The sequence below is a fragment of the Streptomyces ficellus genome (assembly GCF_009739905.1).
In the GTDB taxonomy this organism is placed as follows: Bacteria; Actinomycetota; Actinomycetes; order Streptomycetales; family Streptomycetaceae; genus Streptomyces; species Streptomyces ficellus_A.
The window spans coordinates 2,458,793-2,514,989 of the sequence record NZ_CP034279.1 but is presented as its reverse complement, the minus strand read 5'-3'; the positions used below and the strand labels follow the sequence as shown (position 1 = coordinate 2,514,989).

Below are 56,197 nucleotides of genomic sequence, written 5' to 3'. Positions count from 1 at the left end.
GTCGATCTCCCGGGGACAGAATGCCCGGCGGCGGCGGAGGCTCAGGAAAGTTGTCCACAGGCAGGGTGTATTAGTCGTTCAAATGGTGCAGGCTGTGGACGGATCGGAGGCGAACCGTTCCGGGGGCGGGACTTCCCGCGCTGACAGCGGGTAACGTCGGGGCCGTGCCCGCCGACCCACAGCGCAGTCCGACGAGCGACTCTCCCCGCCGTACCGGGACGAGTGCGGTCGAGGTGCGCAGGAGCCCCCGGCGCAACAGGACCGTCTCCGCCTACCGCGAGGGCGACCGGACCGTCGTGCTCATTCCGGCCCGGATGTCGGAGGCTGAGGAGCGGCGCTGGGTGAGCGTGATGCTCGACAAGCTCGCCGCCCAGGAGAGCAAACGGATCCTCGGCGACGCGGAGCTGACCGAGCGCGCGGAGCGGCTGTCCGCCCAGTATTTCGAGGGCAGGGCGCGGCCGGCGTCGGTCCGGTGGGTCACCAACCAGAACACCCGGTGGGGTTCCTGCACCCCGGCGGAGGGCAGCATCCGGCTGTCGCACCGTCTCCAGGGCATGCCCGAGTATGTCGTGGACTACGTCCTCGTGCACGAGCTGGCGCACCTGCTGGTTCCTGGCCACGGACCCCGGTTCTGGCGGCTGCTGGAGGCCTACCCCCGCACCGAGCGGGCGCGCGGCTACCTCGAAGGAGTCGCCGCGGCGGGCCGCTTGCCGCACCTCCCGGCCGGTCGCGGAGAGTGACACCAGTCGCTCGCGGAGAGTGACATTCACCGATCCTGTACCGAAACCGTCCCGACTTGGCTCATTGTCGTCGCCAGCCGTTAGCCTGGCGCGACGCATTCGAAAATTCGGGATGGGGGACGGTCGTTACGCATGGCCAGGGAATTCCAACGGGGCCACAAGGCCAAGATCAGCGATCTCACACCCGGAACCGATCTGTACGTGGGAGTGCAGATCGCCGCTCCAGGTCTGACCTTTGACATCAGCTGCTTCGGACTCGACGCCAATGAGCAGCTCTCGGACGACCGGTATTTCATCTTCTTCAACCAGCCGAAGTCGCCCGAGGAGTCCCTCCAGTTGCTCGGCGCGCAGGCCGGTGACACCGAGTCCTTCCGCGTCACGCTCGACCGCGTCCCGCCGCAGATCCACAAGCTCTCGTTCACCGCGACGATCGACGGCGCGGGCCAGATGTCCCAGGTGGGCCCCGGGTACATCCGGATCGTGGCGGGCGGCGAGGAGGTCGCCCGGTACGCGTTCGACGGCTCGGAGTTCAGCACCGAGCGCGCGGTGATGCTGGGCGACTTCTACCTCAAGGACGTCTGGCGGTTCGCCGCCGTCGGCCAGGGCTTCGACGGCGGACTGGAGGCGCTGCTGAAGAACTTCGGTGGCGAGGTCGCCGAGGAGGAGCAGGCCGCCCCGCAGCAGCCGCAGGCCGCGGCGCCGTCCTTCGCCCCGCCCGCGTTCGGCGCCCCGGCCGCGCCCGCCGCGCCGCAGGCCCCGCAGTCTCCGCAGGCCCCGCAGCCCGCCCCGTCGTTCGGCGCCCCCGCCGCTCCCGCTCCAGCTCCGGCTCCCGCGCCGGTGCAGCAGCCCGTGCACACCGCGCCGACGCTCGCCGCACCGATCGCAGCGCCCGCACCGGCCGCGCCGACCCCGCCCGCCCCGCCGTCGCCGTACGGCCAGCCGCCTCAGCAGCCCCACCAGCCGCAGTACGGCCAGGTGCCGGGCCAGACGCCCCCGCACGGCGCCCCGGCGCCCTACGGGCAGCAGCCCCCGGCGCCCGGCCCGTACGGTCAGCAGCCCGGGCAGCCGTACGGCCAGCCCTACGGCCAGCAGCCGCCCCTCGGCATGCCGCCCGGCGGAGCCCCTCAGGGCGTGCCCCAGGGCATGCCGCAGGCCGGCCCCGGACTCGAGGCCGCCCTCCAGAAGTACCGCGAGACCGCCACCGGGCAGCGCTGGACGCCGCAGAACCAGCAGCTCATGCGGGTTGACCTGGCCATGGGCGGCACGCCCGTCCTCGCCCGGCAGGGCAGCATGGTCATGTACCAGGGCAAGGTCGACTTCAGCTACAAGGGCGCCGGTTTCTCCGGCCGCATCGTCGGCAATGCCACCGGCCAGGAGATGCAGCTGATGCGCTGCACCGGCCGCGGCCAGGTCTTCCTCGCCGAGGAGGGCGCCCACCTGCACCCCATCGAGCTCCAGGGCGACGGCATCTGCGTCTCCGCCGAGAACGTCCTGGCGTTCGACGAGACGCTGCAGTACGAGGTCCGCCGCATCGAGGGCCACGGCATCCCCGGCGGGGCACTGTTCACCATGCAGTTCCAGGGCTCCGGCACGGTCGTCGTCAAGACCCGCGGCGTCCCGGTCGTCCTGCCCGTCACCCCGACGACGTTCGCCGACTGCAACGCGGTCGTCGCCTGGTCGTCCGCGTCCCAGGTGATCCTCTCCAGCCAGGTCCGGCTGCGCCGCAACGCCTACCCCGGCCACAGTGGCGAGACCGTCAACCTGCAGTTCCGGGGAGCCCCCGGCAACTTCATCGTCGTCCAGCCCTACGAGGTCTGAGGGAGCCCGAACAATGAACCAGCAACTCGCGGGCTTCGCCCCGACCCCGGTCGTGGCCCGGATGGAGAACCACGGCCGTCACATGCTGAAGGTCGCCATGGCCTCCGGCCAGGACCTGTACGCGCGCACCGGCTCCGTCGTGTCCTACGAGGGCTTCGTCCAGTACGAGCCCAACCCCCCGGCCGTCCGCCAGATCGCCTCCCAGTGGGTGACGGGCGAGGGCGCCCCCGTCATGAAGTGCTCCGGCGACGGTCTGCTGTACCTCGCGGACTACGGCGCGGACGTCGTCGTCATCAACCTCAACAACGACGCGCTCTCCGTGAACGGCACCAATGTGCTGGCCTTCGACGCACACCTCCAGTGGGGTGCCGAAAGGGTCAAGGGCATGGCCAAGTTCGCCGGCCAGGGCCTGTGGAACGTCCAGTTCGCCGGCACCGGCTGGGTCGCCCTGACCTCGCGCGGCACCCCGATCGTCGTCGACTGCGGCCGCGGCGAGGACGAGACGTACGTCGACCCCGACGCGCTGGTGGCCTGGTCACCGGCGCTCAAGGTCAAGGGCAAGCGCAGCTTCAAGGCCTCCTCCCTGATCGGGCGGGGCAGCGGAGAGGCGTACCAGATGGCCTTCTCGGGACAGGGCATCGTCGTCGTACAGCCGAGCGAGGACAGCACGGACCGCCTGCGGGTCCGGGGCTGAGGGGGAGCGAGAACACACCATGCAGAGCCCGCTTTTCAGCCACACCGAACAGCAGAGCCAGGAGCGGTACGTCGTGCAAAACCCGCAGCTCCTGCGGGTCGCCCTCACCGGCCACGACGACGTCCTCGCCCGCAAGGGCGCCATGGTCGCGTACCAGGGGCTGATGGACTTCGACGGCGAGTACCAGAACAACAACCAGCGCCGCGCCCGCGCCAACACCGGTGAGGGCCTGGACCTGATGCGCTGCTCCGGGCAGGGCACCGTCTACTTCGCCAACCTGGCCCAGTACATCCACGTCGTGGACGTCGACAACGAGGGCCTGACCGTGGACAGCGCCTACGTCCTGGCGCTGGACTCCGCGCTGCACACCGAGGTCATCGCGGTGGACAGCCAGTACGGCATCTCCGGCTCCGGGAAGTACCAGCTGAACATCTCCGGCCGGGGCAAGGTCGCGCTGATGACCTCCGGCCAGCCGCTGATGATGGACGTCACCCCGGACAAGTACGTCAGCGTCGACGCGGACGCGATCGTCGCCTGGTCGACGTCGCTGCGGGTCCAGATGCAGGCGCAGACGCACTCGTCCAACGTGCGCCGCCGCCGCGGCAGCACCGGCGAGGGCTGGGAGCTGAGCTTCCTGGGCCAGGGCTTCGCGCTCGTCCAGCCCAGCGAGGTCATGCCGCCGCAGGCCGCTCAGATCGGCCAGGGACTCGGCGCGCAGTTCGGCGTGGGGCAACAGGGCGCGCACGCGCAGAACCAGAACAACGCCTGGAACTGAAGCCTTCGCACCGACGCCGGGTGCCCGTGCCGGCTCCGGACGCCCGTAAGGGGCGGTCGCCATGGCGGCCGCCCCTTACCCGTGTCCCGCGCTACAGCGTGGCCCGGGCCGCCTCCACCAGCCGCACCACCGACGCGTCGGCCACGGCCGCCACGTCCTCGTAGGCGAACCAGCGCAGGTCCAGCGACTCGTCACTGATCGCCGCCACCGCGTCCGGCGGCGCGATTGCCACGTACTGCAGGTCGAGGTGCCAGTGGCAGGGCGCCGGGATCGCGTGCCGGTCCAGACGCGCCGGACCGCCCGGGAGCAGCGTCAGACCGGGGATCCCGGACTCCTCGGTGGCCTCGCGCAGCGCCGCCCCGGCGACCGTCTCGTCACCGGGCTCGCAGTGGCCGCCCATCTGCAGCCACATACCGAGCTTCTTGTGCAGGGTCAGCAGGACCCGGCCGCGGCCCGGATCGACCACCAGCGCGCTGGCCGTCAGGTGCCCGGCCCCACAGGCCTTCCATATGCCGTCCGGGTGGGCCGCCAGGTGGTCGAGATAGACCTGGCGCAGCTCCGGCTGCTCCTCGTACCCCTTCAGTACGAGGACGGCGTCGTCGTACAGGCTCACTTGTCGGAGTCGTCCTCACCCTGCTCGCGCTTCCCCGGGCCCTGCTCCGGCTCGTCACCCTGGTCCCGCTTGCCGCCGCCGGCGGCCTCGCCGAGCATCTTGTCGAGCTCCGAGAAGTCCAGGTGCTCGCGGTGGACGAAGCCGTCCGGGTCGTCCAGGTCGGACGCGGTGGGCAGCATGTCGGGGTGCTCCCACAGGCCGTCCCGGCCGTCGACGCCACGCGCGTCCGTGAGCGACGCCCACAGCCGCGAGGCGTCCCGCAGCCGGCGCGGCCGCAGCTCCAGGCCGATCAGCGTCGCGAACGTCTGCTCGGCGGGACCGCCCGAGGCGCGCCGGCGGCGCAGCGTCTCACGCAGCGCGTCAGCGGACGTCAGGCGGCTCTTGGCGGCCTCGTGCACCACCGCGTCCACCCAGCCCTCGACCAGCGCCAGCGCCGTCTCCAAGCGCGCCAGGGCGGCCTTCTGCTCCGGCGTGTCCTCCGGCTGGAACATGCCCTGCTGGAGTGCTTCCTGAAGCTGCTCGGGGTTGGACGGGTCGAGCCCGCCGACCGCGTCCTCCAGCTTGCCGGTGTCGACCTTGATCCCGCGCGCGTACCCCTCGACCGCGCCGAACAGGTGCGAACGCAGCCACGGCACATGGGCGAAGAGCCGCTGGTGGGCGGCCTCGCGCAGCGCCAGGTACAGCCGCACCTCGTCCTGCGGCACGCTCAGGTCCTTGCCGAACGCCGCCACGTTCAGCGGCAGCAGCGCGGCCTTGCCGGCCGGTCCGAGCGGCAGCCCGACATCGGTCGAACCGACCACCTCGCCGGCCAGGGCGCCCACGGCCTGCCCGATCTGCTGCCCGAACATGGCGCCGCCCATGGAGCGCATCATGCCGATCAGCGGGCCCGCCATGGCCTGCATCTCCTCGGGCAGCACATTGCCCATGGCCGCGCCGACCTGCTCGGCGACCGGGTCCACCAGCTGCTGCCAGGCCGGCAGCGTCGCCTCGACCCACTCCGCGCGGCTCCACGCCACGGCGGTGCCCGCTCCCGAGGGGAGGGACGTCACGCCGTCCAGCCACAGGTCGGCCAGGCGCACGGCCTCCTCGACGGCCGCCCGCTCGGCGGGACCCACACTGGCGTCCTTGGTGCCGTCGGGCGTGCCCTGCGAGACCGTCTGGCGGGCGATCTGCTTGGCCATGTCCCAGTTGACGGGACCGCCCTCATAGCTCAGCATCTGGCCGAGCTGCTGGAAGGCCGCCCCCAGGTCCGAGGGGTTCAGCGAGCCGAACATCGCGGCGAACGGGTTGTCCCCGCCGCCCGGCATGCCGCCGAACCCGAAGGGATTGCCACCGGCACCCTGGCCACCTTCGGCAGGTCCCTTCTTCTTGCCTTCGTCGCCGTCCTCCGGCTCCTCCGGCGGAAGGCCGAATCCGAATGGGGAGTCACTCACGGGGTTCCTCGGCTCGTAGGGCCGCCGGCTTCCTGCCGGCGGCGGCTGCCCGACAACACCACCAGCGTAGACATCCGAGCCGGATGCGGGCTCGGTGCTCCACCGGCTGACGGCCTGCGGCAGGATGGACGCCACCTGGTACGTACGCGTCATACACGTACGTACTGAAGACAACCGCTGGAGACGCCCGGTGAGTTCCCCAGATCCACAGGTTCGCGCAGCGCGAAACCACTCAACCCAGTCCGCCGGCCGCGGCCCCGTCGTCGCGGTCACCGGCGCCGCGTCCGGTGTCGGAGACCTGCTCGCCCGCCGCCTCGCCGCGTCGGGGGAGGTCAAGCAGGTCGTCGCCATCGACGAGCGGCGCGGCGACCTCTCAGAGGCGCAGTGGCACGTCCTCGACGTGCGGGACCCGGCCATCGCCGAGAAACTGCGCGGCGCCGACGTCGTCGTGCACCTGGCGCTCGACCTCGACCTGGAGACCGACGCCGCCGCCCGTACCGCGTACAACGTGCGCGGTACGCAGACCGTGCTGACCGCCGCGGCGGCCGCCGGGGTCCACCGGGTGGTGCTGTGCACCTCCGCCATGGTCTACGGGGCGCTGCCCGACAACGACATCCCGCTCTCCGAGGACGCCGAGCTCCGGGCCACCGCCGAGGCCACCGGTGTGGGTGACCTGCTGGAGATCGAGCGCCTGGCCCGCCGCGCCCCCCGCGCGCACCCCGGCCTGAACGTCACGGTCGTGCGCCCCGCCGTCCTGGTGGGCGGTACGGACACGGCCCTGACCCGGTACTTCGAGTCGCCCCGGCTGCTGGTGGTCGCCGGATCGCGCCCGGCCTGGCAGTTCTGCCACGTCGAGGACCTGGTCAGCGCGCTGGAGTACGCGGCGCTGGAGAAGGTCGAGGGCGAGTTCGCCGTCGGCTGCGACGGCTGGCTGGACCAGGAGGAGGTCGAGGAGCTGAGCGGAATCCGCCGCATGGAGCTGCCGTCCGCCGTCGCCCTGGGCGCGGCCGCGCGGCTGCACCGCATCGGGCTCACGCCGTCGCCCGCGGGCGACCTCGCCTACACGATGCACCCGTGGGTGGTCAGCGTCGGGCGCCTGCACGACGCGGGCTGGCGGCCGCAGTGGACCAACGAGGAGGTCCTCGCCGCGCTCCTGGAGGAGGTCGAGGGCCGCCACACGGTCGCCGGCCGCCGCCTCGGCCGCAAGGACGCCACGGCGGCGGGCGCCGCGGGCGCGACGGTCGCCCTGCTGGGCACCGCCGCCCTGGTACGCCGGGCCCGCAAGCGCCGCGGTCTGTAGGCGCCGGGTCCGTGTACGTGGTGGTGCGCGGCGGCTCCGGCGGCCCTGTAGGAGGCTCCAACGCGCGCGTGGCCGGGCCGGTCGAAAACGCTATTCCGCGATGTCAGTCCCGTGCGGCACGATGGGACGTATGGCACCCACGTACGACCACCCCGGCGAGCGCGCGGCGGCGGACCCGATCCGGCTGCTGGCGGTCCGCGACACCCCGCTCTCCCTCGACGAGGTCTTCCGGGCCGTCGGCGACGACGCGGCCGGCGGGACGGCCCTGTTCGTGGGCACCGTGCGCAACCACGACGGCGGTGCCGACGTCGACGCGCTCGGGTACTCCAGCCACCCCACCGTCGAGGCCGAGATGCGCCGCGTCGCGGAGAAGGTCGTCGCCGAGTACCCGGTGCGGGCGCTCGCGGCGGTCCACCGCGTGGGCGACCTGACGGTCGGGGACCTGGCCGTCGTGGTCGCCGTGTCGTGCCCGCACCGCGGGGAGGCGTTCGAGGCGTGCCGCAAGCTGATCGACGACCTCAAGCACGAGGTCCCGATCTGGAAGCACCAGCGCTTCTCCGACGGCACCGAGGAGTGGGTGGGAGCCTGCTGACCGGATCCGGACGGTGAGCAGACGTCCGATTTGCGTAACCCGACCCCTGGCGTGAGCGTTGAACCGGTGGATGGTTAATCTGCTGATCAGTTCGTGGGTGTGCTCAACAGGGGACGGGAGGTCGCGATGGCAGTTCTCATCTGGTTGCTGATTCCGCTGTTCGCTGCCATCGGCGCTGCGATATGGGGAGGCTGGGCCTCCCGCGACCGGACCACCGGCGACGTGGCGGAGCTGGCCGGTTACGCCCGCTTCCGCGAGGTCATGGAGAAGTCCCACTCGGGCAGCGGCACGGCCTGACCCTCCGCCCGCCACGCCCCGCCGGAGTCCCCCCGGACGGACCGGCCCCGAGGGTGCACGGACAGGCGCGTCCCGTACTGTCGTTCCATGCCACGCCGCACCGCGACGATGCTCGCCTCCACCCTCGTCCTCATCGCGCTGCTCTGCGCAGGCGTGTTCTTTCCGGTGCCGTATTCGGAGATGAGCCCGGGGCCGACGGTCAACACGCTCGGCGATGCCGACGGCGAGCCGGTGCTCCAGATCTCCGGGCACAAGACCTACCCCACGTCCGGGCATCTCAATATGACGACGGTCAGGGTCACCGGTGCGGACTACAGGATGAACCTGGTCGAAGCGGTCTACGGGTGGCTGGCCCACGACAGCGTGGTGGTGCCGCACGACACGCTCTATCCGAACGGCAAGACCGAGGAGGAGTCGACCCAGGAGAACGCCGAGGAGTTCAGCCAGTCCCAGGAGAGCGCGAAGGTCGCCGCCCTCGGACAGCTGGGCATCCCGGTCGCCTCCCGGGTGATCGTCTCCTCCGTCCAGAAGGACAGCCCCGCCGAGGGCACGCTGCACGCGGGCGACGTGATCAAGGCCGTGGACGGTACGCCGGTCAAGGCACCGCAGGACGTGGCGAAGCTGGTCACCAAGCACAAGCCCAAGGAGGACGTGGTCTTCACCATCGTCCCCGCCAAGGACGCGGCGGCCGCGGAGAAGGCGGGCCGGGAGCCCACCACGACCGAGCGGGTCACGCTGGCGACCAAGGTGTCCGAGGAGGGGGACCGGGCGATCGTCGGCATCCAGGCCGGGACGGACCACACCTTCCCGTTCACCGTCGACATCAAGCTCGCCGACGTGGGCGGCCCGAGCGCCGGCCTGATGTTCTCGCTGGGCATCGTCGACAAGCTGACCCCTGGCGACCTCACCGGCGGTAAGTTCGTCGCCGGCACCGGCACGATCGACGAGACCGGCAAGGTCGGCCCGATCGGCGGCATCGACATGAAGCTGGTCGGCGCCCGGAACGCGGGCGCCAGGTACTTCCTGACGCCCGCCGACAACTGCGCCTCGGCGGCTGCCGACACGCCTGACGGACTCACGCTGATCAAGGTGAACACGATCAAGGACGCGGTGGCGTCCCTGGAGAAGGTCCGCAAGGGCGTCACCACCGGCCTCCCGAGCTGCTCGACAGCCGGCTGACCCCGGCACCGCGGGCGACCGGCCCGGGGCCGCCCCAGGGGCCGTGACGGGCCCGTGGGCGCCGGAGCGTCGGTCCGCCACGTCGGGCGGCCGTGACGCCGCGCACCGGAGCGTCGGGTCGCGCGCGGCCGGTCAGGCGCGGGCCGGCCGGCTCCACGGCGAAGCCAGCCGGTCAGGACGACCCCGCCCGGCCAGGCCCGTGCCAGGCGGCCGCCCGGTTACGCCCAGGTCGGGTCCTGCCCCGCCCGGCCAGGACCACGCCCGCGCCCCGGGCCAGGGCCCGGTCAGGCCCACGACCACGCCCCCGGTCACGGCGGGTCGCCCGTCAGGGCAGCGCGGGCCAGCCGGGGGCGCCCGGGAGGGGCGCCCGGCCGAAGCGGCAACCGGAGGCCCCGCCCCTCCGCCCTCAGGCGAAGGTCGCGGCGAGGGCTTCGGAGAGGCCGGGGACGAGGTCGGCGCCGGTGAGGACTTCCGTGGGGGAGTCCTTCTCGCGCAGCCTGAGCGCCGACTCGCGGGCGCCGTCGCGCAGGACCGCGACCGTCATGCGGACCTCCTGGCGGTCCGGGTGGGCGGCGACCCACTTCGCCAGGGCCGCCTCGTCGAGACCGTCCGGGACGGAGGCCTCGGCGGACGGCGGGAGCATCAGCCGCTCCACCGTCATCGCGCAGCCGGTCACGGCGTCGGGCCAGGCGATGGTGCCGAGGAACTCGTCGAGGGGCTGGCCGGCGGGGATCTCGTCCTGCTCGATCGGGGTCAGCGGGGCGGCGGCCTCGTCGCCGTCGAGGCCGAGCTGGGCGGCCAGGTCCGGCTCCTGGGAGCGCAGCCGCGCGGTGTCGACGAGGGCGAAGAGCCGGGCCGGCTGGTCCCAGCCGAGGCCGGACGCGTACTCATCGATCTCGAGCACCGCGCGGGTCAGCGGGCCGGCGGCCATCGGGGGGCCTGAGGGAGAAACGTTGGACATGGTCAATATCCTGCCTCCTTTCGACCCGGAGGCGGGAACTAGGTAAAGCCTCAGTAAGTTGCATGAGTGGGCTCTACCATCGCTGGGCCTGCTTCACCACACGACCGCGAACTCGAGGGGCGCACGTTGGCTTTCCAGATGCCGGACCGCGGCGGAGGCCCGACCGGGCCACGGATCAGAGTCGGCCGGCCGTCCCGGCGGGCCCGCACCCTGCTCATGACACTGGGCGTGCTGGCCGTGCTGGCCATGCTCTTCGTCATGTTCGCCGGGTTCTGGACGGACTGGCTGTGGTACAGGTCCGTCAACTACTCGTCCGTCTTCACCACCACCCTGTGGACCAAGATCGGCCTGTTCGCCGTCTTCGGTCTGCTCATGGCGCTGGCGGTCGGACTGAACATCTGGCTCGCGCACCGGCTGCGCCCGCCGCTGAGCGCCATGTCGCTGGAGCAGCAGAGCCTGGACCGGTACCGGATGGGACTGGCCCCGTACAAGAAGTGGGTGCTCCTGGCGATCACGGCCCTGGTCGGGCTGATCGCGGGCGCCTCCGCCTCCGGGCAGTGGCGCACCTGGCTGATGTGGGTCAACGGCGTGCCCTTCGGACAGAAGGACCCGCAGTTCGGCCTGGACGTGTCGTTCTTCGCGTTCGACCTGCCCTGGTACCGGTTCCTGCTGGGCTTCGGCTTCGCCGCGGCCGTGCTGTCGCTGATCGCCGCGGCCCTGACGCACTACCTGTACGGCGGGCTGCGCATCACCAGCCCCGGCGCCCGCGCGACCGCCGCGGCGACCGGGCACCTCTCCGTCCTGCTGGGCGTCTTCGTGACGCTGAAGGCCGTCGCGTACTGGCTCGACCGGTACGGCCTGGCCGTGAAGTCCAGCGACTTCAAGGCGACGGGCAACTGGACGGGCCTGCGGTACGTCGACGCCAACGCCTACCTGCCGGCGAAGACCATCCTGTTCTGCATCGCCGCGATCTGCGCCGTGCTGTTCTTCGCCACCCTGTGGCGCCGCACCTGGCAGCTCCCGGTGATCGGCTTCGGTCTCATGGTCCTGTCGGCGATCCTGATCGGCGGGCTCTACCCGGCGATCGTGCAGAAGTTCCAGGTCCAGCCGAACGAGCAGGCCAAGGAAGCGCCGTACATCGAGAAGAACATCGACGCGACGCGCAAGGCCTACGACATCGACCGGACGAAGGCGGAGAACTACTCCGGCAAGTCCACGGTCAAGGCGAAGGACAAGCTGCGGGCGGACTCCGACGCGGCCGCCAGCTACCGGCTGGTCGATCCCAACATCGTGTCGCCGACCTTCCAGCAGCTCGAGCAGCGGCGGAAGTACTACCAGTTCCCGACCACGCTCGACGTCGACCGGTACCAGGGCAAGGACACGGTCATCGGCCTTCGTGAGCTCAACATCAAGGGCATCCCGAAGCGGAACTGGATCAACGACCACTTCACCTACACCCACGGCTACGGCGCGATCATGGCCACGGGTACGGCGACGGACGCCAACGGCTCCCCGATCTTCACCGAGTCCGGGCTGCCGACCACGGGCCAGACCCCGAAGTACGAGCAGCGGATCTACTACGGCGAGAAGACCGAGCAGTACTCGATCGTCGGCGGGCCGCAGAAGGAGCTCGACTACGAGGAGAACGGCGAGAAGACCACCAGCTACAAGGGCAAGAGCGGGGTCAACCTCTCCAACACCTTCAACCGGGCCGCCTACGCCGTGGCGTTCAGCGAGCCCCAGATCCTGTACTCGGGCGCCATCGGCGACGGTTCGCGGATCCTGTACAACCGCACGCCCAAGCAGCGCGTCGAGGCGGTCGCGCCCTGGCTGACGATCGACGGCGACGCCTACCCGGCCGTCATCGACGGGCGGATCCAGTGGATCGTCGACGCCTACACGACGACCAACGGCTACCCGTACGCGTCCCGTACGACGCTGGGGGACACCACCACGGACTCCCTCACGGCCAACAACCAGACCCGCGCGGTGGTCGCCCAGCAGAACCAGGTCAACTACATCCGCAACTCGGTGAAGGCCACCGTCGACGCGTACGACGGCACGGTGAAGCTGTACCAGTGGGACACCGAGGACCCGGTCCTCAAGACCTGGATGAAGGCCTTCCCGGGCACGGTCGAGCCGAAGAGCGCCATCAAGGCCGACCTGCGCGAGCACCTGCGCTACCCGCAGGACATGTTCAAGGTCCAGCGTGAGCTGCTGACCCGGTACCACGTCCAGAACGCCGCCCAGTTCTACAGCGGCAGTGACGCCTGGCAGGTGCCGGACGACCCGACGAACAAGGACGGCAACGCGGTCCCGCCGTACTACCTGAGCCTGAAGATGCCCGGGGAGACGCAGCAGCAGTTCTCGCTGACGACGACGTTCACCCCGAACGGGCGGCCCAACCTGGGCGCCTTCATGGCGGTCGACGCGGACGCCAACAGCAAGGACTACGGCAAGATCAGACTGTTGCGGGTCACCTCGGACGTGCCGGGTCCGGCGCAGGTCCAGAACAAGCTCAACAGCCTGCCCTCCGTGGCCCAGTTCGTCCGCGACCTCAAGGGCGCCGACTCCGACATCCAGTACGGCAACCTGCTGACGGTGCCCCTGGACGGCGGTTTCCTGTACGTGGAGCCGATCTACGCGCAGGGCCGCAACGCGCTCTATCCGCTGCTGCGGAAGGTGGCGGTGTCGTACGTCGACGCGGACCAGCCGGAAGGTGACACGACCAAGGACACCACGGTGTTCGAGGACAACCTCGCCAAGGCGCTGAACGCGGTCTTCGGGGTCGACGGCGAGACGCCCACCACCCCGCCGCCGAGTGACCCGACCAAGCCGCCGGTCACCGGTGAGGCCGCGCTGCAGCAGGCGATCGCGGACGCGCAGAAGGCGTTCGCGGACAGCGAGGCCGCGATGAAGAAGGGCGACTGGACGGCCTACGGCAAGGCGCAGGACGAGCTGGCGGCGGCCCTGCGGCGGGTCGCCGAGGCGGACGCCCAGCGCAAGTCGGACGCCGGCAAGAACGCCGACAAGCCGGCGGCCGGTGCGGACACGCCCGCTTCGGGCTGATCCCCGGTGGTGCCTCCTGCCCGTCCTCGCGGGCGGGCGGGAGGCCCTCCACCTCGTGATACGGTGGTGACACAACGACGCGGGGTGGAGCAGCTCGGTAGCTCGCTGGGCTCATAACCCAGAGGTCGCAGGTTCAAATCCTGTCCCCGCTACTGAAAGCAAGGGCCCGGATCCTTCCAGGATCCGGGCCCTTGTCGTGTGCGCGGCGCACGTGGCTCATGTGAATAACGGCCCTGACGGGGGCAGTTGAGCTGAGACGTGTTTGACTTGTCTCCCTGTGGGCATGTCGACAAAACGCTGAAGTGACCTCACTGGCTGCGGTATACCAGGTGTACGTGGGTAGCAGGTGGTGCGACGATGGGAATTATGGGGGACAGGGCAACTCTGTTGGAGACAGGGCGGTTTGTGCAGCGGCACACCGATAGCGCCGCAGATGTGATGAGCGCTGCCATGGAGACCACCGCCATGGACAGCGCGGAGACCGGCGACCCCGTCGAGATCGAGGAGCGCCACCGCCGCGCCGCCGAGAACGGCGACACCGCCGCCATGAGCGTCCTCGGAGCCCTGCTGCTGCGGCGCGGTGACCTCGACGCCGCCGAGCCGCACCTGCGCGCCGCCACCGCCGACGGCGACCGGGCCGCCGCCAACAACCTGGGTGTCCTCCTCCACCAGCGCGGTTACGCCGACGAGGCCGCCGGCTGGTGGCGCATCGCCGCCGTGGCCGGCTCCGCCGCCGCCGCCCACGCCCTGGGCCGCCACTACCGCGAGCGGGGCGACGAGCCGGCCGCCGAGTACTGGCTGCGCCAGTCCGCCGAGCAGGGCCACGCCCTCGGCGCGTACGCCCTGGCCGACCTGCTGGAGCACCGCAGCGACGTCGGCGCCGAGCGGTGGCTGCGCGCCGCCGCCGAGCAGGGGCACCGCGAGGCCGCGTACCGTCTCGCCCGCTCCCTGGAGCGCACGGCACAGGCGCAGGCCACCGACGACACCGCTGCCGCCGTCACTGCCGCGACCGCGCCCGCCACGGCTCCCGTGACGGGCGGGGAGACCGCCGAGCAGTGGTACCGGCAGGCGGCCGCCCGGGGCCACCGCCGCGCCGCCCTGCACCTCGGGGCCATCCTCGAACGGCGCGGCGAGCTCAAGGAGGCCGGCCGCTGGTACCTGACGTCCGCGAAGGACGGCGAGTCCCGCGCCGCCTGCGCGCTCGGCTTCCTGCTCCGCGACGCGGGCGACGAGGAGAGCGCCGCCGTCTGGTGGCTGCGTGCCGCCCAGGACGGCGACGGCAACGCCGCCAACGCGCTGGGTGCCCTGCACGCGGCCCGCGGCGAGCACCAGACGGCCGAGCGCTGGTACCGCGCGGCCACCGACGCGGGTGACGTCAACGGCGCGTACAACCTCGGGCTGCTCTTCGCCGCGCAGAACCGCGTCGCCCAGGCCGAGCAGTGGTACCGCCGCGCCGCCTACGCGGGGCACCGCGAAGCCGCCAACGCGCTGGCCATCCTGCTCCTCCAGGGCGGCGACCCGAACGGCGCCGAGCCGTGGTTCTCCAAGGCCGCCGAGGCGGGCAGCGTCGACGCCGCGTTCAACCTGGGCATCCTCTACGCGGGTCGCGACGACGACGTGTCGGCGCTGCGGTGGTACGAGCGGGCCGCCGCGGCCGGTCACACCGAGGCCGCGCTCCAGGTCGGCATCGCCCGCCTCCGCGACGGCGACGAGCAGGAGGCCGAGCGCCACCTGCGGTGCGCGGCGGGCGGCGGCAGCGCCGAGGCCGCGTTCCGTCTCGCCACCGTGCTCGACGCCCGGCAGGCCCCCGCCGGCCCGCCCGCGCTCGGCGAGCCGCAGGCGCCCAAGAGCGAGTGCGAGGAGTGGTACGAGCGGGCGGCCGAGCAGGGGCACCGCCGTGCGCAGGTGCGCGTCGGCATGCTGGCCGCCGCACGCGGGGACACCGCGGAGGCGGCCCGCTGGTACCGGGAGGCCGCCGACGCGGGCAGCCGCAACGGCGCCTTCAACCTGGGCCTGCTGCTCGCCCGTGACGGCAACGAGCGCGAGGCGTCCCTGTGGTGGACCCGCGCCGCCCGCGCGGGGCACGGCCGGGCCGCCCTGCGCCTGGCGCTGCTCGCCGCGCGCCGGGGCGAGCTGACCGAGGGCCGCCGCTGGTGCGCCCGCGCCGTCGAGCTGGGCCCCGCGGAGGTCGCCGAACGGGCCGCCCGGCTCAGCGAGGCGCTGCACCAGGAGCTGACGGCCTGACCCCGGGTGCCGGAACCGAGGGCCCGCTTATCGATTTGCGCAGGTCCACGCCGTCCCGTAAGGTTGTGTTCACCGACGCGGGGTGGAGCAGCTCGGTAGCTCGCTGGGCTCATAACCCAGAGGTCGCAGGTTCAAATCCTGTCCCCGCTACTGAAACCGAAGGCCCGGATCCTTGAGGATCCGGGCCTTCGGCGTTCCGGTCAGTCACCTAAGAGGGACGCACAGGCCCACGGAAAAGCCCCCGGGACGCTCGCCGTGGCGTGCGTCCCGGGGGCTCCGTCACGTCGTACGGAAGGAAAGCTCAGGCGGAGGCGCAGTTCGGGCAGACGCCCCGGTAGGTGACCTCGACGTCCGAGATCGAGAAGCCGAAGCGCTCGGTGTCGGGGAGGTCCGCCAGGGGGTTGCCCGTGGGGTGGACGTCCCGGATGGCGCCGCACCGCGCGCACACCAGGTGGTGGTGCGGGCGGTGGGCGTTCGGGTCGTACCGCTTGGCGCGGCGGTCCGTGGAGACCTCCAGGACCTCGCCCAGCGTCACCAGCTCACCCAGCGTGTTGTACACCGTCGCCCGCGAGATCTCGGGGAGTCGCTCCACCGCGCGGGCGTGCACCTCGTCGGCGGTCAGGTGGACGTGGTCCCCGTCGAGGACCTCGGCCACGACCCGCCGCTGTGCGGTCATGCGCCAGCCGCGTCCGCGCAGTCGTTCCAACAGGTCACTCATGCCAGCCAGCGTAACAGGGCCGAGGCACAAGTCCGAACAGGTTCGGCTTTGGATGTGAGCTTGACTTAGACAAAGTCCATTGTAGGATCGGGAACGGCTCTGGCCACAGGACAGGACTCGCAGGACAGTGCAGGACACACGCAGGAGGCGCACGTGACGCAGGGACCGCTCACCACGGAGGCCGGCGCGCCGGTCGCCGACAACCAGAACAGCGAGACCGCGGGCGTCGGTGGTCCGGTTCTGGTCCAGGACCAGCTGCTGCTGGAGAAGCTCGCCCACTTCAACCGCGAGCGCATCCCGGAGCGCGTGGTCCACGCGCGCGGTGCCGGCGCGTACGGCACCTTCACGGTGACCGCCGACGTCACCCCGTACACCCGGGCGGCGTTCCTCTCCGAGGTCGGCAAGCAGACGGAAACGTTTCTGCGCTTCTCGACCGTGGCGGGCAACCTGGGTGCCGCCGACGCCGTGCGCGACCCGCGGGGCTTCGCGCTGAAGTTCTACACCGAAGAGGGCAACTACGACCTCGTCGGCAACAACACCCCGGTGTTCTTCATCAAGGACGCCATCAAGTTCCCCGACTTCATCCACACCCAGAAGCGCGACCCGTACACCGGCTCCACGGAGGCGGACAACGTCTGGGACTTCTGGAGCCTGTCGCCCGAGTCGACGCACCAGGTGACCTGGCTGTTCGGCGACCGCGGCATCCCGGCGAGCTATCGCCACATGGACGGCTTCGGTTCCCACACCTTCCAGTGGAACAACGAGGCCGGCGAGGTCTTCTGGGTCAAGTACCACTTCAAGACCGACCAGGGCATCAAGTGCCTCACCCAGGACGAGGCCAACAGGCTCGCGGGTGAGGACCCCGACTCCCACCAGCGGGACCTGCGCGAGGCCATCGAGCGCGGCGAGTACCCGTCCTGGACCGTCGGCGTGCAGATCATGCCCGCCGCCGACGCCGCGACGTACCGCTTCAACCCGTTCGACCTCACCAAGGTGTGGCCGCACGCCGACTACCCGGTCGTCGAGATCGGCAAGCTGGAGCTGAACCGCAACCCGCGGAACGTCTTCGCCGAAGTCGAGCAGTCGATCTTCTCCCCGGCGCACTTCGTGCCCGGCATCGGCCCCTCGCCCGACAAGATGCTCCAGGGCCGGCTCTTCGCGTACGGCGACGCCCACCGCTACCGCGTCGGCATCAACGCCGACCACCTGCCGGTGAACCGCCCGCACGCCACCGAGGCGCGGACGAACAGCCGGGACGGCTTCCTGTACGACGGCCGCCACGCGGACGCCAAGAACTACGAGCCCAACAGCTTCGGCGGGCCGAACCAGACCGGTCGCCCGCTGTGGCAGCCGGTTCCCGTCACCGGTGTGACCGGCGACCAGGAGGCGCCCATCCACGCCGAGGACAACGACTTCGTCCAGGCGGGCAACCTCTACCGCCTGATGACGGAGGAGGAGAAGGAACGCCTGATCGCCAACCTGTCGGGCTTCATCGCCAAGGTCTCCCGCGACGACATCGCCCAGCGCGCGATCGACAACTTCCGCCAGGCGGACGAGGACTACGGCAAGCGGCTGGAGGCCGCGGTCCAGGCCCTGCGCGGCTGAACAGCACTGGATCGCTTGTCGTAAGGCAGAGGGCCGGCTCCCGTCGCGGGGGCCGGCCCTCTCGCCGTACGGCCGCAGGGGCCCGGTCGGCCGTCCGGCGCGCCGGCTACCCGGCGGTCAGGCTGGCCTCGCGCAGCCGCACCGGCGCCCAGCAGCGGATGATGTCGCGTACGGAGACGATGCCGACCGGCCCGTCGCCGTCCAGCACGATCAGGTGCCGGAAGCCGCCGTGGGCCATGGCCTGGGCGGCTTCCGCCAGGGTCCAGCCCGGCGCCGCGAAGACGACGTCGGTGGTGGTGTGCGCTCCGGCGGTCTCCCGGTCGGGGTTCTGGCCGGCTCCCACGGAGACGAGGATGTCGCGCTCGGTGAGGATGCCGAGGCCGCTTCCGTCGTGGTCGAGGACGACCGCCGCACCGACGCGGCGCGCCGCCATCAGTGCGGCCGCCTGGCGGAGGGTGTGTGCGGGGCCGATGGTGAGGACCACCGTGCTCATGGCGTCACGGACGAGCATGGGCGTAAGCCACCTCCTTGGTGAATCCCCATGAGAAAGGATTCACAAGTTCACAAGCGGGGGGACTCTCAGAGTGGCAGCCCGCGAGGCCCTCAACAAGGGGTGTGCACCACCTGGCGCGCACGCGCCACTACGCGAGGTGACGGCCGTTCAGGTGTCCGAGCAGTTCCTCGTGCAGCAGCCCGTTTGACGCCGCCGCGTTGCCGCCGTGCGGGCCCGGCCGCCCGTCGAGGCCGGTGTACATGCCGCCCGCCTCCTGGACGACGATCGCGGGCGCCGCCATGTCCCACAGCGAAAGCTCCGGCTCGGCGCAGAGGTCCACCGAACCCTCCGCCACCATCATGTACGGCCAGAAGTCGCCGTAGCCGCGCGTCCGCCAGCACGCGCGCGTGAGGCCGAGGAAGCCCTCCAGCCGCCCCTGCTCCTCCCAGCCGCTCAGCGAGGAGTACGCGAACGAGGCGTCCGACAGCTCCGCCACCTTCGACACGTGGATCCGCGTCGCCGACGTCAGGCTGCGCCCCGTGTACGCCCCCAGCCCCTTCGCGGCCCACCAGCGGCGGCCCAGGGCCGGCGCCGACACCACGCCCACGACCGGCTGGAAGCCGCCGGGACCCGCCTCCATCAGCGCGATCAGCGTCGCCCACACGGGGACCCCGCGCACGTAGTTCTTGGTGCCGTCGATCGGGTCGATCACCCAGCGGCGCGGGCCGGTGCCCTCGACGCCGTACTCCTCGCCGAGGACCGCGTCCCGTGGCCGGGCCCGCTGGAGGTTGCCGCGGATCAGCTCCTCGGCCGCCTTGTCGGCCTCGCTCACCGGGGTCATGTCCGGCTTGGTCTCGACCTTCAGGTCCAGCGCCCGGAACCGGTCCATGGTGGCGGCGTCGGCGGTGTCCGCGAGGACGTGGGCAAGACGCAGATCATCGTGGTAATCGGCCATGCGCCGACTCTATCCCGGTGGTCCTGCCACCCCGGCGGCGCCTATTGACAGGGTGTGGCCGCACGTCAACTCTGAGCGCAGAGCCGAGCCGACGGCCCGGGAGGCGACGATGCCCACCACACGCGAAGCACTGCTGAACGCCGCGCAGGAGGCGCTCGCCCTGCTGCCCTGGCCGGCGGTCCGGATGGTCGACGTGGCGTCCGCCGCCGGGGTCTCCCGGCAGACCCTCTACAACGAGTTCGGCAGCAAGGAGGGCCTCGCCCGCGCTCTGGTGCGCCGTGAGGCCGACGCCTACCTGCGCGGTGTCGAACGCGCCCTGGCGGTCCGGTCCGACGCGGCCGGGCGGCTGGTCTCCGTGGCGGAGTGGACCGTCGGGCAGGCCGCCGCGCGGCCCCTGCTGCGGGCGCTGCTCACCGGCTGCTGGGGCGACCGCCTGCCGGCGCCGCGCCCCGCCCCCGTCCGCTCCCGGGTCCTGGCCGGCGCCCCCGCGCAGCGCCGTGCCGACGCGGGCGCGCCCGCCCCGGGCGAACTGCTGGCGGCCGTACGGGAGCGGTCCCGGGCGGCCCTGGCGCGGGCCGGCGGCGATCCCGGCGCGGAGGTGTGCGAGCTGGCGGTGCGGCTGGCCCTGTCGTACGTCGTCGCGCCGGGCGTACCGGAGGAGTCCGGTGGGCCGGGGCTGGAGGCGCTGCTGCGCGGCCTGCTCGGCGTCAGTGCGACGAGCCCGACAGCTGAAGTCCGATGACCCCGAGGATGACCAGCGAGATCGAGATGATCTTCAGGGTGGACACCAGGTCACCGAGGAAGATCATGCCGTAGATGGCGGTGCCCGCCGCCCCGATGCCGGTCCACACCGCGTACGCCGGACCCACGTCCAGCTTCCGCAGCGACAGCGTCAGCAGACCGAAGCTGCCCAGGGCGAAGCAGGCGAACGCGACCGTCGGCCACAGCCGGGTGAAACCGTGCGACAGCTTGAGGCAGACCGCGAAACCCGTCTCCAGGAACCCGGCGACAATCACCAGCAGCCACGCCATCGTCCGTGCCTCCCGCGTCAGTGACCTCGGTGAGTGATGTCGGTGACTGCTTCGTGTCACTTGGTGCGATTATGCACTTACCCACCGGCACCGATCGCGCACGGGCGCGCCTCAGTCGCCCTCGCGTCGCTCCCGGGTGGCGAGAAGTCGCCGCAGTGAATACAGCCGGGCGGGGTCGGCGTGCCCCTCGGCCACCCAGGCGTCCAGCCCGCAGTCCGGCTCGTCGTGGCTGCACGCGCGCGGGCAGTTCTCGGTGCCCGGCTCCAGGTCCGGGAAGGCGTTGATCACCCGGGACGGGTCGACGTGGTGCAGCCCGAACGACCGTACGCCCGGAGTGTCGATCACCCACCCGTCCGCGCGGTCCAGCGGCAGGGCCAGCGCCGAGGTGGTGGTGTGCCGGCCACGGCCCGTCACCGCGTTGACCAGGCCGGTGGTCCTCCGGCGGTCCTCCGGCACCAGCGCGTTGACCAGCGTCGTCTTGCCGACGCCCGAATGGCCCACGAACGCCGTGGTGCGCCCGTCCAGGTGCTCGCGGACCCGGTCGGCGGCGGTGTGCCCGTCGTACAGCTCGTCCTGGCTCGTCACCACGTACGGGATGTCCAGCGCGCCGTACAGCTCCAGCAGCTTCTCGGGCGGGGCCAGGTCCGACTTGGTGAGCACCAGCAGTGGCTCCAGGCCCCCGTCGAACGCGGCGACCAGGCACCGGTCGATCAGCCGGGGCCGGGGCTCGGGGTCGGCGAGCGCGGTCACGATGGCCAGCTGGTCCGCGTTGGCGACCACGACCCGCTCGAAGGGGTCGTCGTCGTCGGCGGTGCGGCGCAGCACCGAGGCGCGCTCCTCGATGCGCACGATCCGCGCGAGGGTGTCCTTCTTGCCGGACATGTCACCCACCAGGGAGACCCGGTCACCGACGACGGCCGCCTTGCGGCCCAGCTCGCGGGCCTTCATCGCCATGACGACCCGGTCGTCGACGAGGCAGGTCAGCCGGCCGCGGTCCACGGTGAGGACCATGCCCTCGGCGGCGTCCTCGTGCTTGGGGCGGATGTTGGTCCGCGGCCGGTTGCCCTTGCGGTTGGGGCGGGAACGGATGTCGTCCTCGTCGGTGTGCTTGCCGTAGCGGCGCATGTCGTCAGGCCTCGAGCATTCCGGTCCACATCCGCGGGAAGTCCGGAAGGGTCTTCGCGGTCGTCGCCACGTTCTCGATCTCCACGCCCCGGACGGCGAGGCCGATGACCGAACCGGCCGTCGCCATCCGGTGGTCGTCGTACGTGTGGAACACCCCGCCGTGCAGCGGGCGCGGGCGGATGTGCAGGCCGTCCGCCGTCTCCGTGACGTCGCCGCCCAGCTCGTTGATCTCCTTGGTCAGCGCGGCCAGCCGGTCCGTCTCGTGCAGGCGCAGGTGGGCCACGCCGCGCAGGGTGGACGGCGAGTCGGCGAGGGCCGCGACCGCCGCGATGCCGGGCGTCAGCTCGCCGACCTCGCCCAGGTCCACGTCGATGCCGTGGATCGTGCCCGTACCTGTGAAGGTGAGGCCCTGCTCGGTCAGCTCGCAGGAGCCACCCATCTCGGTGAAGATCTCCCGCAGCGCGTCACCGGGCTGGGTGGTGCGCTCCGGCCAGTCGGGAACGGTGACCCGTCCGCCGGTGACCAGCGCGGCGGCCAGGAACGGCTGCGCGTTGGACAGGTCGGGCTCGACGGTCAGGTCGCGGCCCAGCAGCGCCGAGGGGGAGACCCGCCACACGTTCGGCTCGCCGCCCGTCTCCGGCTCGTCGACCTGGGCGCCCACCGCGCGCAGCATGTCGACCGTCATCCGGATGTGCGGCATCGAGGGCAGCGTGGCGCCCGTGTGCCGTACCTCGACGCCCTGGTTGAAGCGCGGCGCGGACAGCAGCAGGGCGCTGACGAACTGGGACGACGACGAGGCGTCGATCTCCACGGAGCCGCCCTCCAGGGCGCCCGCCCCGTGCACCGTCAGCGGCAGCGAGCCGCGCGCGTCGTCGTCGATCCGGGCGCCCAGGACGCGCAGGGCGTCGATCACGCCGTGCAGCGGCCGCTCGTGGGAGCGCGGGTCGCCGTCGAAGCGGACCGGGCCGGCGGCGAGCGTCGCGACCGGCGGGAGGAAGCGCATGACCGTGCCCGCGTTGCCGACGTCGACCTGCGCGGGACCGTGTAGGCCCGCGGGGATGACGCGCCACCGCTCGCCCGTGCCGTCCGGGCCCACGCCCTCCTCGATGCCGACGCCCATGGTGCGCAGGGCCTCCGCCATCAGCAGGGTGTCGCGCGAGCGCAGCGGATGCCGCAGCCAGCCCGGCTCGGAGGCGAGCGCGGCGAGCACCAGGGCCCGGTTGGTGACCGACTTGGACCCGGGCACGGTGACGGTCGCGTCCACGGCTCCACTCGCGTACGGGGCCGGCCAGAGATCGAGCTGTGCGGGTGTTTCGGTCATGCCCCTCACTTTAGACGGGGCAGGTGGTCACGGCCGATCACAGGCCGAGCAGCCAGCGACCGCCACCGATCAGGGAGCACAGGGTGACGGCGTGGAAGAAGAACAGCCACAGGGCGGCCGGGACGTTCGTGAGCCGGGCGAGCTGGTCCGCGTCCGAGTCCGGCGCCCCGCCGTGCCGCCGCTTGCGCTGGAGCTCGAAGACCGGGCGTACCCCGCCCAGCAGCAGGAACCACACCGCGCTGTACGCGAACGCCGCCTGCACGTCCGGCTCCGTCAGCCACGACACCAGCAGGAACGCCGCCCCCGACAGGACCACGGTGAGCACCCCGTACGCGTTGCGGATCATCACCAGCATGGCGATCAGCAGCGCGGTGGCGATCCAGAGCAGCAGGGTGATCCGGTGGGCGGCCAGCAGCCACGCCCCGCCCAGACCGAGCAGGGACGGCGCCGTGTAGCCCGCGGCCGCGGTCAGGATCATGCCGAGCCCGGTGGGCCTGCCCCGGCTCACGGTGAGACCGCTGGTGTCGGAGTGGAGCCTGATGCCGTCCAGGCGGCGGCCCGTGAGCAGGGCGATCAGCCCGTGACCACCCTCGTGGGCGATGGTGACCGCGTTGCGCGCCACCCGCCACACCGGGTGCGGGACGGTGACCACGAGGGCCGCGACGGCGGTGACGACGACGAGCCACAGGTCCGGGGCGGGCTGGGTACCGAGGAAGTCGGTGCTGGCCATTTTCTCGGACGGCTCCTCATGGTGTCGGTGGCACGTGGCAGTGTTGGCAAGTATGTGCGGACGTTATGCGGCGAGTCGTCGGCCCGAGGATCTGACCGGACTCTTCCAGATAGAGAAATGGGAGCCGAAGGAGACCCTGGCCCCCGATTGGAACGTGGCCCCCACCAAGGAGGTGTACGCGGTCCTCGAACGCCCCCTCAAGGACAAGGACGCGGATCCGGACCGTCCGGTTCGGCAGCTGCGCGTCCTCAAGTGGGGCCTGGTGCCGTCCTGGTCGAAGACCCCCGAGGGGGCCGCACGGATGATCAACGCCCGCGCGGAGACCCTGCACGAGAAGCCGTCCTTCAAGCGGGCCTTCGCCCAGCGCCGCTGCATCCTGCCCGCCGACGGCTATTTCGAGTGGGTCACCGGTGCCGCCGAGCGGCAGCTGGAGGAGCAGGGCAAGAAGAAGCGCCCCCGCAAGCAGCCGTACTTCGTCACGCCCGCCGACGGGGCCGTCTTCGCCATGGCCGGGCTGTACGAGTTCTGGCGCGACCCCACCCTGCCGCCCGACCACCCCCAGGCCTGGTGGGCCACCTGTTCGGTGGTCACCACCGACGCCGACAAGGAACCGCTGGGCGTCGCTCCCGCCGAGGGACCGCACGCGCTGGCCGACATCCACCCGCGGATGCCGCTGATGCTGACGCCCGACCGGTGGGACGCCTGGCTGGACCCGGCCCGCACGGACACGGACGACCTGCGCTCCCTGCTCACCCCGCCGCCCTCCGGCCTGATGCGGGCCTACCCGGTGGCCACCGCCGTCAGCAACGTCCGCAACAACGGCCCCGAACTCCTGGAGGAGATCGCCGCCCCCGAGGAGGGCACGCTCTTCTGATCCGGGGCTCCACCCGAGGCTTGACCCGGGGCTGCACCCGAGGCTTGACCCGGGGAGGGGCCGTGCCTCCGGCCCGGACGGACGGCAGGATGTCCGGGTGACCACCACCGACACCGTCCCGACCGGCCTCGGAGACGCCCGCATCACCTGGTACGAACCGGGCGGCGCCGCCCGCCTCGTCCTGGCCCTCGGCCACGGCGCGGGCGGCGGCGTCGAGGCCCGCGACCTCCAGGCCCTCGCCGCCGCCCTCCCCGCCGCCGGGGTGACCGTCGCCCTCGTGGAGCAGCCCTGGCGGGTCGCCGGCAAGAAGCTGGCCCCCGCGCCCAAGCGGCTGGACGAGGCCTGGCGCGACCTGTGGCCCGCGCTCCGCGCGGCCGGCCCGCCCGTGGTGGCCGGCGGGCGCAGCGCGGGCGCCCGGGTGGCCTGCCGCACCGCGGGCGAGCTGGGCGCCCGCGCCGTACTGGCTCTGTCCTTCCCGCTGCACCCGCCGGGCAGGCCGGAGAAGTCGCGGGCGGACGAACTGCTCGGCGCCGGGGTGCCCACGCTCGTCGTTCAGGGCGGCAACGACCCGTTCGGCGGGCCGGCCGAGTTCCCGGCGGGGGACCACGAGCTGGTGGAGGTGCCCTTCGGCGACCACGGGTTCGCCGTGCCGAAGCGGGCGCCCCTCACCCAGGAGGACGCACTGGGGGTGATCACCGGCGCGGTGCGCGCGTGGGTGGAGGGCCTGCGGTGATACCCGGGTGAACCGACACCGGCGGACGGGAATGACGGAGGACCCGCGCGGTGTTGTGACGGGCGTCGGTGAGATCGCAAGAGCCAGGAGAGGGAGTCCGTCGCATGGGTTCGACCATCTGCCCGAGCCGGTCGCAGGCAGCCAGCGAGCTGGACTGGACCGTGCTGCCGGCGGCCAGGACCGCCCCTGGCCTGACGGGCCGCACACCGGGTGGGAAGAATCGGAAGTACCTGTCCCCGGAAGGTCGACTATTCTCCGATTCGAGCGGGTCCGCACTCGGTCTCGCCGCCGCAGCGCTGGAGGAGGTGGGTCCGGTCACTGGGACCGACACAGGGACCGACGACGGCCACGAGGAGACGACGGCCGAGCGCAACGCGCGTTTCGAGCGCGACGCGCTGGAGTACCTCGACCAGATGTACTCGGCGGCGCTGCGCATGACGCGCAACCCCGCCGACGCGGAGGACCTCGTGCAGGAGACGTACGCGAAGGCGTACGGGTCCTTCCACCAGTTCCGCGAGGGCACCAACCTCAAGGCGTGGCTCTACCGGATCCTCACCAACACCTTCATCAACTCGTACCGCAAGAAGCAGCGTGAGCCCCAGCGCAGCGCCGCCGAGGAGATCGAGGACTGGCAGCTCGCCCGCGCCGAGTCGCACATGTCCACCGGCCTGCGGTCCGCGGAGTCCCAGGCGCTGGACCACCTGCCCGACTCCGACGTGAAGGAAGCCCTCCAGGCGATCCCCGAGGAGTTCCGCATCGCGGTCTACCTGGCCGACGTCGAGGGCTTTGCGTACAAGGAGATCGCGGACATCATGGGGACACCCATCGGTACGGTGATGTCCCGGCTGCACCGTGGCCGCCGCCAGCTGCGCGGCATGCTCGAGGACTACGCCCGCGAACGCGGCCTGGTCCCCGCGGGCGCCGGAAAGTCGACGGACAACGGGAAAGGCTCGGGCTCATGAGCTGCGGAGAGCCGCACGAGACGGACTGCTCGGAGGTCCTGGACCACCTCTACGAGTTCCTCGACCGCGAGATGCCCGACAGCGACTGCACCAAGTTCGAGGTGCACTTCGAGGAGTGCTCCCCGTGCCTGGAGAAGTACGGGCTGGAGCAGGCCGTGAAGAAGCTGGTCAAGCGGTGCTGCGGTCATGACGACGTCCCGTCCGACCTGCGCGCCAAGGTCATGGGCCGCATCGAGCTGATCCGGGCGGGCGAGACCGTGCCGGACCACGACGTCACCGCGTCCGGGACGACCCCCGTCGCCGACGCCTGACCCACCCCTCCCGCGCCGGCCCCTCCCGTGCGCCGGACACGGCCCCCCGGGAGCCGGGGCGGTGGCACCGGGCCCCGTTTTCCGGACCCCATGCCCCCCATCACCCGAAGGTGCTAATCGGTTTCGTCCCGCCGCCGCACCGGAGCCAACTCGTTAGCCTGACGATCCACTTGGTCGACGAAAGCCGACGAGAGGCCGACGAGGCGGCGGGAGACGGTGGTGGGGATTCCGGTGGCGGCGCGCGCGCTCATCGCGGGAGCCGTGGTGGGCGCCGTCGCGTGCGCACTGCCGGCGCTCGCCCCCAGCGCCACCACCCCCTGGTCCTCCCTCGCACTCCTCGCCGCCCTGTACGCCGTGAGCGAGTGGCCCGCCCGCTGCCCCTTCCTCACCAGAGCGCTCGGCCCGGGCTCCGTCCCGGTGGGTGCCGGATCGTTCCTTCCCGTCCTGCTCGCCGCCGCCCTGCTGCTGCCTCCCGCCGCGGCCGCCCTCGTCGCCGTCCCCGGCGCGCTGGTCTCCCACGTCGAACAGCGCCCCGCCCCGCCGCGCCGGATCTGGCGTGCCGCGCAGCTCGGACTCGCCGCGTGGGCCGCCGCCCACACCGCCGCGCTCCTGCACGGCCCCGCCGCGGTGGCCGCGTCCGACTTCCCTGACGTCCTGCTCCCCGGCGGGGCCGCCGCGCTGGTCTTCTGCCTGGTGGTCACCGCCCTGGACGGCGGCATCCTCGCGGCGGCCGAACCCGTCCCGGCCCGCACCGCCTGGCGCGGCCTGCTGCCCCGGTCGCTCGCCCCGCACCTCGTCCACGGGCTCGCCGGGCTGATGATGGCGGTGCTGTGGCGCAGCCCGTACGGCTGGCCGGCGGCGCTCTTCGTACTGCTGCCGATGTACATCTCCTGCTGGATGTACGCCCAGTACCACCGGGAGCGCGCCGCGCACCAGGCCACCGTCCGGGCGCTGGTCCAGGCCGTCGACATCAAGGACGCCTACACCCGGGGGCACAGCGAGCGGGTCGGCCGGGCCTCGGTGCTCATCGCCCGCGAGCTCGGCATGGACGAGTCCCGGCTGGACGTCATCCGCTTCGCCGGCATCCTCCACGACGTCGGCAAGCTCGGCGTCCCGACGCGGGTCCTGCGCAAGGACGGGCCGCTGACCCGCGAGGAGCGGCGGGTGATCGAGCTGCACCCGGAGTACGGGCACGAGATCGTGCGCGGCATCGGCTTCCTCGGCGAGGCGCGCGCGGCGATCCTGCACCACCACGAGCGGATGGACGGCAGCGGCTACCCGTACGGGCTGAGCGGTGACCGGATCCCGGAGACGGCGCGCGTGGTCGCCGTCGCGGACGCGTTCGACGCCATGACGTCGACCCGCTCGTACCGCAGGGCGAGGCCGGTGCCGGTGGCCGTGGCGGAGCTGGAGCGGTGTGCGGGGCGGCAGTTCGACCCGCGGATGGTCCGGGCGCTGGTGCGCGCGCTCGACCGGTACGGCTGGCAGACGGCGGTCACGGCCGACGAACCGGCGCGGGCGGGCGACGCCCCGCGGGGCCGCCGCGACCTCCCGGCGGGGCGGCGCCCGGCCCCCGGCCAGGTGTGGGGCGGCGCCCGGTGAGCGCGGAGCACCGGCCGGCGCCCGGCCGCCCCTCCCGAACCCGCACCCGGATCCGGACGCGCGCCCGCACCCCTGCCGGGCAGCCGTTCCCGGCGTTCGCGGCATGGATGCTGCCGCACCTCACCGCCGGTGCCGCGGCGGTGGCCGGCCTCGGCTGGACCCTGTGGCACGGCGTCGCCGAGCCGGGCACCGCCCTGGCCTTCGGGGTCCTCGTCACAGTGGGCGAACTGGTCCGCCGGGACACCCGGACGGAGCCGGGGGTGCGGGAGCCCGCGCCCCTCGCGGCGGCCGGAGCGCTGGCGTACGCCCTGCTCGGGGAGTCCGCCGGGACGCCGACCACCCACGGCGTCGCCCAGACCGTCGCCGTCGTCGTCGCGGCCGCCCTCGTCGGAGCCGTACCGCAGGTGGCCCGGGGGCGGGGGCCCGCGTCCGCGCAGGTGACCCGCCGGGTGCTCACGGCCGGCTTCGCGGCCCTCTGCTTCCAGCCCCTGTACAACTCGGGCGCCCTGATCGGGGCCGTGGGGCGCGGGCCCGCCTACGCGCTGTTCCTGCTGCTGCTCCTGGTGCTGACCGCCCTGTGCGACGCGGTTCTGACCGCCCTGCTCGTGCGCGCCCGCACCGGCCACCCGTACGGCCCGCTCCTGCGCGACGAACTGCGCGCCCTGCTCGGCATCGGCTCCGCGGTGTGCGCCACCGGTGCCGTGATGGCCCTGGCGGTGGCCGTCGCTGGGCTGTGGGCGCTGCCCGTGGTCTGCGTACCGCTGCTGCTGACCCAGCTGTCCTTCCGCCGCTTCGCCGGCGTCCGCGACACCAACCGCCAGACCGTCTCGTCCCTGGCGCGTGCCACCGAGATCGCCGGGTACACGCCCCCCGGACACGCCCACCGGGTGGCGGCGCTCAGTCACGTGGTCGGACGCGAGCTGGGGTTGTCGGGACCCGACCTGACCGTTCTGGAGTACGCCGCACTGATGCATGACATCGGACAGCTGTCCCTGGTGGACCCGGTACCGGCCGGCGCCACCGCACGCCTGCCACCCGGCGAGCAGCGCCGTATCGCGCTGCTCGGCGGCGCCGTCGTCCGGCAGACCGGTGCCCCGGCGGCCGTCGCGGTCGTCGTGGAGCGGCAGGCCGACCCGTACCGGGAGCAGCCGCTGCCCGCGCGGATCGTCCGGGCCGTGAACGCGTACGACGAGTTCTCCAGGGAAGGCGCGGGTCACGCGGACGGGGCGCTGTACGCCCTGGAGCGGCTCCGGCAGGACACCGCGCGGGACTATCACCCGAACGTGGTGGAGGCGCTCGCCAGAGTCCTCGCCCGGGGCGGCGTCACAGGGGTGGCGCCTGGGTAACCCATGGGTAATGAGCGGGCGTGCGACCCGGCATGGTTGGATGCGAACAAGAGGGTGTCCGGGGGCAGAGACCTTCAGCGACCGGCAGACCGGCAGGCGGGAATCGTGAGGATCTTCGGGAAGGTACGGCATCGGCCCTCCGCCTCGTGGCGGCAGGCCACCGACCGCGCGTTCACGCTGATCGGGGACGGGCGGTACGAGGACGCGGGCGCGTTGCTGACGCGTGCGGCGGACCTGGAGCCCTGGCTCTCGGAGTCCTGGTTCAATCTGGCGCTCCTGCACAAGTTCCGGCACGACTGGGAGCAGGCGCGCACCGCGGGGCTGCGGGCCGTCGCGCTGCTCGACAAGGAGACCGGCGCCCCCGACTGGTGGAACGTCGGGATCGCCGCCACGGCGCTCCAGGACTGGCCGCTGGCCCGCCGGGCCTGGCAGGCGTACGGGCTGAAGGTGCCCGGGGCGGCCGCGGCCGGCGGGGAGCCGACCGGGATGGAGCTGGGCAGCGCCGCCGTACGGCTGTCGCCGGAGGGCGAGGCCGAGGTGGTGTGGGGCCGCAGGCTGGACCCGGCCCGGATCGAGGTGCTCTCCATCCCGCTGCCCTCCTCGGGGCGCCGCTGGGGCGAGGTCGTGCTGCACGACGGGGTGCCCAACGGCGAGCGGACGACGTCGGCCGGGCACAGCTTCCCGGTGTTCGACGAGATCGAGCTGTGGGCGCCGTCACCGGTGCCGACCTGGGTGGTGCTGCTGGAGGCGGCCACCGAGGCCGACCGGGACGCGCTGGAACGGCTGGCGGCCGACGCCGGGTTCGCCGCCGAGGACTGGTCGTCGTCGGTGCGGCTGCTGTGCCGGGCGTGCTCGGAGTCGCGGATGCCGAGCGCCGAGGGCGAGGGCGAGCACCTGGACCCGCACGACCACAGCGAGCCGGGGCACCCCGGGCCGCTGGGCCACCGCTCGCCGGGCGAGCTGTGGGTGCCGGAGCGGGAGTGCGGGATCGCCGCGCCCGCCGGTCTGGTGCGCGGTCTGCTGGACGGCTGGGTGGCGGACAGTCCCGACAGCCGGGAGTGGCGGGATCTCGAGGAAGTCTGCTGACTCCTGCCCGTAGGCTGTAGGGCACAGGGCGTGTGCTGGAAGGGCACCGCGCCGGCATCGGTACCCAGGGAAGGCGCAGAAGCGGACATGGCGCAGCAGGAGACGGCTCAGCAGGTCGACGACGAGGGGTTCGTCGTCGACACGGAGGACTGCGAGGAGCGCGAGCGCGCGTACCGCGAGCGCGGTACCTCCCGTCCGATCACGGTGGTCGGCAACCCGGTGCTGCACAAGGAGTGCAAGGACGTCACCGCGTTCGACGACGAGCTGGCGCGGCTCGTCGACGACATGTTCGCCAGCCAGCGGACGGCGGAGGGCGTGGGCCTGGCGGCCAATCAGATCGGCGTGGACCTGAAGGTCTTCGTCTACGACTGCCCCGACGACGAGGGCGTGCGGCACGTGGGCGTGGTCTGCAACCCGGTGCTGGAGGACCTGCCGGCGGACCGCCGCGTCCTGGACGACTCCAACGAGGGCTGCTTGTCCGTGCCGACGGCCTACGCCTCGCTGGCCCGCCCCGACTACGCGGTGGTGCGCGGCCAGGACGTCCAGGGCAACCCGATCAAGGTGCGCGGCACCGGGTACTTCGCCCGCTGCCTCCAGCACGAGACGGACCACCTGTACGGGTACCTGTACATCGACCGGCTGTCGAAGCGGGAGCGCAAGGACGCGCTGAAGCAGATGGCCGAGGGCACGCCGCGCTACCCGGTCGTGCCGAACGACTGAGCCACGAGCCGGTGAAGGCCCCGTTCCGGTGACCGGGACGGGGCTTTCGCGTTGCCGTCATTGGGCGGACGAATGACGTCTCCGGCCGCCCTGTTGACGCGCGTGGACGGCTCCGGCCAGGCTCGGACGACGCAGTCGCCCACCGGATGGAGGCCCGATGCCGGGACGGTTCGCACGACTCCTGCTCTCGCTTGTCATGCTCGCGTCTACAGCGGTGGCGGGGGTGGTCGCCACCGCCGGCACCGCCCACGCCGACGGCTGCTACACCTGGTCACGCACTCTCACCCAGGGCGCATCCGGCGCCGACGTCACCCAGCTCCAGATCCGGGTCGCCGGCTACCCCGGAACCGGCGGCGTCCTCGCCGTCGACGGCCAGTACGGCCCGGCGACCACCGCTGCGGTCAAGCGCTTCCAGACCGCGTACGGGCTGGGCGCGGACGGTGTCGCCGGCCCCGCCACCTTCAGCAAGCTCTACGCCCTCCAGGACGACGACTGCACGCCGGTCCACTTCTCCTACGCCGAGCTGAACGACTGCAACAGCACCTGGGCGGGCGGAGCCGTCAGCGCCGCGACCGCGAAGTCCCACGCGCTGCGCACCATGTGGAAGCTGGAGGCCCTGCGGCACGCCCTCGGTGACCAGCCGATCACCGTCACCAGCGGGTTCCGCTCGCACGCCTGCAACGACGCCGTCGGCGGGGCGTCCGGCAGCCGTCACCTGTACGGGGACGCCGCCGACCTGGGAGCCGGACCGCACTCCCTGTGCCGGCTCGCCCAGCAGGCCCGCAACCACGGCTTCAACGGCATCCTCGGCCCGGGCTACCCCGGGCACGGCGACCACACCCACCTCGACCACCGGGCGAGCCGCTTCTGGTCCGCCTCAAGCTGCGGCATCTGACCGCCGGGCCGCGCGGCGGGCGGCGGCGTGCACCGCCCAGCCGGCCGCCGCGCCGACCGCGTACCACAGCAGGTCCGGGGCGTGGAACGACGTCCCGAGGACCAGCGGCGCGATCCGGCTGTGCGCGGCCAGCGCGGCCGGAACGCCCGTCAGCTGGAACAGCTCCACCGCGCACGACAGCCCGAAGGCGGTGACGGCCGCCGCCACCGGCCGCAGCCGGGGCGCGGCCAGCACCACCAGGGCGGCGACCAGCACGGTGTACAGCACGTCACCGGCGTACCCGGGGACGCCCGTCGCCGCGGACCTGGCACCCAGGCCCGCGGCGACGGTCAGCACGGCCGCCCCGGCGGCGGCGAGCCGGGTGGCGCCGAGGCCCGTCAGAAGTCCTCGTCGAGGTCGACGGAACCTTCCACGGCCACCTGGTAGGCGGACGGGCGGCGCTCGAAGAAGTTCGTCAGCTCCTGGACGCCCTGGAGCTCCATGAACGAGAACGGGTTCTCCGAGCCGTACACCGGGGCGAAGCCCAGGCGCGTCAGGCGCTGGTCGGCCACGCACTCCAGGTACTGGCGCATCGACTCGGTGTTCATGCCCGGCAGGCCGTCACCGCACAGGTCGCGGCCGAACTGCAGCTCCGCCTCGACGGCCTCCTTCAGCATGTCGGTGACCTGCTGCCGCAGCTCGTCGTCGAAGAGCTCCGGCTCCTCCTTGCGGACGGTGTCGACGACCTCGAACGCGAAGTTCATGTGCATGGTCTCGTCGCGGAACACCCAGTTGGTGCCGGTCGCCAGACCGTGCAGCAGGCCGCGCGAGCGGAACCAGTACACGTAGGCGAACGCGCCGTAGAAGAACAGGCCCTCGATGCACGCGGCGAAGCAGATCAGGTTCAGCAGGAACCGGCGGCGGTCGGCCTTCGTCTCCAGCCGGTCGATCTTCTCCACCGAGTCCATCCAGCGGAAGCAGAACTGCGCCTTCTCGCGGATCGACGGGATGTTCTCCACGGCCGCGAAGGCCGCCGCGCGGTCCTCCGGGTCGGGCAGGTAGGTGTCGAGCAGCGTCAGGTAGAACTGGACGTGCACGGCCTCCTCGAACAGCTGCCGCGACAGGTACAGCCGCGCCTCGGGGGAGTTGATGTGCTTGTAGAGCGTCAGCACCAGGTTGTTCGCGACGATCGAGTCGCCGGTCGCGAAGAACGCCACCAGCCGGCCGATCAGGTGCTGCTCGCCGGGGGTGAGCTTGGCGAGGTCGGCGACGTCGGAGTGGAGGTCGACCTCCTCCACCGTCCAGGTGTTCTTGATGGCGTCCCGGTAGCGCTCGTAGAAGTCCGGGTAGCGCATCGGGCGCAGGGTCAGTTCGAAGCCCGGGTCGAGCAGGTTCTTCTCGTTGTTCGGAATGGTCATTACTGGCAGGCCTCGCAGGACTCGGGGTTTTCCAGGGAGCAGGCGACCGCGTCCTCCGGTGTCGCCTGCGCGGGTACGGGGACGCTCGCGCGGGCCGCGGCACGGGCGATCCTGGTCGCCGGGCGCGAGCGCAGGTAGTACGTCGTCTTCAGGCCCTGCTTCCAGGCGTACGCGTACATCGACGACAGCTTGCCGATGGTCGGCGTCTCCAGGAACAGGTTCAGCGACTGTGACTGGTCCAGGAACGGGGTGCGGGCGGCCGCCATGTCGATCAGGCCGCGCTGCGGGATCTCCCACGCCGTGCGGTACAGCTCGCGCACCTCGGCCGGGATCCAGGTGAAGCCCTGCACCGAGCCGCTGGCCTCGCGCAGCGCCTCGCGCGTCTGCGCGTCCCACACGCCGAGCCGCTTCAGCTCGTCCACCAGGTAGGAGTTGACCTGGAGGAACTCGCCCGACAGCGTCTCGCGCTTGAACAGGTTGGACACCTGGGGCTCGATGCACTCGTACACGCCCGCGATCGAGGCGATGGTCGCCGTCGGCGCGATGGCGAGGAGCAGCGAGTTGCGCATGCCGACGGTGGCGATCCGCTTCCGCAGCGCGTCCCACCGCTCCGGCCAGTTCAGCTCCACGTCGTAGTGGTCCGGGTGCAGCACCCCGCGGGCGGTACGGGTCTTCTCCCAGGCCGGCACCGGGCCGTTGCGCTCGGCGAGGTCGGCGGACGCCTCGTACGCGGCGAGCATGATCCGCTCGGCGATGCGCGTGGACAGGGCCCGCGCCTCGGGGGAGTCGAACGGCAGCTTCAGCTGGAAGAAGACGTCCTGGAGGCCCATCGCGCCCAGGCCGACCGGCCGCCACCGGGCGTTGGAGCGGCCCGCCTGCTCGGTCGGGTAGAAGTTGATGTCGACGACCCGGTCGAGGAACGTCACCGCCGTGCGGACGGTCTCGTCCAGCCGCTCCCAGTCGATCGAGTCACCGGACACGAAGGCGCCCAGGTTGACCGAGCCCAGGTTGCAGACGGCCGTCTCCCCGTCGTCCGTGACCTCCAGGATCTCGGTGCACAGGTTGGAGGAGTGGACCGTGTGGCCCGGCTCGGCGGTCTGGTTGGCCGTGCGGTTGGAGGCGTCCTTGAACGTCATCCAGCCGTTGCCGGTCTGCGCCAGGGTGCGCATCATCCGGCCGTACAGCTCGCGCGCCGGCATCGTCCTGCGGGCCAGCCCCCTGGCCTCGGCGGCGCGGTACGCGGCGTCGAACTCCTCGCCCCACAGGTCGACCAGCTCCGGCACGTCGGCCGGCGAGAACAGCGACCAGTCGGCGTCGGCGTTGACCCGGCGCATGAACTCGTCCGGGATCCAGTGCGCCAGGTTCAGGTTGTGCGTACGCCGGGCGTCCTCACCGGTGTTGTCCCGCAGCTCCAGGAACTCCTCGATGTCCGCGTGCCAGGTCTCCAGGTACACGGCCGCCGCGCCCTTGCGCCGCCCGCCCTGGTTCACGGCCGCGACGGAGGCGTCCAGCGTCTTCAGGAACGGCACGATGCCGTTGGAGTGCCCGTTGGTGCCGCGGATCAGCGAACCGCGCGCCCGGATGCGGGAGTAGGACAGGCCGATGCCGCCCGCGTGCTTGGAGAGCCGCGCGACCTGGTGGTAGCGGTCGTAGATCGAGTCCAGCTCGTCCAGCGGCGAGTCCAGCAGGTAGCACGAGGACATCTGCGGGTGGCGCGTACCGGAGTTGAACAGGGTGGGGGAGGAGGGCAGGTAGTCGAGCCGGCTCATCAGCCGGTACAGCGCCGTCACGTCGTCCAGCGCCCGTACCGAGTCGTCCTCGGCGAGGCCCGCCGCCACCCGCATCATGAAGTGCTGCGGCGTCTCGATCACCTTGCGCGTGATCGGGTGGCGCAGCAGGTAGCGCGAGTAGAGCGTCCGCAGCCCGAAGTAGCCGAACCGGTCGTCGCCCTCGGGGTCGACGGTCGCGTCCATCCGCTCCGCGTGCAGCTCGACGAACGCGGCCGTACGGTCGGCGATCAGGCCCTCGCGGTGCCCCACGGCGACCGACGCCGTGAACGACACGGCGCCCTGTCCCGCCGCCTCCTCGGCGATGGTCCGGGTCAGCAGCCGGGCCGCGAGCCGGGAGTAGGCGGGGTCCTCCGAGATCAGCCCGGCGGCCGCCTCGGTGGCCAGCTCACGCAACTCCGCCTCGTCCGAGCCGGCGTGCCGGCCCCGCAGCGCGGCGGCGGCGACCCGGCCCGGGTCGGTGTCGGGCAGGTCGGCGGTGAGGTCGGTCAGGGTCCGCAGCAGCGCGGTCCCGGGTCCGTCGCTTCCGTCGCTCTCGATCGCTGAAACCGGATCGGCTGGCGCGATGGTCACGTGGGGGCTCTCCCTCGCTCGGCTCGGGGCCACCGCGGACGCGGGCGGGGGAGCGGGCACGCCCGGGCACACGGGGGCGCAGGGCACCGCGTCCACCGGCCCACTCCGCGAGACCCGGACGTCTGGGCACCCGGACCGGACGGACCGGGTGCGCTGTCGGCAGGTCTTCGGACTCGTACGTACACAAAGGCACACCAACACACCGTTGCGGGACAGTTCCGGATTTCCACCGGATTCCCCTGCGGCGACAGCGAGGACGAGCATACATGTGGGGGGCGCCCGTTGAGGAACCCCCCACATGTTGTGTCGCCGGAGTGTTAGAGGGACAGCGCGTATGTGGCGAGAGTGACGCCCGGGACCGGCTGCCAGTCCCGTTCCGGGGTACGGGCGAAGCCCAGCCGGTCGTAGATCCGGTGCGCCGCCCGCATGGACTGCTGGGCCGACAGCACCAGCCGGCGGCACCCCCGCACGGCCCGCGCCCGCTCCACGCACGACCGTACGAGCGCCTCGCCCGCGCCCCGCCGCCGCGCGTCGTGGGCGACCGCCAGCATCCGCAGCTCCGCCTCGCCGTCCCGCGCGAGCTCGGCCCACGGCCCGCCGCCCGCCGGGACGAACGTCACCCCGCCGAGCACCCGTTCGTCCGCCCCGACGGCGACCAGCACCTCCGCCCCGGCGGCCCGCCGGGCCACGTCCCGCAGCTCGATCAGGTACTCGTCGCTCTCCCCGAAGGCCAGCAGGCCGTCGCCGAGGTACGCCCCGGCCGTGACCTCCGCGAGCGCCCGGTGTTCCGCCGGTCGTACCGCCCTGATGGTGATGTCCATGGGGCCAGAGTGCACAACGAACGGGCCGCCGCGCCTCCATGGCGGAGACGTGACGGCCCGTCGTACGCGGATGGGTCAGTGCACGGTCAGTGCCCGGCGCCCTCGGTGACCTTCGGGAGCTCCACCTTGACGCCCGGGTCGCCCGCGTCGGCCGTGTAGTCCTCGGGGGACGTCTCGTCGACGCCGTCCGGGGCGTTGACCGCCTTCAGGACGAAGGTGAGGACGACCACGACCACGGCGTTGAGGACGAACGCGGTGAGGCCGATGTAGCCGATCTCGCCGATGCCGGGGATCTCGGCGGACGAGCCGCCGAAGTGCTTCTGCGTGGGGCTCGCGACCCCGTACGCCGCCGCCGTGCCGTAGATCATGCCGACCGCCCAGCCGGCCAGCAGCGCCCAGCGGTGGAACCAGCGGGTGAACAGGCCGCCCACCAGGGCCGGCAGGGTCTGGAGGATCCAGATGCCGCCGAGCAGCTGGAAGTTGATGGCGACCGTCTTGTCCATGGTGAGGACGAACGCCAGCGCGCCCACCTTCACCAGCAGCGACACCAGCTTGGACACCTTGGTCTCCTGCTCCGGGGTGGCGTCCGGCTTCAGGAAGTCCTTGTAGATGTTGCGGGTGAACAGGTTCGCCGCGGCGATGGACATGATGGCCGCCGGGACCAGCGCGCCGATGCCGATGGCCGCGAAGGCCACGCCCGCGAACCAGTCGGGGAACATGTTCTCGAACAGCTGCGGGATGGCCAGCTGGCCGTTGTCCACCTTCACGCCCGCCGCGATCGCCATGAACCCGAGCAGCGCGAGCAGGCCCAGCATCAGCGAGTACAGCGGCAGGATCGTGGTGTTGCGGCGGATCACGTCACGGCTGCGCGAGGACAGCGTCGCCGTGATGGAGTGCGGGTACATGAACAGCGCCAGCGCCGAGCCGAGCGCCAGGGTCGCGTACCCCCACTGGCCCATCTCCGGCGGTACCAGCGAGCCGCGCGGCTTGTCGGTCGCCGGGTTGATCTGCGCGTACGCCTCGCCGGCCTTGCTGAAGATCTCGTCGAAGCCGCCGAGCTTGATGGGGATGTAGATGATCGCCACCGCGATGACGATGTAGATCAGCGTGTCCTTGACGAAGGCGATCATCGCGGGCGCCCGCAGCCCGGAGGAGTACGTGTAGGCCGCGAGGACACCGAAGGCGATCAGCAGCGGCAGGTCCTTGATGAACCAGTGCGTGTTCTCGCCGCCGCCCACGCCCATCACGTCCAGCACCGCCTGGATGCCGACCAGCTGGAGCGCGATGTACGGCATGGTGGCGAGCAGACCGGTGAGGGCCACCGCCAGCGACAGGCCCTTCGAGCCGAACCGCCCGCGCACGAAGTCCGAGGTGGTGACGTACCCGTGCTTGTGGGACACCGACCACAGGCGCGGCAGGAACGTGAAGATCAGGGGGTAGACGAGGATCGTGTACGGCACGGCGAAGAAGCCCGCCGCGCCCGCCGCGTAGATCGCCGCCGGGACGGCGACGAAGGTGTACGCCGTGTAGAGGTCGCCGCCCAGCAGGAACCAGGTGATCCAGGTGCCGAACGATCTGCCGCCCAGGCCCCATTCGTCCAGGCTGTGCTCGTTCTCGGCCTTGCGCCAGCGGGAGGCCAGGAAGCCCATCACCGTGACGGCCAGGAAGAAGAAGATGAAGACGGCGAGTGCGACGCCGTTCACGCCGTCCTTCACTTCGACGCACCTCCCTGCGCGGGCACGCCGGCCGAGGACTCGGTGCGCGCCTTGGCACGGGCGCGCTGGTCACGGTGCCACAGCTGGTACGCGATCATGGTCAGCACGGTCGATATGACGACCCACGCCATCTGGTACCAGTAGAAGAACGGGATCCCGATGAACGACGGGTCGGTCTTCGCGTACGAACCGACCCAGAGCATCGCCACGAACGGAGCGAGCAGGCAGAGCGCCACCACCACCCGCAGGGGGGTGACCACTGGTTGTTTCTCCTGTGTCATACGGCGACTCCGTCCCCTTGCTGATCACGTGGCGTAATGCGCACGCAATCTAGGGGACCGTCATGCCGCATGGAACCCCCGTCCGGATAACGGACGGGTCTCGTACGGGTATCGGCGTGCCCGGGGCCTTCGCCTAGCCGTTGGGGCGCTTCAGGCGGGCCACGAACTTGTACCGGTCGCCCCGGTAGACGGAGCGCACCCATTCCACCGGTTCGCCGTTTCCGTCCAGGGAGTGGCGGGAGAGCATCAGCATCGGCAGGCCGACGTCGGTGCCGAGCAGCCCCGCCTCGCGCGGCGTCGCCAGGGACGTCTCGATGGTCTCCTCCGCCTCGGCCAGGTGCACGTCGTACACCTCCGCGAGGGCCGTGTAGAGCGAGGTGTACTTCACCAGGGAACGCCGCAGCGCCGGGAAGCGCTTGGCCGACAGGTGCGTCGTCTCGATGGCCATCGGCTCGCCGCTCGCGAGGCGCAGCCTCTCGATGCGCAGGACCCGCCCGCCGGCCGAGATGTCGAGCAGCCCGGCGAGGGTGTCGTCGGCCGTGACGTACCCGATGTCCAGGAGCTGCGAGGTGGGCTCCAGGCCCTGCGCGCGCATGTCCTCGGTGTAGGAGGTGAGCTGGAGGGCCTGGGAGACCTTCGGCTTGGCGACGAACGTGCCCTTGCCCTGGATCCGCTCCAGGCGGCCCTCGACGACCAGTTCCTGGAGCGCCTGCCGCACGGTGGTGCGGGAGGTGTCGAACTCGGCGGCCAGGGTGCGCTCCGGCGGGACGGGGGTGCCCGGCGGCATCGTCTCCGTCATGTCCAGCAGGTGCCGCTTGAGCCGGTAGTACTTGGGCACGCGCGCGGTGCGGGTGGCTGCCCCGCCCTCGGTCTCGGTGCCGCCCCCATCCGTGGCCATGGCCCGCCTTCCCGACTCCTGTGCTGTTGCCGTCACCGGCTCCTCCGTCTGTTGCGGCTCACATGGTGGCACGGACCGGTCACGGGTCGTCGCCCTGCCTCAGGTGTCGGTCCGGTAACGGACCCGACTGCCCTTCTTATACACCCTTGACACCCCTAAAGGTCTAGGCCAAGCTCCGGGTTACTGGTCTAAACCACTAAAGGCCAGGTCCCAGTCCCACGGGCAGCACGGGCAGTACACCGGTATGGCTTCGCGGTGGGGGCAGGGTTTGCAGGCATCCCTGAGGAGGGTGGCGTGAAGCGCAAGCTCATCGCGGCGATAGGCGTCGCGGGCATGATGGTCGGTACCGCCGCGTGTGGCTCGGACGACGGCAAGGGGGGCGGCTCCGACGCGGGCGGCAACAAGACCCTCACCGTCTGGGTGATGGACGGCTCGGCTCCCGACGCCTGGATCAAGAACGTCAACAAGGAGTTCGAGGCCAAGCACAAGGGCGTCAAGGTCAAGGTCGAGATCCAGCAGTGGAACGGCATCCAGGAGAAGGTCACCACGGCCCTCTCCGAGGACGCCCCGCCGGACGTCATCGAACTCGGCAACACCCAGACCGCCGGCTACGCCGCCACGGGCGGCCTCGCCGACCTCACCGAGGACAAGGCCAAGCTCGGCGCCGACGGCTGGAACAAGGGCATGCTCGCCTCCAACGAGCTGGACGGAAAGCTCTACTCCGCCCCCTGGTACGCCGCCAACCGCGTCGTCGTCTACGACAAGGCCGCCTTCAAGAAGGCCGGAGTGACCCCGCCGAAGACCCGCGCCGAGTGGATCGCCGGCCTGAAGAAACTCAAGGCGTCCGACGCCAAGACGCAGCCCATCTACCTGCCCGGCCAGAGCTGGTACGTCTACGCCGGCTTCGTCTGGGACGAGGGCGGCGACCTCGCGGTCAAGGACGGCGACAAGTGGAAGGGCAGCCTGTCCTCGCCCGAGGCCGTGGCCGCCATGAACTTCTACAAGGAGCTCCAGTCGTACTCGACCGCTCCGAAGGACAAGGACGAGGCGACCCCGCAGCAGTCCACCGACATCGTCCCCAAGGGCGGCGTCGCGTCCTGGATCGGCCTCGGCTGGGAGGCCGGCGGGGCGATCGACGCGATGAAGAAGGCCGGCAAGACCGCCGACTTCGGCTACTTCCCGATCCCCGGCAAGAGCGCCGACAAGCCCGGCTCCGTCTTCTTCGGCGGCTCGAACCTCGCGGTGTCCGAGCGCTCGCAGAACCAGGACCTGGCCAAGGAGTGGCTGGCGCTGGCCGCCGGCAAGACGCACATGGCCAAGTACGCCGAGGCCACCCAGGGCGCGCTGCTCCCGAACAACGACGCGGCGCAGTTCAAGCCCGCCGCCGGCTCGTTCGCCGAGGCGATGGCCAAGGCCGCGTCCGTCGGCAAGATCACCCCGGTCACCCCGGGCTGGGCGAACGTGGAGACCGCGCCCAACCCGATCAAGGACTACATGACCAAGGTGCTCAAGGGCGAGGACGCCAAGAAGGCCGGCGAGGCGGCCGACAAGGTGATCACCGAGCGCGTCAACCAGCAGTAGCCGCCCCCGCCGCGGGCCGCCCCAGGGGTGCGGCCCGCGGCACTCGTCACAGCCGCCCGGTGGGGCGACCGGTGACCCCACGCCGGTCGCCCCACTGGGCCCACCACCCGGTCAGCACAGAACCGCGAGGAAGAAGACCATGACCGTGGACTCCCAGGGAGCGGTGAGCACCGCTTCCACGGACGCGCCCGGGAGCGCGGCGGGGACGTCGAAGACCCCGCCGCCCCCGGCCGGCCCGAAGAACGTCCCGAAGCCTCCTCGCGGCAGACGCTCCCTGCCCGGCGGGGTGCTGCCCTACCTGCTGATCGCCCCCGCCGTCCTCTCCATGGCGGTGCTGCTGCTCTACCCGCTGATCCGCAACGTGGTCCTCTCCTTCCAGCAGGTCGGCCGGCGGGAACTGATCACCCGCAAGCCCGAGTGGACCGGCGTCGAGAACTACACCGAGCTGCTGGGCGACTCCCAGTTCTGGACCGTCGTGGTCCGCAGCGTCGTCTTCACGGCCGCCAACGTCGTCCTGATCATGGCCCTCGGCACCCTCATCGGCCTGCTGCTCAACCGACTGGGCAAGAAGATGCGCCTGGTCCTGTCGCTGTCGCTGATCCTCGCCTGGGCCATGCCGATCGTCGCCTCCGTCACCGTCTTCCGGTGGCTGTTCGACGAGCAGTTCGGCGTTGTCAACTGGCTGCTGCGCACGCTCGGCCTCTCCGGCTACGAACAGCACAACTGGTTCGAGACCGGCTTCTCCACCCTCGTGATCGTCATGATCCTGCTGGTCTGGGGCTCCATCCCGTTCGTCGCCCTCAACATGTACGCCGCCCTCACCACCGTCGGCAGCGAGCTGTACGAGGCGGCCAAGATGGACGGCGCGAACGGCTGGCGCACCTTCTGGTCCGTGGTCTTCCCCAACCTCAAGCCGTTCTTCCTGATCACCACGTTCCTGGAGATCATCTGGATCTTCAAGGCGTTCGCCCAGGTCTACGCGATGAACCTGGGCGGCCCCGACCGGGGCTCCGAGACCCTGCCGGTGTTCGCCTACATCGAGGGCCAGGGCCAGTTCCACTACGGCGTCGCCGCCGCCATCTCCGTCCTGACCATCGTGATGCTGATCGCGGCCATGTCCTTCTACTTCCGCCTGATCCTGAAGCAGGAGGAGGAGCAGTGAGCACCACCACCGCCACCCCGGCCGCCCCCGCCACCGGCACCCCCCGGCCCCCGCAGCAGCTCCGCCGGAGGAAGCCCCTGCGGCCCGGGACCGTCGCCAAGAACCTCGCCGCGCTCGTCCTCGCCGTGGTGTTCGTCTTCCCGGTCTACTGGATGCTCAGCTCGTCGCTGAAGCCGCAGTCCGAGATCCTCAGCAAGGACCCGGTCTTCCTCTTCGTCCCGACGCTCGAGAACTACCCGACCGCCACCGGCGTCGACCTGTTCTGGACGTACGTGGCCAACAGCCTCACCGTCACGGTCGGCGCCGTGCTCCTCGCCCTGCTGGTCGCCCTGGCGGCGAGCTTCGCCATCGCCCGGATGCGGTTCCGCGGCCGCAAGGGCCTGGTGCTGGGCGTGATGATGGCGCAGATGGCCCCCTGGGAGGTCATGGTCATCGTGATGTACATGATCGCCCGGGACGGCGACATGCTGAACAGCATCCCGCTGCTCACCGCGATCTACTTCGTCATGGTGCTGCCCTTCACCATCTGGACCCTGCGCGGCTTCATCGCCGCCGTCCCGGTGGAACTGGAGGAGGCCGCCCAGATCGACGGCTGCACCCGCGGCCAGGCCTTCCGCAAGGTGATCTTCCCCCTGCTGGCACCCGGCCTGATGTCGACCTCGCTCTTCGGGTTCATCACCGCCTGGAACGAGTTCGCGATGGTCCTGATCCTCAACAAGGACAAGGCCGCGCAGACCCTCCCCCTGTGGCTGACCCAGTTCCAGACGGCGTTCGGCAGCGACTGGGGCGCCACCATGGCCGCCTCCACGCTCTTCGCCCTGCCCGTCCTCATCGTGTTCCTCTTCCTCCAGCGCCGGGCCGTCGGCGGTATGACCGCCGGCGCAGTGAAGGGATAACGGCACCCCATGACGACCCTCGTACGCGGCGCCTCCCCGACCCTGGTCAGGGACGCGCTCACCGTCCTCCAGCCCGGCTTCACCGGCACCACCCCGCCCGACTGGCTGCTGCGGCGCGTCGGTGAAGGCCTCGCCTCCGTCGGCCTGTTCGGCCGCAACATCACCTCCCCGGACCAACTCGCCGCGCTCACCGCCCGGCTGCGCGCCGAGCGGGACGACGTCCTGGTCGCCATCGACGAGGAGGGCGGCGACGTCACCCGCCTGGAGGTGCGCACCGGCTCCTCCTTCCCCGGCAACCTCGCGCTCGGCACCGTCGACGACACCGCCCTGACCCGGGCCGTGGCCGCGGAGCTGGGCCGCCGGCTCGCCGCCTGCGGGGTCGACTTCAACTGGGCGCCGTCCGCGGACGTCAACTCCGACCCGGACAACCCGGTCATCGGCGTACGGTCCTTCGGGGCCGACCCGGAGCTCGTCGCGCGGCACACCGTGGCGTACGTCGAGGGACTCCAGGGCGCCGGAGTCGCCGCGTGCACCAAGCACTTCCCCGGCCACGGCGACACCAGCGTCGACTCGCACCTCGCGATGCCGAGCATCGATGTGGAACTCGCCACACTCCACGCCCGTGAGCTGGTACCTTTCCGCGCCGCCGTCGCAGCGGGTTCCAAATCGGTGATGAGCGCGCATATCCTGCTTCCCGCACTCGATCCGGACCGCCCGGCGACCCTGAGCCCGCAGATCCTCACCGGTCTGCTGCGCCAGGAGCTGGGCTACGAGGGCCTGATCGTCACCGACGGCATGGAGATGCAGGCCATCGCCTCGACGTACGGCATCGAGCGCGGCTCCGTCCTCGCACTCGCGGCGGGCGCCGACGCCATCTGCGTCGGCGGCGGCCTGGCGGACGAGGAGACCGTCCTGCGCCTGCGCGACGCCCTCGTCGACGCGGTACGGACCGGTGAACTGCCGGAGGAGCGGCTGGCCGACGCGGCGGCGCGGGTGCGCGCGCTCGCGTCCTGGACCCAGGCGCACCGGGCCAGGGGGGCCACGACGGAGCCGGGCGCGGCTTCAGAGGAGGGGACCGCGCCCGGCACCGACATCGGCCTGGTGGCCGCCCGCCGGGCGCTGCGGGTCACCGGCCCGCGCGAGCCGCTCACCGCGCCGGCCCACGTCGCCGCCTTCACCCCGGTCGCCAACATCGCGGTCGGTGACGAGACCCCGTGGGGCGTCGGCCCCGAGCTGGCCCGCCTCCTGCCCGGCACGACGACCGGCGCCTACGCCTCCGACGCCGCCGTCGAGAGGGTGCTGCGGGACGCGGGGGAGCGGCGGATCGTCGCGGTCGTCCGGGACGCCCACCGCCACGCCTGGATGGCCGGAGCCCTGGACGCGCTGCTGGCGGCCCGCCCGGACACGGTGGTCGTCGAGATGGGCGTGAACCAGGCGCCCGCCCGCGGCGCTCTGCACGTCGCGACGCAGGGGGCGGCGCGGGTGTGCGGGATCGCGGCGGCGGAGGCCATCACCGGCGCGGTCTGAACGGACGTACACACGGGGGCCCGGTTCCGACAGGCGGAACCGGGCCCCCGCGGCGTGCCGTACCGGCTCCTACAGGCCCTGCCAGGTGGGCTTGTTGGCGTAGGTGTGGCGGAAGTAGTCCGCGAGCTTCAGCCGGGAGGCGGCCGCCTCGTCGACGACCACCGTGGCGTGCGGGTGCAGCTGGAGCGCGGACGCCGGGACGAGGGCGGCCACCGGCCCCTCGACGGTCTGCGCCACCGCCTCCGCCTTGCCCTCGCCGGTGGCGAGGAGGACGAGGTGGCGGGCGTCCAGGATGGTGCCGATGCCCTGGGTGATCACGTGGTGGGGCACCTGCTCGATGTCGCCGTCGAAGAACCGCGCGTTGTCGACGCGGGTCTGCTCGGTCAGCGTCTTGATGCGGGTGCGGGAGGCGAGCGAGGAGCACGGCTCGTTGAAGCCGATGTGGCCGTCGGTGCCGATGCCGAGTATCTGGAGGTCCACGCCGCCCGCCTCGGCCAGCGCCCTGTCGTACGCCTCGCACGCCGCCTGGACGTCCTCGGCGGAGCCGTCGGGGCCCATGAAGGCGTCGGGGCCCAGGCCCAGCGGCTCGACGACCTGGCGCAGCACGGTGGAGCGGTACGACTCGGGGTGACCGGCCGGCAGCCCCACGTACTCGTCGAGCTGGGCGATCCGGGCGCGCGAGACGTCCACGGCGCCCGCCCGGACCTTGGCGGTCAGCGCGGTGTAGATGGGCAGCGGGGTGGAACCGGTGGCCACACCGAGCAGAGCGTCGGGCTTGCGGCGCAGGAGGCCGGCGATGCCCTCGGCGATGAGCTCGCCGCCCGCCTCGGCGTTCGGGACGATGACAACTTCCACGCTGGGCCTGCCGATCTCAGAGAACGTATGTGGTATAGACCAATCTACCAGAACGGGTCTGTGGGCAGGAGGCTTCCCGAGTACCCCGCGTGCGCGTGAATCGCACGTGAACGGGGCTCCGCGCCCGGACGGCGGGCGGGGGAGGGGGGAGGGGCGGGGGCCGGAGGAATCGCCCGGAAAAACCCGCGGGCCGCGGCGCCAGGACGGGACCCTCAGCCCGTCCGGCACCGCAGCCCGGAGTTGCCCGGCCGTCGGGTGTGCGGTCCCGCGGCCGTGGGGAGGACTCGGCGCAGTCAGGGCAGAGAGCGCCGGGTACCTCGATCCACCCTCCTGTGCGGGGAGGGCGGAAGCTTTACTTGTGCATTGTGGACTAGACCAATCTAGCCTGTCCATCGGCGTGCGATCGATAATCCATCGTCCATACTCCCTCACCCACCGGCAGAACACCAGGCTCGCGCTCGCGGGTACGCTCGCACACGTGCCCTCCATGAACGACCTCGTACGCCAGCACACCGCTCTGAGTGAGTCCGACCTCGAGTGGCTCCACCTGCTGGTCTCGGAGTGGCAGCTGCTCTCCGACCTGTCCTTCGCCGACCTCGTGCTGTGGGTCCCGACCCTCGACGGCACCCGGTACGTCTCCGTCGCCCAGATGCGGCCCAACACCGGGCCCACCTCCTACCAGGACGACATGGTCGGCCACCTCGTCCCGCGCGGCCGCCGCCCGCTGCTCGACGCCGCGCTCGACGAGGGCCGGATCGTGCGCGAGGGCGACCCCGAGTGGCGCGAGGAGGTCCCGGTCCGGGTCGAGTCCATCCCCGTACGCCGGGAGGGCCGCGTACTGGGAGTGATCGCCCGCAACACCAACCTGCTCACGGTCCGCACCCCCAGCCGGCTGGAGCTGACCTACCTCCAGTCCGCCTCCGACCTCGCCCAGATGATCGCCGCCGGCACCTTCCCCTTCCCCGGGCAGCAGGTCGACATGGACGCCTCGCCGCGCGCCGGCGACGGACTGATCCGGCTCGACGCGGACGGCGTCGTCCAGTACGCCTCGCCCAACGCGCTGTCCGCCTACCACCGCCTCGGCCTCGCCGCCGACCTGGTCGGCCAGCCTCTCGGCCAGATCACCGCCGAACTCGCCCCCTCCCGCGGCCCGGTGGACGAGGCTCTGGTCAAACTTGCCAGTGGGTACGCCCCGCGGGAGGCGGAGGTCGAGGGCAACGGCGGCGTCATCCAGCTGCGCGCCATCCCGCTCAAGCCCAAGGGGACCAGGATCGGTTCCCTGGTCCTGCTGCGGGACGTCACCGAACTGCGGCGCCGCGAACGCGAGTTGATCACCAAGGACGCCACCATCCGGGAGATCCACCACCGGGTGAAGAACAACCTCCAGACCGTCGCCGCCCTGCTGCGGCTCCAGGCCCGCCGGATGGACTCCGACCGGGGCCGCGAGGCGCTCAACGAGGCGGTGCGGCGCGTCGGGTCGATCGCCATCGTGCACGAGACGCTCTCGCAGAACCTGGACGAGCGCGTCGAGTTCGACGAGATCGCCGACCGGGTGATCTCCATGGTCGCCGAGATCTCGCCCGGCAAGGTCACCTGCCGCCGCAACGGCCGCTTCGGCATCCTCGACGCGGAGGTCGCCACCCCGCTGTCCATGGTGCTCACCGAGATCCTCCAGAACGCCCTGGAGCACGCCTTCGCACCGGCCGAGCAGGGCACGGTCGAGGTCTCCGCGGTGCGCGGCGACGCCCGGGCCCGCGAGGCCCGGCTCCTGATCACCGTTCAGGACGACGGCCGGGGCCTTCCCGAGGGGTTCGACCCCCAGCGCGCCGGCAACCTGGGCCTCCAGATCGTACGGACCCTGGTGGAGGGGGAGTTGGGCGGCACGTTCGACATGCAGCCCGCGCCCGAGCGCGGCACCCGGGTGGTCCTGGACATCCCCGTACAGCCGCAGAAGTAGCGCGCGGGCCGGCGGCCGGGCGCCGCCACGGGAACAGCAGCGAGCCCCGGACCGTGGGAGACGGTCCGGGGCTCGAACGCTTTGGGTTACTACTGCTGCGCGCTGCGGCTCGGGAGGCGGGTCAGTGCGTACACGCTGTACGCGCCGCCTGGCTCAGGCTCGTAGCGGTGGCGTCGCTCAGGCGCTGGCGTTGCGCGCCCGGTTGCGGGCGGCGCGGCGCTTCATCGCGCGGCGCTCGTCCTCGCTGAGGCCACCCCAGACGCCGGAGTCCTGGCCGGACTCGAGCGCCCACTGCAGGCACTGCTCCATGACGGGGCAGCGTCGGCAGACAGCCTTGGCTTCCTCGATCTGCAGCAGCGCAGGACCGGTGTTGCCGATGGGGAAGAACAGCTCGGGGTCTTCCTCACGACAAACGGCGTTGTGACGCCAGTCCATGGCTGCTACCTCTCCTTGGTGTTGCATGCAAGTTGCTTGTGAATGTGAACGCTTTCACGAATCCCTCAACAAGTGAAGGGCCGAACGCCAGATGAACTGGTGTGGTCCTGGATTTGAGGAGGGGTTCTGGCTCTCAGTGGAGGCCGGTGTTGCGGGCCGTCCCGATCGCCATGTAGAGATTCGCAAACCTCGGCTGCGGATACAACCCCTTCTGGAAAGTTTTTTTTGATTCCTCGGTGTCGGCTAGGTCACAGCCGTACTTCTATGGGGTGGACCCTGGCCCATACGTTCGAGATAAAGGACCGAAGGCCCTTCCACTCACACAATCACACGCAGTGCACGACGAACGCCTGTGAACGTCACGCTGCTACGGAGACCCAGGTGGTCGCCGTCCATCTGGAAGGGCAGCGGCACCTTCGAATGCAAGGTGAAGTCGGTCAGGTCGTGCAGTGAGAGGGCGTGCTTCCCGTGCGGGCCGCGCTCCGGGCTGGACGTCAGCAGCTGGGTCGCGTAACGGGCCACCGACGCGGTCGACAGCCGGCTGAGCGAGAGCACGTCGAGCGCCGTGTCGAAGGACGCCTCGGGCGACGCGTACACCGGACGATTGCCCAGGTAGGTCCACGGCGCGGTGTTGCAGACTATCGACAGCGAAAGATCGTGCACGGGGTCGTGGCCCGGCCGCTCCAGGGTGATCACCCCGTGTCTGCGGCGCGGCTCGTCCAGGAACTGGCGCACGGCCTGCCGGATGTACAGGGCGTGCGTCGACCGCTTGCCGCGCTCCCGCTGCTGTTCGACCCGGCCGATCACCCCCGCGTCGAACCCGAAACCGGCACAGAACGTGAACCACCGGGCCGGAACCGACTCGTCCTCCGTACCCGGAGTGCCGGCCGCGAGACCCAGACCCACCGTGCGGTCCCGTCTCTCCCGCAGCGCGTCCAGCAGCGCGCCCGTCGCCTCGACCGCGTCGTTCGGCAGGCCCAGCGCACGGGCGAACACATTGGTGGAGCCGCCGGGCACCACCGCGAGGTGCGGCAGCCGGTCCGGATCGGGGCCGTGGTGCAGCAGACCGTTGACGACCTCGTTGACGGTGCCGTCTCCACCGAGAGCCACGACCAGCTCGATGTCCCGCGACTCGGCGGCCCGGCGGGCCAGCTCCCGGGCGTGACCCCGGTGGGCGGTGGTCACGGCCTCCAGCTTCATCTCGCTGGCCAGCGCGTGGATCAGTACGTCACGGGTGCGGGCACTGGTGGTGGTGGCTGCCGGATTGACCACGAGGAGTGCGCGCATGCCCGCCAGGTTACCTACCGAGCGGTACCCCGGCCCAGCCCCGGCCCGGTCCGTGGACACGCCCGGCGGCTACCCTGCCAGGGTGAGCAGTACGCAGCAGACCCCCGCCGACACCACGCCTCCCGCCCCGCGCCCCGCCAGGGTCACCGCCGCCGCGGCGGTGGCGGGCCTGGAGGCGCTCGCCCTCATCGCCGGAGGCGTCTACCTGCTCGTGACGAGTCTCACGGGCCGGCCCGACGACCTGACCCAGGCCCTGACCGGCGGCGCCACGCTCATCGCGCTCGGGGTGATCCCGCTGCTCGCCGCCCGGGGCCTGCTCCGGTGCCGCAGCTGGAGCCGCGGCCCGGCGATCATCACGCAGCTGATGGCCCTCCCGGTCGCCTGGACGCTGCTCCAGGCGTCGAGCGCGGCCATCCCCGCCGGCATCGCCCTGGCGGCCGCCGCCGTCACGGGCCTGGTGCTGCTGCTGCACCCGGCGACCACCCAGGCCCTGGGCATCCGCGGCCGGGCCCAGTAACCCCGCCCGGAACGGGTCACTCCGGCGAGGTCACTCCGGAGAGGTCACTCCTCCACGAGGAGCTTCTCGCGCAGCTGCGCGAGCGTACGGGCCAGCAGCCGGGAGACGTGCATCTGCGAGATGCCGACCTCCTGGGCGATCTGCGACTGGGTCATGTTGCCGAAGAACCGCAGCAGCAGGATGCGCTTCTCGCGCGGCGGCAGGTCCTCCAGCAGCGGCTTGAGGGACTCCCGGTACTCGACGCCCTCCAGCGCCTCGTCCTCCGCGCCCAGGGTGTCGGCCACCGCCGGGGACTCGTCGTCCGTGTCCGGCACGTCCAGCGAGAGCGTCGAGTACGCGTTCGCGGACTCCAGGCCCTCCAGGACCTCCTCCTCCGAGATGCCCAGGCGCTCGGCCAGCTCGTGCACGGTCGGGGAGCGGCCGTGCAGCTGCGACAGCTCGGCGGTCGCCGTCGTCAGCGACAGGCGCAGCTCCTGGAGCCGGCGGGGCACCCGCACCGCCCAGCCCTTGTCGCGGAAGTGCCGCTTGATCTCGCCGACGACCGTCGGGGTCGCGTACGTCGAGAACTCCACGCCCCGGTCGGGGTCGAAGCGGTCCACGGACTTGATCAGGCCGATGGTGGCGACCTGCGTCAGGTCGTCCAGCGGCTCGCCGCGGTTGCGGAAGCGGCGCGCCAGGTGCTCCACCAGCGGCAGGTGCATCCGCACGAGCCGGTTGCGCAGCTCGGCCCGCTCGGGCGAGCCGTCCGGCAGCGTGCGCAGCTCGATGAAGAGAGCCCTCGCGCCACTGCGGTCGTTCGGATCGTGGTGGTTGTGCTGCTGCTGGTTCATCCGGTCCGCCCGCTCATCCAAAAGACCGTCCACCGGGTGCGGCCGCGCCTGCTGTTCCGGGATCGAGCTCAGTGCCCGCGGGCCGCGCTCCTCGTCTCGCACCGGACCGTCCCCGTTCCTCACGCCGGCCCGGGTCCCGCGCCGCGCTGTTTGTACAGGCTGATGGAGACCGTCCGGTCGTCGGCGACGGACGAGTCGACCTTGCCGGCCAGCGCCGAGAGCACCGTCCAGGCGAACGTGTCACGCTCCGGCGCCCTGCCGTCGGTCGTGGGCGCCGACACCGTGACGTCCAGGGAGTCGTCGATGAGACGGAACACGCAGCTCAGCACCGAGCCGGGAACCGCCTGCTGGAGCAGGATCGCGCACGCCTCGTCGACCGCGATGCGCAAGTCCTCGATCTCGTCGAGGGTGAAGTCCAAACGCGCCGCGAGGCCGGCCGTGGCCGTACGCAGCACGGACAGGTAGGCACCCGCAGCGGGCAGCCGGACTTCCACGAAGTCCTGGGTCCCGGGCTCGCCTGCGATCTGGGACACCCTCACCTCCAAGGTGGCACAAGCTCTTTCGGGGCTCGGGGAGGGCAGATCCTCCCGGAACCGTGCGGTACGCAGGTATGCGTAGTCCGCCGTGACGCTATCGCGATCCATGGTGCCCTGTCGCAGAGACCCCCGGTCCAGCGACTGTCACTCATGGTAAGCATATGAGTACGCTCTGTGGCTAGAGGTCTGCGGGGCCCAATCGCGAGAAACCGGCGGAGGGTTGACGTACCCAACCGTCACACGATCGAACCGTCGACGAAGCACCATCGCCACTTCTCCCCGGGTTCGAACGTCCGCATCACGGGGTGCCCGGTCTCCTCGAAGTGCCGCGTGGCGTGCCGGCCCATCGAGGAGTCGCAGCAGCCGACGTGCCCGCACAGCAGGCACAGCCGCAGCTGCACCGGGTGCGTGCCGTCGGCCGCGCACTCCGGACAGGTCTCCGACCGCGGTGCGGGCTCGGGTCGTGGCAGTTCGGCCAGGTGCTGACACTCGCGCATGATGGCCAGGTTACTGAGGGGAGTGGGGAGACGATGGACGCACTGTCACTGGTGGCGCTGGTCGCGGTGAGCGCCGTGATCGCGGGCGCGGCCCGCCGGACGCCCGTGCCGGCGCCGCTGCTGCTGGTGGCGGCCGGGCTGGCCGCCGCGTACGTACCCGGAGTGCCGGACTACACCCTGGACCCGCACATCGTGCTGCCGCTGGTCCTGCCGCCCCTGCTGCACACGGCCGCGCTGGAATCCTCTTACCTGGACCTGCGCGCCAACATCCGGCCCGTGGCGCTGCTGTCGGTTGGCTACGTGCTCTTCGCGACGCTCGCCGTGGGCTACCTCGCGTACCTGATGGTGCCGGATCTGCCGCTGACCGCCGCGCTCGTCCTGGGCGCCGTGATCGCACCGCCGGACGCGGTCGCCGCCACCGCCATCGCCCGGCGGCTCGGGCTGCCGAGCCGGATCACCACGATCCTCCAGGGCGAGTCCCTGGTGAACGACGCGACCGCGATCACCGCCTTCAAGGTGGCGCTCGCGGCGGCCGTCGGCGCAGGCGTCAGCTGGGCCGGGGGGATCGCCGAGTTCGCCGTCGCCGCGCTCGGCGGCATCGGCGTCGGACTGGTGCTGATGGTGCCCATCCACTGGCTGCGGCGCTCCCTGCGCGAGCCGCTGCTCCAGAACACCCTGTCCCTGCTGATCCCGTTCGTCGCCTACGCCGCCGCCGAGCACGTCCACGCCTCCGGCGTCCTCGCGGTCGTCGTCGTCGCCCTGTACCTGGGGCACCGCTCCTGGCAGGTCGACTTCGCCACCCGGCTCCAGGAGGAGGCCGTGTGGAAGATGGTCGCCTTCGTGCTGGAGACGTCCGTCTTCGCCCTGATCGGGCTCCAGCTGCCGCACGTGCTGCGCGAGCTCGGCGGGTACGGCACCGGCGAGGCCGCCCTGTACGCGGCCGGGGTCTTCGCCGCGGTCGTCGTCGTCCGGTTCGTCTGGGTCTTCCCGGCCACCTACCTGCCGCGCGCGCTGTCGCGGAAGGTGCGGGAGCGGGAGGCCGGTGTGACGTGGTCCTCGCCGCTGATCGTCGGCTGGGCGGGCATGCGGGGCGTGGTGTCACTGGCGATCGCCTTCTCCATCCCGGTCGCCACCGCGGGGGAGGCGTTCCCCGCGCGGAACCTGGTCCTCTTCCTGACGTTCACCACCGTGATCGGCACCCTGGTGGTGCAGGGCCTCACCCTGCCGCCGCTGATCCGGGCGCTGAAGCTGCCCGGCCGGGACGTACAGGCCGAGACCCTGGCCGAGGCCCAGGCGCAGAGCGAGGCGTCACGGGCCGCCGAGCAGCGCCTGGACGAACTCCTCGCCGACGAGCGCAACACCCTGCCCGGGCCCCTCGCCGACCGGCTGCGCACCGTCCTGGAGCGCCGCCGCAACGCCGTCTGGGAGCGGCTGGGCGCCGCCAACCCGGTCACCGGGGAGTCGGCCGACGACACCTACCGGCGGCTCGCGCGGGAGATGATCGGAGCGGAACGCGAGGTGTTCGTCCGGCTCCGCGACGAGCGGCGCATCGACGACGAGATGATGCGGACGCTGCTGCGCCGCCTGGACCTGGAGGAGGCGGCCGCCTACCGGGAGGCGGCCGACGGCTGACCGGATCCCAGAGGGGCCGGGCCGTCGGGGCGGCCGGTGATCACCGCCGCGAGGGCGGTGCCCGGCGGGAAGGCGCCCTCCTCGGCGAGGGCCACGAGCCCGTACAGCATTTTGGCGACATATATGCGCTCGATGGCGAGTCCGTGCCGCACCCCGAAGTCGGCGGCGAACGCCTCCAGCGCGGGCGCAGTACGGGCGTAGCCGCCGAAGTGGAACCGCTCGTCCAGCCTCCAGTCACCCGCCGGCCCGCCGAACGCCGCCTCCTGGAGCCCCCGTATCTCCCCGCCCAGGAACCCGCCCTTCAGGACCGGGACGCCCACCGTCCTGCGATCCGCGCCCAGCCCGGCCGCCAGCCCCGCGAGGGTGCCGCCGGTGCCGCACGCGACCGCCGCCACGTCCGCGCCCTGCGCGCGCAGCTCCCGGCCCAGCTCGGCGCAGCCGCGCACCGCGAGGGCGTTGCTGCCGCCCTCCGGCACGACGACGCTGTCCGGGGCGGCCTCCCGCAGGAGGCGGGCCAGCACGTCCGGGTCGCCCTTCGCCCGGTACGTCGCGCGGTCCACGAACAGCAGCCGCATCCCGTCCGCCGCGCACCGCGCGAGCGACGGGTTCAGCGGCCGGCCGGCGAGCTCCTCGCCGCGCACCACCCCGGTGGTGGGGAACCCCAGCAGACGCCCGGCGGCGGCCGTGGCCCGGAGGTGGTTGGAGTAGGCGCCGCCGAAGGTCAGCACGGGACGCCCGGCCGCGGCGGCCAGGTTCGGCGCCAGCTTGCGCCACTTGTTGCCCGGCAGGTCCGGGTGGATCAGGTCGTCGCGCTTGAGCAGCAGCCGCACGCCGTGCCGGGTGAAGCGCTCGTCCTCGACCGGCTCCAGGGGGGAGGGGAGCAGCGGGTCGAGGGAGGACGGACCGAGCGCGTTCACCCGGCCATTGTCATGCCAGGCGCTCCGCCACGCGTGCCCGCATCGACTTCATGGAGAACCCGCGCGGATCGACCTTGCCCGGCTGCCACTCCAGGTGGCCGATGACGGACCGGGCGGTCCAGCCGTGCCGGCGGCAGATCGCGGCCGCCGCCTTCTCGATGGCCAGCAGCTGCGCCTCCGGCCACGGATCCTTCCCGTCGCCGAGGTTCTCGCACTCGAAGCCGTAGAAATGGGTGTTGCCGTCGACGTTCGCCTGGTTGTCGGGCGGCAGCGGCCGTTCGGCGATCACGGCGCGCAGGACGTCGCGGTCGCCCTTGCCGGCGTGGTTGGAGCGGCCGTACCCGACCAGGTGCACACGGCCGTCCTTGGTGATCACGCCGTGGCAGAGCGGGCCGGGCAGCCCGGCGCGGCCGTCGCGGCAGAGCCGGACGGTCGTGGCGCTGCCACTGGTGACGGTGTGGTGGATCATCACGCCGTGGACCGGCCCCCAGGGGCCCTTGTGATTGCGGTTGTGGGTGCGCCAGTCGCCGACTTCGACGACGGTGAGGCCTTCGTCGCGCAGCGCGTCGAGAAAGCCGTTCGCGGACATGGGTGGGGCCACGCCGCCTCCTTCGGTTCGTTCCTGTGCCGGTTCTACCCATGAGGTACGGACGCGGCGCCCGGCCGACTCGGTGTTCGTACCGCGTGCGAGCCGATCCGGTCAGTCGGACCCGCGGCCGGGGAGTCAGTCCTGGGGCTGTGGAGGCAGGGGAAACACACGTCATGCCCAGTGGGTGAAGATCCAGTCTCGCTCGTTTGTGTAATGGCGCCGGTACGGAACGTGCTGAAAGGCTTTTCCTCTGAAGGTCGGACAGTGATCGAGAGGGATGTTCATGTCGGTTGGTTCGGTTGGCGAGGAAACCCGCTCGGAGCAGGCGTCGCCGCAGCAGAGTCTCGGTACCGCCGCCGCGCGGAACCTGGCGACCACCACCAAGTCGGTTCCGCAGATGCAGGAGATCACCTCCCGGTGGCTGCTGCGGACGCTTCCGTGGGTGCAGGTTCAGGGCGGTACCTACCGGGTGAACCGGCGGCTCAGCTACTCGGTGGGCGACGGGCGCGTGACGTTCGTGCAGACCGGCGAGCGGGTCGCCGTGATCCCGAACGAACTGCGGGAGCTGCCCTGCCTGCGCACCTACGAGGACGACGCGGCCCTCACGGAGCTGGCACAGCGGTGCACGCAGCGGGAGTTCGCCGCCGGAGAAGTGATCGTCGAGGCGGGCGGGCAGGCCGACCGGGTGTTCCTGCTGGCGCACGGCAGGGTCGAGCAGGTCGGCACCGGCCCGTACGGCGACGAGGCGGTGCTCGGCGTCCTCGCCGACGGCGCCTACTTCGGCGACGGGTGCCTGGCCGACCGGGACGCCACCTGGGAGTGGACCGCCCGCGCCGCCACCGCGTGCACCGTCCTGGAGCTCACCCGCGCCGACGTCACGAACCTCGCGGAGCGCGCCGAGTCGCTCGCCGGCCACCTGGCCGCCCTGGCGTCCCTGCCCCACCAGCGCACCAACACGCACGGCGAGAAGGCCATCGACCTGTCGGCCGGCCACGTGGGCGAGGCGGTCGTCCCGCACACGTACGTCGACTACGAGGCGGCCCCCCGCGAGTACGAACTGAGCGTCGCCCAGACCGTGCTGAAGGTCCACAGCCGCGTCGCCGACCTCTACAACCAGCCGATGAACCAGACCGAGCAGCAGTTGCGGCTCACGGTCGAGGCGCTCCGCGAGCGCCAGGAGCACGAACTCATCAACAACAAGGAGTTCGGGCTGCTGGCCAACTGCGACTACGGCCAGCGGCTCCAGCCGCACGACGGCGCGCCCAGCCCCGACGACATGGACGAA

General features: G+C 71.7%; 54 protein-coding genes, 2 tRNA genes and 1 riboswitch (1 of these 57 only partly in view). Of the genes, 31 read left to right on the top strand and 25 right to left on the bottom strand.

Features of this window, described 5'->3' with window-relative positions; translation table 11 throughout:
* The first annotated feature begins 164 nt into the window (after positions 1-164).
* The 4 genes from EIZ62_RS10735 to EIZ62_RS10720 all read left to right on the top strand — a co-directional run bounded on the left by EIZ62_RS10735 (position 165) and on the right by EIZ62_RS10720 (position 4,027).
* Positions 165-740: a M48 metallopeptidase family protein gene (locus EIZ62_RS10735; RefSeq protein ID WP_156692476.1), complete on the top strand. Its 576-nt coding sequence runs from the start codon at positions 165-167 to the stop codon at positions 738-740.
* A 132-nt stretch (positions 741-872) separates the two neighbouring features.
* A complete protein-coding gene (locus tag EIZ62_RS10730) occupies positions 873-2,558 on the top strand; it encodes a TerD family protein (RefSeq protein WP_156692475.1) in 1,686 nt (561 codons plus the stop codon).
* Positions 2,559-2,571: 13 nt separating this feature from the next.
* Positions 2,572-3,252: an AIM24 family protein gene (locus tag EIZ62_RS10725; protein WP_156692474.1), complete on the top strand. Its 681-nt coding sequence runs from the start codon at positions 2,572-2,574 to the stop codon at positions 3,250-3,252.
* A 19-nt stretch (positions 3,253-3,271) separates the two neighbouring features.
* On the top strand, positions 3,272-4,027 hold the full coding sequence (locus EIZ62_RS10720) for an AIM24 family protein (protein WP_156692473.1): 756 nt from the start codon (positions 3,272-3,274) through the stop codon (positions 4,025-4,027).
* 91 nt (positions 4,028-4,118) lie between these two features.
* On the opposite strand, the gene EIZ62_RS10715 is transcribed toward EIZ62_RS10720, so the two are convergent.
* Both EIZ62_RS10715 and EIZ62_RS10710 read right to left on the bottom strand, forming a co-directional pair.
* A complete protein-coding gene (locus EIZ62_RS10715; RefSeq protein ID WP_156692472.1) occupies positions 4,119-4,640 on the bottom strand; it encodes an NUDIX hydrolase in 522 nt (173 codons plus the stop codon).
* The gene (locus tag EIZ62_RS10710; protein ID WP_156692471.1) at positions 4,637-6,073 is read right to left on the bottom strand and encodes a zinc-dependent metalloprotease; all 1,437 of its coding nucleotides are present in this window, start codon (positions 6,071-6,073) and stop codon (positions 4,637-4,639) included. The genes EIZ62_RS10715 and EIZ62_RS10710 overlap by 4 nt, the downstream gene beginning before the upstream one ends.
* A 190-nt stretch (positions 6,074-6,263) precedes the next feature.
* Here EIZ62_RS10710 and EIZ62_RS10705 point away from each other — a divergent pair, with 190 nt between their 5' ends.
* The 4 genes from EIZ62_RS10705 (at position 6,264) to EIZ62_RS10695 (ending at position 9,441) form a co-directional block, all read left to right on the top strand.
* Entirely contained in the window at positions 6,264-7,373 is a 1,110-nt protein-coding gene (locus EIZ62_RS10705) for an SDR family oxidoreductase (protein WP_156692470.1), read from the top strand.
* 130 nt (positions 7,374-7,503) lie between these two features.
* Entirely contained in the window at positions 7,504-7,965 is a 462-nt protein-coding gene (locus tag EIZ62_RS10700) for a molybdenum cofactor biosynthesis protein MoaE (RefSeq protein WP_156692469.1), read from the top strand.
* Positions 7,966-8,091: 126 nt separating this feature from the next.
* Positions 8,092-8,262, top strand: coding sequence for a hypothetical protein (locus tag EIZ62_RS31945; protein ID WP_167536366.1), 171 nt, complete (start codon positions 8,092-8,094; stop codon positions 8,260-8,262).
* Positions 8,263-8,349: 87 nt separating this feature from the next.
* Positions 8,350-9,441: a YlbL family protein gene (locus EIZ62_RS10695; RefSeq protein ID WP_156692468.1), complete on the top strand. Its 1,092-nt coding sequence runs from the start codon at positions 8,350-8,352 to the stop codon at positions 9,439-9,441.
* A gap of 406 nt (positions 9,442-9,847) precedes the next feature.
* Here EIZ62_RS10695 and EIZ62_RS10690 read toward each other — a convergent pair whose 3' ends face one another.
* On the bottom strand, positions 9,848-10,402 hold the full coding sequence (locus EIZ62_RS10690; protein WP_156692467.1) for a PPA1309 family protein: 555 nt from the start codon (positions 10,400-10,402) through the stop codon (positions 9,848-9,850).
* Between the two features lie 138 nt (positions 10,403-10,540).
* On the opposite strand from EIZ62_RS10690, the gene EIZ62_RS10685 reads away from it, so the two are divergent.
* The 4 genes from EIZ62_RS10685 (at position 10,541) to EIZ62_RS10670 (ending at position 15,865) form a co-directional block, all read left to right on the top strand.
* Complete coding sequence (locus EIZ62_RS10685; protein ID WP_156696328.1) at positions 10,541-13,471, top strand: UPF0182 family membrane protein; 2,931 nt, start codon at positions 10,541-10,543, stop codon at positions 13,469-13,471.
* Positions 13,472-13,549: 78 nt separating this feature from the next.
* Positions 13,550-13,623 (top strand) — tRNA-Met (locus EIZ62_RS10680).
* Between the two features lie 205 nt (positions 13,624-13,828).
* On the top strand, positions 13,829-15,715 hold the full coding sequence (locus tag EIZ62_RS10675) for a tetratricopeptide repeat protein (protein WP_156692466.1): 1,887 nt from the start codon (positions 13,829-13,831) through the stop codon (positions 15,713-15,715).
* Positions 15,716-15,791: 76 nt separating this feature from the next.
* Positions 15,792-15,865: transfer RNA gene (locus EIZ62_RS10670), tRNA-Met, on the top strand.
* Positions 15,866-16,016: 151 nt separating this feature from the next.
* On the opposite strand, the gene EIZ62_RS10665 is transcribed toward EIZ62_RS10670, so the two are convergent.
* Positions 16,017-16,433: a Fur family transcriptional regulator gene (locus tag EIZ62_RS10665; protein ID WP_156692465.1), complete on the bottom strand. Its 417-nt coding sequence runs from the start codon at positions 16,431-16,433 to the stop codon at positions 16,017-16,019.
* 153 nt (positions 16,434-16,586) lie between these two features.
* Between EIZ62_RS10665 and EIZ62_RS10660 the strand changes: the two genes are divergently transcribed.
* Entirely contained in the window at positions 16,587-18,038 is a 1,452-nt protein-coding gene (locus tag EIZ62_RS10660) for a catalase (protein ID WP_156692464.1), read from the top strand.
* A 106-nt stretch (positions 18,039-18,144) separates the two neighbouring features.
* Here EIZ62_RS10660 and EIZ62_RS10655 read toward each other — a convergent pair whose 3' ends face one another.
* Both EIZ62_RS10655 and hisN read right to left on the bottom strand, forming a co-directional pair.
* Positions 18,145-18,549: a CBS domain-containing protein gene (locus tag EIZ62_RS10655; protein WP_156692463.1), complete on the bottom strand. Its 405-nt coding sequence runs from the start codon at positions 18,547-18,549 to the stop codon at positions 18,145-18,147.
* 130 nt (positions 18,550-18,679) lie between these two features.
* Complete coding sequence (gene hisN / locus EIZ62_RS10650; RefSeq protein ID WP_156692462.1) at positions 18,680-19,486, bottom strand: histidinol-phosphatase; 807 nt, start codon at positions 19,484-19,486, stop codon at positions 18,680-18,682.
* Positions 19,487-19,595: 109 nt separating this feature from the next.
* Here hisN and EIZ62_RS10645 point away from each other — a divergent pair, with 109 nt between their 5' ends.
* Entirely contained in the window at positions 19,596-20,228 is a 633-nt protein-coding gene (locus tag EIZ62_RS10645; protein WP_156692461.1) for a TetR/AcrR family transcriptional regulator, read from the top strand.
* Here EIZ62_RS10645 and EIZ62_RS10640 read toward each other — a convergent pair.
* The 4 genes from EIZ62_RS10640 to EIZ62_RS10625 all read right to left on the bottom strand — a co-directional run bounded on the left by EIZ62_RS10640 (position 20,194) and on the right by EIZ62_RS10625 (position 23,693).
* Complete coding sequence (locus tag EIZ62_RS10640) at positions 20,194-20,517, bottom strand: DMT family transporter (protein WP_156692460.1); 324 nt, start codon at positions 20,515-20,517, stop codon at positions 20,194-20,196. The genes EIZ62_RS10645 and EIZ62_RS10640 overlap by 35 nt on opposite strands.
* 111 nt (positions 20,518-20,628) lie before the next feature.
* Positions 20,629-21,642 (bottom strand): ribosome small subunit-dependent GTPase A, encoded by a 1,014-nt coding sequence (gene rsgA, locus EIZ62_RS10635; RefSeq protein WP_156692459.1) that lies wholly within the window; start codon positions 21,640-21,642, stop codon positions 20,629-20,631.
* A 4-nt stretch (positions 21,643-21,646) separates the two neighbouring features.
* On the bottom strand, positions 21,647-22,963 hold the full coding sequence (aroA, locus tag EIZ62_RS10630; RefSeq protein WP_156692458.1) for a 3-phosphoshikimate 1-carboxyvinyltransferase: 1,317 nt from the start codon (positions 22,961-22,963) through the stop codon (positions 21,647-21,649).
* A gap of 37 nt (positions 22,964-23,000) precedes the next feature.
* Positions 23,001-23,693: a M50 family metallopeptidase gene (locus EIZ62_RS10625; protein WP_156692457.1), complete on the bottom strand. Its 693-nt coding sequence runs from the start codon at positions 23,691-23,693 to the stop codon at positions 23,001-23,003.
* Positions 23,694-23,745: 52 nt separating this feature from the next.
* Between EIZ62_RS10625 and EIZ62_RS10620 the strand changes: the two genes are divergently transcribed.
* From EIZ62_RS10620 to EIZ62_RS10580, 9 genes are all read left to right on the top strand, one after another.
* Positions 23,746-24,567, top strand: a complete 822-nt coding sequence (locus tag EIZ62_RS10620) for an SOS response-associated peptidase (protein ID WP_156692456.1) — start codon at positions 23,746-23,748, stop codon at positions 24,565-24,567.
* Positions 24,568-24,664: 97 nt separating this feature from the next.
* The gene (locus EIZ62_RS10615; RefSeq protein WP_156692455.1) at positions 24,665-25,300 is read left to right on the top strand and encodes an alpha/beta hydrolase family protein; all 636 of its coding nucleotides are present in this window, start codon (positions 24,665-24,667) and stop codon (positions 25,298-25,300) included.
* A gap of 305 nt (positions 25,301-25,605) precedes the next feature.
* Positions 25,606-26,262, top strand: coding sequence for a sigma-70 family RNA polymerase sigma factor (locus tag EIZ62_RS10610; protein ID WP_208828196.1), 657 nt, complete (start codon positions 25,606-25,608; stop codon positions 26,260-26,262).
* Positions 26,259-26,573, top strand: coding sequence for a mycothiol system anti-sigma-R factor (gene rsrA, locus EIZ62_RS10605; RefSeq protein ID WP_156692453.1), 315 nt, complete (start codon positions 26,259-26,261; stop codon positions 26,571-26,573). The genes EIZ62_RS10610 and rsrA overlap by 4 nt, the downstream gene beginning before the upstream one ends.
* Positions 26,574-26,789: 216 nt before the next feature.
* Positions 26,790-28,175 carry an HD-GYP domain-containing protein gene (locus EIZ62_RS10600; RefSeq protein WP_156692452.1) on the top strand — a complete coding sequence of 462 codons (1,386 nt, stop codon included), beginning with the start codon at positions 26,790-26,792 and terminating at the stop codon, positions 28,173-28,175.
* Between the two features lie 107 nt (positions 28,176-28,282).
* Entirely contained in the window at positions 28,283-29,521 is a 1,239-nt protein-coding gene (locus EIZ62_RS10595) for an HD-GYP domain-containing protein (RefSeq protein ID WP_156696327.1), read from the top strand.
* Between the two features lie 105 nt (positions 29,522-29,626).
* Positions 29,627-30,607, top strand: a complete 981-nt coding sequence (locus tag EIZ62_RS10590; RefSeq protein ID WP_156692451.1) for a tetratricopeptide repeat protein — start codon at positions 29,627-29,629, stop codon at positions 30,605-30,607.
* Between the two features lie 87 nt (positions 30,608-30,694).
* On the top strand, positions 30,695-31,327 hold the full coding sequence (gene def / locus EIZ62_RS10585; RefSeq protein WP_156692450.1) for a peptide deformylase: 633 nt from the start codon (positions 30,695-30,697) through the stop codon (positions 31,325-31,327).
* A gap of 157 nt (positions 31,328-31,484) precedes the next feature.
* Entirely contained in the window at positions 31,485-32,222 is a 738-nt protein-coding gene (locus EIZ62_RS10580) for a D-Ala-D-Ala carboxypeptidase family metallohydrolase (protein ID WP_156692449.1), read from the top strand.
* Here EIZ62_RS10580 and EIZ62_RS10575 read toward each other — a convergent pair.
* The 7 genes from EIZ62_RS10575 to EIZ62_RS10545 form a co-directional block, all read right to left on the bottom strand.
* Positions 32,205-32,558, bottom strand: a complete 354-nt coding sequence (locus tag EIZ62_RS10575) for a ribosomal maturation YjgA family protein (protein ID WP_341873939.1) — start codon at positions 32,556-32,558, stop codon at positions 32,205-32,207. The two genes, EIZ62_RS10580 and EIZ62_RS10575, sit on opposite strands and share 18 nt — an antisense overlap.
* A 41-nt stretch (positions 32,559-32,599) precedes the next feature.
* A complete protein-coding gene (locus tag EIZ62_RS10570) occupies positions 32,600-33,619 on the bottom strand; it encodes a ribonucleotide-diphosphate reductase subunit beta (protein WP_156692448.1) in 1,020 nt (339 codons plus the stop codon).
* Positions 33,619-35,979 carry a ribonucleoside-diphosphate reductase subunit alpha gene (locus EIZ62_RS10565; protein WP_156692447.1) on the bottom strand — a complete coding sequence of 787 codons (2,361 nt, stop codon included), beginning with the start codon at positions 35,977-35,979 and terminating at the stop codon, positions 33,619-33,621. Before EIZ62_RS10565 ends, EIZ62_RS10570 begins: the two co-directional genes overlap by 1 nt.
* A gap of 141 nt (positions 35,980-36,120) precedes the next feature.
* Positions 36,121-36,243, bottom strand: a riboswitch (cobalamin riboswitch).
* A 53-nt stretch (positions 36,244-36,296) separates the two neighbouring features.
* The gene (locus tag EIZ62_RS10560; protein ID WP_156692446.1) at positions 36,297-36,800 is read right to left on the bottom strand and encodes a GNAT family N-acetyltransferase; all 504 of its coding nucleotides are present in this window, start codon (positions 36,798-36,800) and stop codon (positions 36,297-36,299) included.
* An 86-nt stretch (positions 36,801-36,886) separates the two neighbouring features.
* Positions 36,887-38,515, bottom strand: a complete 1,629-nt coding sequence (gene mctP / locus EIZ62_RS10555) for a monocarboxylate uptake permease MctP (protein ID WP_208827871.1) — start codon at positions 38,513-38,515, stop codon at positions 36,887-36,889.
* Positions 38,512-38,796 carry a DUF3311 domain-containing protein gene (locus EIZ62_RS10550; RefSeq protein ID WP_156692445.1) on the bottom strand — a complete coding sequence of 95 codons (285 nt, stop codon included), beginning with the start codon at positions 38,794-38,796 and terminating at the stop codon, positions 38,512-38,514. The genes mctP and EIZ62_RS10550 overlap by 4 nt, the downstream gene beginning before the upstream one ends.
* A gap of 133 nt (positions 38,797-38,929) precedes the next feature.
* The gene (locus tag EIZ62_RS10545) at positions 38,930-39,694 is read right to left on the bottom strand and encodes a GntR family transcriptional regulator (protein WP_156692444.1); all 765 of its coding nucleotides are present in this window, start codon (positions 39,692-39,694) and stop codon (positions 38,930-38,932) included.
* Positions 39,695-39,988: 294 nt separating this feature from the next.
* On the opposite strand from EIZ62_RS10545, the gene EIZ62_RS10540 reads away from it, so the two are divergent.
* The 4 genes from EIZ62_RS10540 to EIZ62_RS10525 all read left to right on the top strand — a co-directional run bounded on the left by EIZ62_RS10540 (position 39,989) and on the right by EIZ62_RS10525 (position 44,860).
* A complete protein-coding gene (locus EIZ62_RS10540; RefSeq protein ID WP_156692443.1) occupies positions 39,989-41,275 on the top strand; it encodes an extracellular solute-binding protein in 1,287 nt (428 codons plus the stop codon).
* A 139-nt stretch (positions 41,276-41,414) separates the two neighbouring features.
* Positions 41,415-42,437 (top strand): carbohydrate ABC transporter permease, encoded by a 1,023-nt coding sequence (locus EIZ62_RS10535; protein ID WP_156692442.1) that lies wholly within the window; start codon positions 41,415-41,417, stop codon positions 42,435-42,437.
* A gap of 77 nt (positions 42,438-42,514) precedes the next feature.
* Positions 42,515-43,333, top strand: coding sequence for a carbohydrate ABC transporter permease (locus EIZ62_RS10530; RefSeq protein WP_156696324.1), 819 nt, complete (start codon positions 42,515-42,517; stop codon positions 43,331-43,333).
* A 9-nt stretch (positions 43,334-43,342) separates the two neighbouring features.
* Positions 43,343-44,860 (top strand): glycoside hydrolase family 3 protein, encoded by a 1,518-nt coding sequence (locus EIZ62_RS10525; protein WP_156692441.1) that lies wholly within the window; start codon positions 43,343-43,345, stop codon positions 44,858-44,860.
* Between the two features lie 69 nt (positions 44,861-44,929).
* Here the strand turns inward: EIZ62_RS10525 and nagB are convergent, their stop codons facing one another.
* A complete protein-coding gene (nagB, locus tag EIZ62_RS10520) occupies positions 44,930-45,715 on the bottom strand; it encodes a glucosamine-6-phosphate deaminase (RefSeq protein ID WP_156692440.1) in 786 nt (261 codons plus the stop codon).
* A 487-nt stretch (positions 45,716-46,202) separates the two neighbouring features.
* On the opposite strand from nagB, the gene EIZ62_RS10515 reads away from it, so the two are divergent.
* Positions 46,203-47,672: a sensor histidine kinase gene (locus tag EIZ62_RS10515; RefSeq protein ID WP_156696323.1), complete on the top strand. Its 1,470-nt coding sequence runs from the start codon at positions 46,203-46,205 to the stop codon at positions 47,670-47,672.
* Between the two features lie 177 nt (positions 47,673-47,849).
* Here EIZ62_RS10515 and EIZ62_RS10510 read toward each other — a convergent pair whose 3' ends face one another.
* Together EIZ62_RS10510 and EIZ62_RS10505 are read right to left on the bottom strand one after the other, a co-directional pair.
* Positions 47,850-48,107 carry a WhiB family transcriptional regulator gene (locus EIZ62_RS10510; protein WP_003953983.1) on the bottom strand — a complete coding sequence of 86 codons (258 nt, stop codon included), beginning with the start codon at positions 48,105-48,107 and terminating at the stop codon, positions 47,850-47,852.
* 318 nt (positions 48,108-48,425) lie between these two features.
* A complete protein-coding gene (locus EIZ62_RS10505) occupies positions 48,426-49,394 on the bottom strand; it encodes a diacylglycerol/lipid kinase family protein (protein WP_156692439.1) in 969 nt (322 codons plus the stop codon).
* 82 nt (positions 49,395-49,476) lie between these two features.
* Between EIZ62_RS10505 and EIZ62_RS10500 the strand changes: the two genes are divergently transcribed.
* Positions 49,477-49,911 carry a hypothetical protein gene (locus tag EIZ62_RS10500; RefSeq protein ID WP_156692438.1) on the top strand — a complete coding sequence of 145 codons (435 nt, stop codon included), beginning with the start codon at positions 49,477-49,479 and terminating at the stop codon, positions 49,909-49,911.
* A gap of 44 nt (positions 49,912-49,955) precedes the next feature.
* On the opposite strand, the gene EIZ62_RS10495 is transcribed toward EIZ62_RS10500, so the two are convergent.
* The 3 genes from EIZ62_RS10495 to EIZ62_RS10485 all read right to left on the bottom strand — a co-directional run bounded on the left by EIZ62_RS10495 (position 49,956) and on the right by EIZ62_RS10485 (position 51,774).
* On the bottom strand, positions 49,956-50,843 hold the full coding sequence (locus EIZ62_RS10495) for an RNA polymerase sigma factor SigF (protein WP_156692437.1): 888 nt from the start codon (positions 50,841-50,843) through the stop codon (positions 49,956-49,958).
* A gap of 17 nt (positions 50,844-50,860) precedes the next feature.
* Complete coding sequence (locus EIZ62_RS10490; RefSeq protein WP_073754203.1) at positions 50,861-51,274, bottom strand: ATP-binding protein; 414 nt, start codon at positions 51,272-51,274, stop codon at positions 50,861-50,863.
* 239 nt (positions 51,275-51,513) lie between these two features.
* On the bottom strand, positions 51,514-51,774 hold the full coding sequence (locus EIZ62_RS10485) for a UBP-type zinc finger domain-containing protein (RefSeq protein ID WP_156692436.1): 261 nt from the start codon (positions 51,772-51,774) through the stop codon (positions 51,514-51,516).
* A gap of 33 nt (positions 51,775-51,807) precedes the next feature.
* Here EIZ62_RS10485 and EIZ62_RS10480 point away from each other — a divergent pair, with 33 nt between their 5' ends.
* Complete coding sequence (locus EIZ62_RS10480; protein WP_156692435.1) at positions 51,808-53,406, top strand: Na+/H+ antiporter; 1,599 nt, start codon at positions 51,808-51,810, stop codon at positions 53,404-53,406.
* Here the strand turns inward: EIZ62_RS10480 and EIZ62_RS10475 are convergent.
* Both EIZ62_RS10475 and EIZ62_RS10470 read right to left on the bottom strand, forming a co-directional pair.
* Positions 53,382-54,323, bottom strand: coding sequence for a 1-aminocyclopropane-1-carboxylate deaminase/D-cysteine desulfhydrase (locus EIZ62_RS10475; RefSeq protein ID WP_156692434.1), 942 nt, complete (start codon positions 54,321-54,323; stop codon positions 53,382-53,384). The genes EIZ62_RS10480 and EIZ62_RS10475 overlap by 25 nt on opposite strands.
* A gap of 10 nt (positions 54,324-54,333) precedes the next feature.
* Complete coding sequence (locus EIZ62_RS10470; RefSeq protein ID WP_156696322.1) at positions 54,334-54,912, bottom strand: N-acetylmuramoyl-L-alanine amidase; 579 nt, start codon at positions 54,910-54,912, stop codon at positions 54,334-54,336.
* Positions 54,913-55,195: 283 nt separating this feature from the next.
* On the opposite strand from EIZ62_RS10470, the gene EIZ62_RS10465 reads away from it, so the two are divergent.
* Positions 55,196-56,197, top strand: the 5' portion of a protein-coding gene (locus tag EIZ62_RS10465; RefSeq protein WP_156692433.1) for a family 2B encapsulin nanocompartment shell protein. 414 nt of this gene lie beyond the right edge of the window; only the first 1,002 of its 1,416 coding nucleotides appear in the window; the start codon lies at positions 55,196-55,198; its stop codon lies off the right edge, out of view.

Coding starts and splice junctions, on each gene's coding strand:
- EIZ62_RS10730 (WP_156692475.1), top strand. CDS start 873: ATGGCCAGGGAATTCCAACGGGGCCACAAGGCCAAGATCAGCGATCTC.
- EIZ62_RS10725 (WP_156692474.1), top strand. CDS start 2,572: ATGAACCAGCAACTCGCGGGCTTCGCCCCGACCCCGGTCGTGGCCCGG.
- EIZ62_RS10720 (WP_156692473.1), top strand. CDS start 3,272: ATGCAGAGCCCGCTTTTCAGCCACACCGAACAGCAGAGCCAGGAGCGG.
- EIZ62_RS10700 (WP_156692469.1), top strand. CDS start 7,504: ATGGCACCCACGTACGACCACCCCGGCGAGCGCGCGGCGGCGGACCCG.
- EIZ62_RS31945 (WP_167536366.1), top strand. CDS start 8,092: ATGGCAGTTCTCATCTGGTTGCTGATTCCGCTGTTCGCTGCCATCGGC.
- EIZ62_RS10695 (WP_156692468.1), top strand. CDS start 8,350: ATGCCACGCCGCACCGCGACGATGCTCGCCTCCACCCTCGTCCTCATC.
- EIZ62_RS10690 (WP_156692467.1), bottom strand. CDS start 10,402: ATGTCCAACGTTTCTCCCTCAGGCCCCCCGATGGCCGCCGGCCCGCTG.
- EIZ62_RS10685 (WP_156696328.1), top strand. CDS start 10,541: ATGCCGGACCGCGGCGGAGGCCCGACCGGGCCACGGATCAGAGTCGGC.
- EIZ62_RS10675 (WP_156692466.1), top strand. CDS start 13,829: ATGGGAATTATGGGGGACAGGGCAACTCTGTTGGAGACAGGGCGGTTT.
- EIZ62_RS10665 (WP_156692465.1), bottom strand. CDS start 16,433: ATGAGTGACCTGTTGGAACGACTGCGCGGACGCGGCTGGCGCATGACC.
- EIZ62_RS10655 (WP_156692463.1), bottom strand. CDS start 18,549: ATGCTCGTCCGTGACGCCATGAGCACGGTGGTCCTCACCATCGGCCCC.
- hisN (WP_156692462.1), bottom strand. CDS start 19,486: ATGGCCGATTACCACGATGATCTGCGTCTTGCCCACGTCCTCGCGGAC.
- EIZ62_RS10645 (WP_156692461.1), top strand. CDS start 19,596: ATGCCCACCACACGCGAAGCACTGCTGAACGCCGCGCAGGAGGCGCTC.
- EIZ62_RS10640 (WP_156692460.1), bottom strand. CDS start 20,517: ATGGCGTGGCTGCTGGTGATTGTCGCCGGGTTCCTGGAGACGGGTTTC.
- rsgA (WP_156692459.1), bottom strand. CDS start 21,642: ATGCGCCGCTACGGCAAGCACACCGACGAGGACGACATCCGTTCCCGC.
- aroA (WP_156692458.1), bottom strand. CDS start 22,963: ATGACCGAAACACCCGCACAGCTCGATCTCTGGCCGGCCCCGTACGCG.
- EIZ62_RS10625 (WP_156692457.1), bottom strand. CDS start 23,693: ATGGCCAGCACCGACTTCCTCGGTACCCAGCCCGCCCCGGACCTGTGG.
- EIZ62_RS10620 (WP_156692456.1), top strand. CDS start 23,746: ATGTGCGGACGTTATGCGGCGAGTCGTCGGCCCGAGGATCTGACCGGA.
- rsrA (WP_156692453.1), top strand. CDS start 26,259: ATGAGCTGCGGAGAGCCGCACGAGACGGACTGCTCGGAGGTCCTGGAC.
- EIZ62_RS10595 (WP_156696327.1), top strand. CDS start 28,283: ATGCTGCCGCACCTCACCGCCGGTGCCGCGGCGGTGGCCGGCCTCGGC.
- def (WP_156692450.1), top strand. CDS start 30,695: ATGGCGCAGCAGGAGACGGCTCAGCAGGTCGACGACGAGGGGTTCGTC.
- EIZ62_RS10580 (WP_156692449.1), top strand. CDS start 31,485: ATGCCGGGACGGTTCGCACGACTCCTGCTCTCGCTTGTCATGCTCGCG.
- EIZ62_RS10570 (WP_156692448.1), bottom strand. CDS start 33,619: ATGACCATTCCGAACAACGAGAAGAACCTGCTCGACCCGGGCTTCGAA.
- EIZ62_RS10560 (WP_156692446.1), bottom strand. CDS start 36,800: ATGGACATCACCATCAGGGCGGTACGACCGGCGGAACACCGGGCGCTC.
- EIZ62_RS10550 (WP_156692445.1), bottom strand. CDS start 38,796: ATGACACAGGAGAAACAACCAGTGGTCACCCCCCTGCGGGTGGTGGTG.
- EIZ62_RS10545 (WP_156692444.1), bottom strand. CDS start 39,694: ATGGCCACGGATGGGGGCGGCACCGAGACCGAGGGCGGGGCAGCCACC.
- EIZ62_RS10535 (WP_156692442.1), top strand. CDS start 41,415: ATGACCGTGGACTCCCAGGGAGCGGTGAGCACCGCTTCCACGGACGCG.
- EIZ62_RS10525 (WP_156692441.1), top strand. CDS start 43,343: ATGACGACCCTCGTACGCGGCGCCTCCCCGACCCTGGTCAGGGACGCG.
- EIZ62_RS10515 (WP_156696323.1), top strand. CDS start 46,203: ATGAACGACCTCGTACGCCAGCACACCGCTCTGAGTGAGTCCGACCTC.
- EIZ62_RS10510 (WP_003953983.1), bottom strand. CDS start 48,107: ATGGACTGGCGTCACAACGCCGTTTGTCGTGAGGAAGACCCCGAGCTG.
- EIZ62_RS10505 (WP_156692439.1), bottom strand. CDS start 49,394: ATGCGCGCACTCCTCGTGGTCAATCCGGCAGCCACCACCACCAGTGCC.
- EIZ62_RS10485 (WP_156692436.1), bottom strand. CDS start 51,774: ATGCGCGAGTGTCAGCACCTGGCCGAACTGCCACGACCCGAGCCCGCA.
- EIZ62_RS10480 (WP_156692435.1), top strand. CDS start 51,808: ATGGACGCACTGTCACTGGTGGCGCTGGTCGCGGTGAGCGCCGTGATC.
- EIZ62_RS10470 (WP_156696322.1), bottom strand. CDS start 54,912: ATGTCCGCGAACGGCTTTCTCGACGCGCTGCGCGACGAAGGCCTCACC.